The 57,671-nt window shown below is 38.1% G+C and carries 60 protein-coding genes (2 of these 60 running past the window's edge); 45 read left to right on the top strand and 15 right to left on the bottom strand.

Translation table 11 applies throughout. The annotated features are described in order from the left end of the window. The 36 genes from Q0N70_RS00785 to Q0N70_RS00960 form a co-directional block, all read left to right on the top strand. On the top strand, positions 1–186 hold the 3' portion of the coding sequence (locus Q0N70_RS00785; protein WP_294012331.1) for a site-specific integrase. It extends 1,197 nt beyond the left edge of the window; 186 of the gene's 1,383 nt are visible here — the last part of the coding sequence; its start codon lies beyond the left edge, outside the window; its stop codon occupies positions 184–186. A gap of 180 nt (positions 187–366) precedes the next feature. After that, positions 367–567, top strand: a complete 201-nt coding sequence (locus Q0N70_RS00790; protein WP_294012335.1) for a helix-turn-helix domain-containing protein — start codon at positions 367–369, stop codon at positions 565–567. A gap of 1 nt (position 568) precedes the next feature. Next, positions 569–754, top strand: a complete 186-nt coding sequence (locus tag Q0N70_RS00795) for a hypothetical protein (RefSeq protein ID WP_294012338.1) — start codon at positions 569–571, stop codon at positions 752–754. A gap of 45 nt (positions 755–799) precedes the next feature. Then, a complete protein-coding gene (locus Q0N70_RS00800) occupies positions 800–1,324 on the top strand; it encodes a hypothetical protein (protein WP_294012341.1) in 525 nt (174 codons plus the stop codon). Continuing rightward, on the top strand, positions 1,321–2,532 hold the full coding sequence (locus tag Q0N70_RS00805; protein ID WP_294012345.1) for a phage terminase large subunit: 1,212 nt from the start codon (positions 1,321–1,323) through the stop codon (positions 2,530–2,532). Before Q0N70_RS00800 ends, Q0N70_RS00805 begins: the two co-directional genes overlap by 4 nt. A 63-nt stretch (positions 2,533–2,595) precedes the next feature. Beyond that, complete coding sequence (locus Q0N70_RS00810) at positions 2,596–3,804, top strand: phage portal protein (protein WP_294012348.1); 1,209 nt, start codon at positions 2,596–2,598, stop codon at positions 3,802–3,804. 2 nt (positions 3,805–3,806) lie between these two features. Beyond that, complete coding sequence (locus tag Q0N70_RS00815) at positions 3,807–4,463, top strand: LuxR C-terminal-related transcriptional regulator (protein WP_294012351.1); 657 nt, start codon at positions 3,807–3,809, stop codon at positions 4,461–4,463. Next, a complete protein-coding gene (locus tag Q0N70_RS00820; protein WP_294012354.1) occupies positions 4,447–5,079 on the top strand; it encodes an HK97 family phage prohead protease in 633 nt (210 codons plus the stop codon). The genes Q0N70_RS00815 and Q0N70_RS00820 overlap by 17 nt, the downstream gene beginning before the upstream one ends. Positions 5,080–5,151: 72 nt before the next feature. Next, the gene (locus Q0N70_RS00825; protein WP_294012357.1) at positions 5,152–6,459 is read left to right on the top strand and encodes a phage major capsid protein; all 1,308 of its coding nucleotides are present in this window, start codon (positions 5,152–5,154) and stop codon (positions 6,457–6,459) included. 200 nt (positions 6,460–6,659) lie between these two features. Then, positions 6,660–7,154, top strand: a complete 495-nt coding sequence (locus Q0N70_RS00830) for a hypothetical protein (RefSeq protein WP_294012360.1) — start codon at positions 6,660–6,662, stop codon at positions 7,152–7,154. Then, on the top strand, positions 7,151–7,549 hold the full coding sequence (locus Q0N70_RS00835; RefSeq protein ID WP_294012363.1) for a hypothetical protein: 399 nt from the start codon (positions 7,151–7,153) through the stop codon (positions 7,547–7,549). The genes Q0N70_RS00830 and Q0N70_RS00835 overlap by 4 nt, the downstream gene beginning before the upstream one ends. Before the next feature lie 59 nt (positions 7,550–7,608). Beyond that, positions 7,609–8,772 carry a PDDEXK nuclease domain-containing protein gene (locus Q0N70_RS00840; RefSeq protein ID WP_294012366.1) on the top strand — a complete coding sequence of 388 codons (1,164 nt, stop codon included), beginning with the start codon at positions 7,609–7,611 and terminating at the stop codon, positions 8,770–8,772. A gap of 143 nt (positions 8,773–8,915) precedes the next feature. Next, positions 8,916–9,695 carry a hypothetical protein gene (locus Q0N70_RS00845; RefSeq protein WP_294012369.1) on the top strand — a complete coding sequence of 260 codons (780 nt, stop codon included), beginning with the start codon at positions 8,916–8,918 and terminating at the stop codon, positions 9,693–9,695. Beyond that, entirely contained in the window at positions 9,692–11,197 is a 1,506-nt protein-coding gene (locus tag Q0N70_RS00850) for a hypothetical protein (RefSeq protein ID WP_294012372.1), read from the top strand. Before Q0N70_RS00845 ends, Q0N70_RS00850 begins: the two co-directional genes overlap by 4 nt. A 42-nt stretch (positions 11,198–11,239) precedes the next feature. Beyond that, complete coding sequence (locus tag Q0N70_RS00855) at positions 11,240–11,506, top strand: hypothetical protein (RefSeq protein ID WP_294012375.1); 267 nt, start codon at positions 11,240–11,242, stop codon at positions 11,504–11,506. Then, positions 11,506–12,081, top strand: coding sequence for a peptidoglycan endopeptidase (locus tag Q0N70_RS00860; protein WP_294012379.1), 576 nt, complete (start codon positions 11,506–11,508; stop codon positions 12,079–12,081). Before Q0N70_RS00855 ends, Q0N70_RS00860 begins: the two co-directional genes overlap by 1 nt. Beyond that, positions 12,078–12,296: a hypothetical protein gene (locus Q0N70_RS00865; RefSeq protein ID WP_294012383.1), complete on the top strand. Its 219-nt coding sequence runs from the start codon at positions 12,078–12,080 to the stop codon at positions 12,294–12,296. Before Q0N70_RS00860 ends, Q0N70_RS00865 begins: the two co-directional genes overlap by 4 nt. Continuing rightward, positions 12,271–12,561 (top strand): hypothetical protein, encoded by a 291-nt coding sequence (locus Q0N70_RS00870; RefSeq protein WP_294012386.1) that lies wholly within the window; start codon positions 12,271–12,273, stop codon positions 12,559–12,561. Before Q0N70_RS00865 ends, Q0N70_RS00870 begins: the two co-directional genes overlap by 26 nt. A 7-nt stretch (positions 12,562–12,568) precedes the next feature. Then, positions 12,569–12,838, top strand: coding sequence for a hypothetical protein (locus Q0N70_RS00875; RefSeq protein ID WP_294012389.1), 270 nt, complete (start codon positions 12,569–12,571; stop codon positions 12,836–12,838). Continuing rightward, complete coding sequence (locus tag Q0N70_RS00880; RefSeq protein ID WP_294012392.1) at positions 12,835–13,389, top strand: hypothetical protein; 555 nt, start codon at positions 12,835–12,837, stop codon at positions 13,387–13,389. The genes Q0N70_RS00875 and Q0N70_RS00880 overlap by 4 nt, the downstream gene beginning before the upstream one ends. 1 nt (position 13,390) lies before the next feature. Beyond that, the gene (locus tag Q0N70_RS00885; RefSeq protein WP_294012395.1) at positions 13,391–14,800 is read left to right on the top strand and encodes a hypothetical protein; all 1,410 of its coding nucleotides are present in this window, start codon (positions 13,391–13,393) and stop codon (positions 14,798–14,800) included. Beyond that, the gene (locus Q0N70_RS00890; RefSeq protein WP_294012398.1) at positions 14,797–15,141 is read left to right on the top strand and encodes a hypothetical protein; all 345 of its coding nucleotides are present in this window, start codon (positions 14,797–14,799) and stop codon (positions 15,139–15,141) included. Before Q0N70_RS00885 ends, Q0N70_RS00890 begins: the two co-directional genes overlap by 4 nt. Next, positions 15,134–16,570, top strand: coding sequence for a phage/plasmid primase, P4 family (locus Q0N70_RS00895; RefSeq protein ID WP_294012400.1), 1,437 nt, complete (start codon positions 15,134–15,136; stop codon positions 16,568–16,570). The genes Q0N70_RS00890 and Q0N70_RS00895 overlap by 8 nt, the downstream gene beginning before the upstream one ends. A gap of 17 nt (positions 16,571–16,587) precedes the next feature. Continuing rightward, positions 16,588–16,842, top strand: a complete 255-nt coding sequence (locus Q0N70_RS00900; RefSeq protein ID WP_294012402.1) for a hypothetical protein — start codon at positions 16,588–16,590, stop codon at positions 16,840–16,842. A gap of 254 nt (positions 16,843–17,096) precedes the next feature. After that, positions 17,097–17,999 carry a DnaB-like helicase C-terminal domain-containing protein gene (locus Q0N70_RS00905; protein WP_294012404.1) on the top strand — a complete coding sequence of 301 codons (903 nt, stop codon included), beginning with the start codon at positions 17,097–17,099 and terminating at the stop codon, positions 17,997–17,999. Then, on the top strand, positions 17,996–18,757 hold the full coding sequence (locus Q0N70_RS00910; protein ID WP_294012407.1) for a metallophosphoesterase: 762 nt from the start codon (positions 17,996–17,998) through the stop codon (positions 18,755–18,757). Before Q0N70_RS00905 ends, Q0N70_RS00910 begins: the two co-directional genes overlap by 4 nt. Before the next feature lie 88 nt (positions 18,758–18,845). After that, positions 18,846–19,964 carry a hypothetical protein gene (locus Q0N70_RS00915; protein ID WP_294012410.1) on the top strand — a complete coding sequence of 373 codons (1,119 nt, stop codon included), beginning with the start codon at positions 18,846–18,848 and terminating at the stop codon, positions 19,962–19,964. Positions 19,965–20,037: 73 nt separating this feature from the next. Continuing rightward, positions 20,038–20,238 (top strand): hypothetical protein, encoded by a 201-nt coding sequence (locus tag Q0N70_RS00920; RefSeq protein ID WP_294012413.1) that lies wholly within the window; start codon positions 20,038–20,040, stop codon positions 20,236–20,238. Between the two features lie 331 nt (positions 20,239–20,569). Continuing rightward, the gene (locus Q0N70_RS00925) at positions 20,570–21,313 is read left to right on the top strand and encodes a hypothetical protein (RefSeq protein WP_294012416.1); all 744 of its coding nucleotides are present in this window, start codon (positions 20,570–20,572) and stop codon (positions 21,311–21,313) included. A gap of 38 nt (positions 21,314–21,351) precedes the next feature. Beyond that, positions 21,352–21,915: a 3'-5' exonuclease gene (locus tag Q0N70_RS00930; protein WP_294012419.1), complete on the top strand. Its 564-nt coding sequence runs from the start codon at positions 21,352–21,354 to the stop codon at positions 21,913–21,915. A 77-nt stretch (positions 21,916–21,992) separates the two neighbouring features. Further along, positions 21,993–22,466 (top strand): hypothetical protein, encoded by a 474-nt coding sequence (locus tag Q0N70_RS00935; protein WP_294012422.1) that lies wholly within the window; start codon positions 21,993–21,995, stop codon positions 22,464–22,466. 27 nt (positions 22,467–22,493) lie between these two features. Continuing rightward, complete coding sequence (locus tag Q0N70_RS00940; RefSeq protein WP_294012424.1) at positions 22,494–23,276, top strand: FHIPEP family type III secretion protein; 783 nt, start codon at positions 22,494–22,496, stop codon at positions 23,274–23,276. Then, positions 23,269–23,868 carry a hypothetical protein gene (locus tag Q0N70_RS00945; RefSeq protein ID WP_294012427.1) on the top strand — a complete coding sequence of 200 codons (600 nt, stop codon included), beginning with the start codon at positions 23,269–23,271 and terminating at the stop codon, positions 23,866–23,868. Before Q0N70_RS00940 ends, Q0N70_RS00945 begins: the two co-directional genes overlap by 8 nt. An 11-nt stretch (positions 23,869–23,879) precedes the next feature. Beyond that, a complete protein-coding gene (locus Q0N70_RS00950) occupies positions 23,880–24,749 on the top strand; it encodes a DnaB-like helicase C-terminal domain-containing protein (protein ID WP_294012430.1) in 870 nt (289 codons plus the stop codon). A 159-nt stretch (positions 24,750–24,908) separates the two neighbouring features. After that, on the top strand, positions 24,909–26,576 hold the full coding sequence (locus tag Q0N70_RS00955; protein ID WP_294012433.1) for an ATP-binding protein: 1,668 nt from the start codon (positions 24,909–24,911) through the stop codon (positions 26,574–26,576). A 77-nt stretch (positions 26,577–26,653) separates the two neighbouring features. After that, on the top strand, positions 26,654–27,649 hold the full coding sequence (locus Q0N70_RS00960; protein WP_294012438.1) for a WYL domain-containing protein: 996 nt from the start codon (positions 26,654–26,656) through the stop codon (positions 27,647–27,649). Positions 27,650–29,422: 1,773 nt separating this feature from the next. Here the strand turns inward: Q0N70_RS00960 and Q0N70_RS00965 are convergent. Then, entirely contained in the window at positions 29,423–31,072 is a 1,650-nt protein-coding gene (locus Q0N70_RS00965; protein ID WP_294012441.1) for a radical SAM protein, read from the bottom strand. Positions 31,073–31,087: 15 nt separating this feature from the next. Then, positions 31,088–33,121, bottom strand: coding sequence for an elongation factor G (gene fusA, locus Q0N70_RS00970; RefSeq protein ID WP_294012444.1), 2,034 nt, complete (start codon positions 33,119–33,121; stop codon positions 31,088–31,090). Positions 33,122–33,336: 215 nt separating this feature from the next. Between fusA and Q0N70_RS00975 the strand changes: the two genes are divergently transcribed. Genes Q0N70_RS00975 through rlmJ form a run of 3 tightly spaced genes read left to right on the top strand, consistent with a single transcriptional unit; the run spans position 33,337 to position 37,227 of the window. Then, positions 33,337–34,362 carry a response regulator gene (locus Q0N70_RS00975; RefSeq protein ID WP_294012447.1) on the top strand — a complete coding sequence of 342 codons (1,026 nt, stop codon included), beginning with the start codon at positions 33,337–33,339 and terminating at the stop codon, positions 34,360–34,362. 40 nt (positions 34,363–34,402) lie between these two features. After that, positions 34,403–36,391: an NAD(+) synthase gene (locus Q0N70_RS00980; RefSeq protein ID WP_294012450.1), complete on the top strand. Its 1,989-nt coding sequence runs from the start codon at positions 34,403–34,405 to the stop codon at positions 36,389–36,391. Then, complete coding sequence (gene rlmJ / locus Q0N70_RS00985; RefSeq protein WP_294012453.1) at positions 36,385–37,227, top strand: 23S rRNA (adenine(2030)-N(6))-methyltransferase RlmJ; 843 nt, start codon at positions 36,385–36,387, stop codon at positions 37,225–37,227. The genes Q0N70_RS00980 and rlmJ overlap by 7 nt, the downstream gene beginning before the upstream one ends. Positions 37,228–37,229: 2 nt before the next feature. On the opposite strand, the gene Q0N70_RS00990 is transcribed toward rlmJ, so the two are convergent. From Q0N70_RS00990 to recA, 9 genes are all read right to left on the bottom strand, one after another. After that, complete coding sequence (locus Q0N70_RS00990; protein ID WP_294012456.1) at positions 37,230–37,940, bottom strand: hypothetical protein; 711 nt, start codon at positions 37,938–37,940, stop codon at positions 37,230–37,232. A gap of 100 nt (positions 37,941–38,040) precedes the next feature. Next, the gene (locus Q0N70_RS00995; RefSeq protein ID WP_294012458.1) at positions 38,041–38,715 is read right to left on the bottom strand and encodes a tol-pal system YbgF family protein; all 675 of its coding nucleotides are present in this window, start codon (positions 38,713–38,715) and stop codon (positions 38,041–38,043) included. A 60-nt stretch (positions 38,716–38,775) separates the two neighbouring features. After that, on the bottom strand, positions 38,776–40,323 hold the full coding sequence (locus tag Q0N70_RS01000; protein WP_294012461.1) for a sigma-54-dependent Fis family transcriptional regulator: 1,548 nt from the start codon (positions 40,321–40,323) through the stop codon (positions 38,776–38,778). 11 nt (positions 40,324–40,334) lie between these two features. After that, positions 40,335–42,680, bottom strand: a complete 2,346-nt coding sequence (gene rpsA / locus Q0N70_RS01005; protein WP_294012463.1) for a 30S ribosomal protein S1 — start codon at positions 42,678–42,680, stop codon at positions 40,335–40,337. Between the two features lie 13 nt (positions 42,681–42,693). Then, on the bottom strand, positions 42,694–43,464 hold the full coding sequence (locus Q0N70_RS01010; RefSeq protein WP_052299569.1) for a pseudouridine synthase: 771 nt from the start codon (positions 43,462–43,464) through the stop codon (positions 42,694–42,696). After that, positions 43,427–44,086, bottom strand: coding sequence for an SMC-Scp complex subunit ScpB (gene scpB / locus Q0N70_RS01015; protein WP_013701980.1), 660 nt, complete (start codon positions 44,084–44,086; stop codon positions 43,427–43,429). The genes Q0N70_RS01010 and scpB overlap by 38 nt, the downstream gene beginning before the upstream one ends. After that, entirely contained in the window at positions 44,062–44,817 is a 756-nt protein-coding gene (locus Q0N70_RS01020; protein WP_013701981.1) for a segregation/condensation protein A, read from the bottom strand. The genes scpB and Q0N70_RS01020 overlap by 25 nt, the downstream gene beginning before the upstream one ends. 22 nt (positions 44,818–44,839) lie before the next feature. After that, entirely contained in the window at positions 44,840–45,346 is a 507-nt protein-coding gene (gene folK, locus Q0N70_RS01025; protein ID WP_294012477.1) for a 2-amino-4-hydroxy-6-hydroxymethyldihydropteridine diphosphokinase, read from the bottom strand. A gap of 6 nt (positions 45,347–45,352) precedes the next feature. Then, a complete protein-coding gene (gene recA, locus Q0N70_RS01030; protein ID WP_294012480.1) occupies positions 45,353–46,630 on the bottom strand; it encodes a recombinase RecA in 1,278 nt (425 codons plus the stop codon). A gap of 533 nt (positions 46,631–47,163) precedes the next feature. Between recA and Q0N70_RS01035 the strand changes: the two genes are divergently transcribed. From Q0N70_RS01035 to Q0N70_RS01050, 4 genes are all read left to right on the top strand, one after another. Beyond that, a complete protein-coding gene (locus Q0N70_RS01035; RefSeq protein ID WP_013701985.1) occupies positions 47,164–47,334 on the top strand; it encodes a DUF362 domain-containing protein in 171 nt (56 codons plus the stop codon). 62 nt (positions 47,335–47,396) lie between these two features. Continuing rightward, on the top strand, positions 47,397–48,284 hold the full coding sequence (locus Q0N70_RS01040; protein ID WP_294012483.1) for a M23 family metallopeptidase: 888 nt from the start codon (positions 47,397–47,399) through the stop codon (positions 48,282–48,284). Between the two features lie 47 nt (positions 48,285–48,331). Continuing rightward, positions 48,332–49,336: a hypothetical protein gene (locus Q0N70_RS01045; protein WP_294012486.1), complete on the top strand. Its 1,005-nt coding sequence runs from the start codon at positions 48,332–48,334 to the stop codon at positions 49,334–49,336. 224 nt (positions 49,337–49,560) lie between these two features. Beyond that, the gene (locus tag Q0N70_RS01050) at positions 49,561–49,860 is read left to right on the top strand and encodes a Trp family transcriptional regulator (protein ID WP_276779177.1); all 300 of its coding nucleotides are present in this window, start codon (positions 49,561–49,563) and stop codon (positions 49,858–49,860) included. Positions 49,861–49,872: 12 nt separating this feature from the next. Here Q0N70_RS01050 and Q0N70_RS01055 read toward each other — a convergent pair whose 3' ends face one another. Continuing rightward, positions 49,873–50,586 carry an IMP cyclohydrolase gene (locus Q0N70_RS01055; RefSeq protein ID WP_294012491.1) on the bottom strand — a complete coding sequence of 238 codons (714 nt, stop codon included), beginning with the start codon at positions 50,584–50,586 and terminating at the stop codon, positions 49,873–49,875. A gap of 200 nt (positions 50,587–50,786) precedes the next feature. Between Q0N70_RS01055 and Q0N70_RS01060 the strand changes: the two genes are divergently transcribed. Together Q0N70_RS01060 and Q0N70_RS01065 are read left to right on the top strand one after the other, a co-directional pair. After that, positions 50,787–52,304 (top strand): peptidyl-prolyl cis-trans isomerase, encoded by a 1,518-nt coding sequence (locus Q0N70_RS01060; RefSeq protein ID WP_294012493.1) that lies wholly within the window; start codon positions 50,787–50,789, stop codon positions 52,302–52,304. A gap of 1 nt (position 52,305) precedes the next feature. Beyond that, positions 52,306–53,934: a 6-hydroxymethylpterin diphosphokinase MptE-like protein gene (locus Q0N70_RS01065; protein WP_294012496.1), complete on the top strand. Its 1,629-nt coding sequence runs from the start codon at positions 52,306–52,308 to the stop codon at positions 53,932–53,934. 3 nt (positions 53,935–53,937) lie between these two features. Here Q0N70_RS01065 and lepA read toward each other — a convergent pair whose 3' ends face one another. The 3 genes in view from lepA to Q0N70_RS01080 are tightly spaced (at most 25 nt apart) and all read right to left on the bottom strand, a layout consistent with a single transcriptional unit that may run on beyond the window. Then, positions 53,938–55,743 (bottom strand): translation elongation factor 4, encoded by a 1,806-nt coding sequence (lepA, locus tag Q0N70_RS01070; protein WP_294012499.1) that lies wholly within the window; start codon positions 55,741–55,743, stop codon positions 53,938–53,940. A 25-nt stretch (positions 55,744–55,768) separates the two neighbouring features. Further along, the gene (locus Q0N70_RS01075; protein WP_294012502.1) at positions 55,769–57,433 is read right to left on the bottom strand and encodes a S1C family serine protease; all 1,665 of its coding nucleotides are present in this window, start codon (positions 57,431–57,433) and stop codon (positions 55,769–55,771) included. Continuing rightward, positions 57,417–57,671, bottom strand: the end of a protein-coding gene (locus tag Q0N70_RS01080; RefSeq protein WP_294012505.1) for a hypothetical protein. It continues 1,863 nt past the right edge of the window; the window shows 255 of its 2,118 coding nt (coding positions 1,864–2,118); the start codon falls outside the window, past its right edge — the gene reads right to left on this strand; the stop codon is at positions 57,417–57,419. The genes Q0N70_RS01075 and Q0N70_RS01080 overlap by 17 nt, the downstream gene beginning before the upstream one ends.

Raw genomic sequence — 57,671 nt, forward strand, 5'->3', positions numbered from 1 at the left:
CACAGCCTGCGACATTACTGTGCTACACAGATTGCTCAGAGAGCAAGCCTTGAAATTGCGATGAAGATTCTTGGTCACAGAACTGAAGAAATGACACGTCTTTATTCAGAACATGAAACTCAGATGAAACTGAATAATGCAAAAGAGGTTCTTGCTCAAGGCTGGAATGTTTTGATTGCGGCATAAGTTTTGTGCCTTCAAAAGTATGATAATTTGACAATGTTTACATTTTGTTTATGTTTTATTAGGAAACATATTCAGAATGTAAACAACTATAAACACAATGTAAACGCTTGTTGGTTTTAATATAGAGCCATAGCAGATTGATGAGTCTGCTGTGGCTTTTTTAGTTTAACGAGGTGCTTTATGGCAGAAGAACAAAAAAAAGATGAAAACATGGAATTACTTTCGATTGAGGAAGCTGCTGCATATCTTCGTTTCAGCACTACATATCTTTACAAGCTTGCTCGTGCGAATGAGATTCCGCATATGAATTTTGGACGTCATATTCTTTTTAGAAAAGCTGATTTATATGCTTGGGTCGGATCTAAGATTCAGGGGGCTTAAGATGGATTACCGAATTTCTAAAGCTGCGAAGGCTGCTTCTGAATACATTATTCAAAAAGCTTCTGAGAAAAAATTTGGCGATATTACCGTAAGGGTAAGTTTGAAGGATGGCGTTCCGGTAAAGATTGAGAAGACTTACTGTGAATATTATGTTGAGCGCAAGTCTGAAAGAATTGTCGAAAAATAATTTTTTCTGACTTTTGAAATTGAATCAGGCAAGGAGGATTTTTAGGTGGGCGGTCAGGACACTGTAATACCTACTAACAGTGAACTGGAAAAAACAGAACCTTTTAAGTCTTGGGAGATACGTTTACCAGAAGAGCCTCCCAAGGCTTTTAAGGCTTTCTGTTTGTTTCGTGCTATGGGTTACAAGCGGAGCATTAAGGCTTGTATTGAATTGAACGGAATTGAGCCTAAGAAATATGGTTCTTGGGCTCGATATGCACGGCTTTATCGGTGGAATGAGAGGGCTGCTGCCTATGATGAATATATTGCAAAGGAGACAGAAAGAGAGCTTGTAGCAGAACGGGTTGAGCGCCGCAAAAGACAGATGGAGATGTTGAACGGCTTTGACGAGCTTGTAGCAAAACGCCTTAAAACTCTTGAGCCTGAAAAGCTGGATGCAGATGGCGCAATGGATTTGCTTGAGCGTTCCGTAAAGTTGGATTCGTTTATTGCGGGTGCAGACAAAGAAAACAATAAGCCTGTACAAGGCGAGCTTGCAATTACTTTTGCTGATTCCTTTAAGGACTTATGAGAGAGCTTTTTAAGCCGACGGCGGTTCAGAAAAAAGCTTTAAAGCTGCTTAGTTCTTCTGCGAAACACGTTCTGCTTTTTGGCGGTTCGCGTTCTGGAAAAACTACTGTGCTTGTAATGGCGATTATTTTCCGTGCCTGTCGTTATCCTGGAAGCAGACACCTTATTTGTCGTTACAGAGCTAAAGATGCCAGAAGTTCTGTTTTGCATGAGACTTTGCTTCCGTGGCTTAACAAGACGATTGGAGCGAACAATTACAAAGCCAATGTACACGACGGTTTGATTACCTTGTGGAACGGCTCAGAGATTTGGATTGGCGGCTTGGGCGACAAGGAACAGGTAGACCGCATTCTTGGTCATGAGTATGTGACTATCTATTTCAACGAAGTAAGTCAGATTTCTTATTCTGCAATTACTACTGCCTACTCGCGACTAGCGATGAAAGTTGAAGGCTGCAAGAATAAGTTTTTTTATGACTGCAATCCTTGTTCGCCTATGCACTGGGCTTACAAGGTGTTTATTCGAAAGATTGAACCGAGAACGGATGAAAAGCTTTTGAAGCCTGAACTTTATGCTTCTGAAGTTTTGAACCCGATGGATAACGCTGAAAATCTGGATGAAGACTACATAACAGATATTCTGGACAACATGCCGGAAAAACAGCGTGCGAGATTCCGCGACGGTCTTTGGGTAAAACCAGAGGGCTCGGTTTATGAAAAGTTTGAAGAATCTATGATTCTTCCACGCGAGAAATTGCCAGAAGAGTTTGACCGTTTTACAGGTGGTCAGGATTTTGGACTTCATATTGCAGCTGTTAAGGTTGGCTGGGTTGGAGAGACGGTTTATGTTGTTGCTGATTTTGGCGGTTTTAACATTACAACTAAAACCTCTGTCGAGCAGCAGCAGGCAAAGAACTGGTATGACGACTGCTTTGTGACTTACTGCGACCCTGCAGGCGGTGAAAGAATTCAGGAAGTACCGGGAGGCGTAAAAGCAAACAACTCTGTGGATGCTGGAATTGATTACATAATTGCAAAGATTGAGCGCGGACAGTTTTTTGTTTGCAAAGACTGTACCGGAGTTCTTGGGGAGATTTGGGATTACTCTCGTGATGAGAATAATCAGATTGTAAAAGTTAATGACCACTACATGGATGCGATGAGGTACGCAATATTCTCTGCTGCTTCCAGTGGTGTTGTTATGGCATAAAAGCGCGTTTGAATGTGTACGTTACGTGCATAGTCAAATAATAAGGGAGTACCGATAATATAAATGGGACTTTTTAAGAAGAGGAACCAGAAAGAAAAAAAGTTACGAAGCTTTTCTGAGATAAACAGTGAAACTGTTGCGGACGACTTTTCAGTACCTGAAAAGAAAGCCTGTACAGATCCTTATCTTCAGCACGCGTGGGTATCGGTATGTATTGATATTTTAACTCGAAACGTAGCGCGTGCTGAATTCGAAATAAAGAAAAACGGTAAAACAGAAAATGATTCCAAACTGGCTAAGCTCTTTATGTACCCGAATAAAAGTTTGTGCCGGTTTGATTTATGGAAACAAACCTGTGCTTGGTGGTGCCTCGATGGGGAGTCGTTCTGGTGGTTCGGCGAGGACTACTGCTGCGGTATACCGGATGAAATTTATATTCTGAATCCGAGAAACATGCAGCACGTTGTTGAAGGCGGAAAGATTACCAAGTGGGTTTATACAGATAGTGCTACAGGCAAACCGGTCATAATTCTTCCTGACGAGCTTATTCATTTTAAGGACTGGAATCCGTGGAATGAATATCGTGGGGTAAGCCCTTTGGTAAGCTTGGGTCTTGAAGTCGAACAAGATTTGCTCGCCGCCAAGCAGAATTCAGGACTTTTAAAAGAAGGTGGGGTTCCAAAGGGACTTTTAAAAACAGACCAGATTCTCACTGAGACAGAAGCAGAAATCCTTGCTCGTACCTGGGACTCAAAATACGGCCACGGGATGAAGAACCGCGTGGCTGTACTGGGTAAAGGTACAGAATACCAGCCTCTTACGTTCAGCCCCGACGTTCTGAAACTTTACGATATGAAACAATGGAACCTCTATACACTGTTAGCGAAATTCGGCATCCCACCGAGAGTTGCAAATATTCAGGATTCCAAGTCTTCTTTGAGCGGCACCGATACGGATTCACAGCATCGGGCGTTCTGGAATTTTACGCTTATTCCGCTTTTGAGAAACTACGAACAGATTCTCGAAGTTCAGTTTTTTCGCCGGTTTAATCTATCTCAAACTGGTGAGTTCAACCTTAACAATATACCTGAGTTGCAGGAATCTGAGGATGCCCAGAGTAACCGGGATATTGCAGAAATCAACGCCGGACTTAAGACAATCAATGACGTTTTAAGAGAACGGGGCGCGAAAGAAAAGTCCTGGGGTGATAACTGGTGGAAGCCCAATAACGTTTCGGCCTTTGGTTCTGATGAAAATAATGAGGGTAATTAAAAATGAAGTTTTTCATTGCAACAAACAACTATGTTGTTAAGGGTACTGTTCGCGAATATTTGAAAAAGCAATTTCCTATGGTTGAAATCTTTGACGTAATGAAAGATGAGGACTTTTTGTATCATCTGGAAGGTCAGGATGAAACATTCTTTTTAGTTGAAAAGTTTTTCCTTGGACTTTGTATTCAGGAGAAAATGGCCTGTCTGAATGGTATTAACAAGAATATTCATTTCATTTTTTTTGAGACAGGTTTGGTTTGTGCAGGTGGTTTTGGGCTTCGTGTGCGAAAGCTTGGAGCTTCTGGTTTTATTTCTAATGCTGAGAACAAGGATGTTCTTCTTTCTTCCATCACAAAAATTTTACAGGGTGATAAAGATTTTCCTGAGGCTGTGAATTATGCCGTTGAACATGGAGAGCATTTAAGTACACGGGCAACCGGAGAGCTGACAGATATTGAATTTGATATTGCGGTAATGCTTGCCCATGGTCTGACTAATAAAGAGATTGCTTATGAGCTTAGTATAACACCTGATTGTGTTAGAGCTCATGTTTATTGGATTAGAAAGAAAATTGGATATCACAATCCGGAGGATTATGCGGAAGTGTATAAACAGATGGTTGCCAGAGTTACGGGAGGATGGAATGGTTATCAAAATTGACGGTATTGAAAACAAGGAATTTGGAAAGGACAAGAATCTTTTCTTGAAGTTTCTTAAGGAGAACACGAGCTCTGGAAAGGTTGCGGCACAGGTTGAAGTTTTTAAGACTGTGGATGTTCAAAAGGATTCTTTTCACTGGGTAATGAGTACCTTTGACACGGACCGCGACTTTGAAAAAGTGGATCCGTGCGGCTGGGATTTGAAAAATTATCTTGCAAATCCTGTCGTGCTTTGGAGTCATGACTATTCTATTCCGGCGATTGGATATGCTAAAAATGTTAAGGCTTCTTCTGCTCTTGAGGGCGATATTGTATTTAATGATAAAGAATATGATGAGTTTGGGTGGAGTATTGGTCAGCGTGTAAAAGCTGGAGCTTTGCGTTGTGGCTCTGTGGGATTCCGTGTAGATGAACTAGAGTTTCTGGAAGCAAAAGACCGTGACTGTGATTTGATATACAGAAAGCAGGAGCTTTTGGAATTCAGCATTTGCTGTGTTCCTGCGAATCCGTTTGCGATTCATGTACCATCTAAAAAGTTGGAGATTACGGAAGTAATTCAGGAAGATGAGCTTTCGTATTGGGATAAAGTTTGTATGGGTTTGAAAGCTCGTGCATAAATAAAAAAACAGGGCTGCTTGCAATTGGAACCTGAAAGCAGTCCTGATTCAAGACAAACTTGGAGGTTTAACTTGAACGAAGTTATTGTAAACTTGCAGCAGAAACTTAGCAATATGAAAAGCTTAGTTCCAACAGAAGCTGCAACACCGGAGCAGATTTCTAAGTATTTCAATGAAAGCGAAGAAATAATTGCCGGAATCTTGAAGGCTGCAGAAAATCAGGAAACTGCAACTACCACAGAGCTTGAAGGTATTAAGGATGCCATTAAGGAATTGAGAAATCTTTTCCGTAAGGCTGATTCTGAAATGAAGCCTTTAAGCTATCGCGATGTTTGTTTCAATCTTGGTAAAGCTTTGTGCGCAGCCTGGAACAAAGACCATGAAACTTTGGGGCAGCTTAAGTTCTGCCCGAACATCAGAGCTGAAAAATGGAATAACCCGAAAGACTTTAAATGGGAAGCCGGCAAAGGTTTTGTACCACAGAAAGCAGTCCTTGGTGAACCGATTGGCAACCTTGCCAATAATGACCAGTATCTTATCAATCCGATTTACGAAGAAACCATCATGCAGGAAGCTGCAAAGCAGTCTGTAATGATGAATCTTGTAACCCATCGTCCTATGAACGGACCTTCAATCTTCATCCCAGAGCGTGACCGCGGCGGAATTGAATTGAAGTGGCTGACTTCTTACGGACAGAAAATCGACGCTACAAAATCAAACATGCCTACACGCACAGAGCTTAAAGCTTACACCCTTGCAGGTTATGTTCCATTCTTTGACGAGTTCGGAGAAGATGTTTTTGTTGACCTTGGAAAGATGTTCCTGGAAGACTTTACAGAAGCTTACGGCCAGGAGTTTGACCGCCAGTGTCTTATCGCTGATGACGACCCTTTCACAGGTGCAATCAATATGGCACAGGCAGAAGTTTGCAGAATCGAAAGCACAGACGAAAGCAAGCTTACATACCTCGACTTTAGAGCTGCAGAGCTTAAAGTTGAACCAGAAGAAAGAAAGTATTGCAAATGGTTCTTAAACGAAACAGTTTTGAATCATATCGCAAACATTCAGGACGACAACCACAACCCAATCTGGAGAAAGCTAGGAGATGGAATGCCGGGAAGAATCGACGGCTACGACGTTGTTGAATCAAGACTGATGCCGCAGCTTGCCGACCTTGAAGCCGACAAGGTAATTGCCATCTTTATGAATCCAAAGAGAATCATACATGGAAATCGCAAGGGAATCGAAATCAAACGTTTCGACGAAACAACAGAATCACTTGAATATGGTGAACTCTTTATGCGTTTCAGAAAACGTGACGGCTTCTTGGTTACCCGACCTAAAAAGAATATGGTATTGCTCAAAACAGCAACTGAATAAGTTATTGCACAAAGCGTGACTTATAGAACTTAATTCCAAAAGCATATTTATATATGCCTTTGGAAAGTGGGGGCGAAATTTATAAAACCGAAGTGAAGACAAATGCAAGGCTGCGTAGCACCGCGAAGCGGCTTGGCCTTGCATTTGACTGAACGAAGGTTACAATGGCCTTAGCCCCGCTTTTCCGATTGCGAGGATTTATGAATCCATTTCCATTTGAAGAACTACAAAAGATTCTTGAGCTTAACGCAACAGAATTAACAACTGATGAATTTATATTCAATTCTACCATTACTTATCTAGAAAGACTTCTAGGGTATCAGCTGGCGGATAAGAATTACAACGAACTTCAGACTATCAGAGACTGTAAGGTTTATACCAATCAAAATCATATTTCTGAAATGATTAACATAATTGATATGAATACAAAACTTCGTGTTCCAAACTGTGTGATTGACGGAAGAACAATTCATTTTATTGATCCGAAGCTTGAAAATCATGTTGTTTTCTTAAACTATAATGCCGGATTTACGGAAGAAACTTTCCCAGATGATTTGAAAGAAGTAATCATTAAGCTGTTTCTTTTGAAAAAGAAAGAGTTTATCAAGCAGCAGAACAATGAAGATGATACCGGTTTTGAAATTCCAAAGAATATTCAAAATGTTATTAATTCATATAGAAGGAAAAGTTTATGAAAAGTTTTGAACCTGTTTTCAAAGAGTTGGAATACCTCTTAATCAAAAAACTTCCTGAGAAAATTGAAAAAATCAATCAGGAGCATAATGACGGAATCATCTTAGAACCATTTGAGAATAAGAGCCTGGAAGAAAACTGTATAAAAATGCCTTCCTTATCTTTCAAGCTTGAAGAAACAGAGTATGAAGAAAAAGACAGAATTATTGAAAACGAAGTTTATAAAATAAGTATTGAAATAAAAATACATTCAAACACACAGAACAAAATTATATTCTTATGGCGATACCTTGAAGCTATACAACTGATTTTTAATGAAGAAGATTCAGCCTATCTTTATAGAATTGAAAACATGCAAGGCGGAAAAGTCTATATCCGCATAGAGCCAGATGTATAGAATTTTGTGATAAACGGCGGTATATTAAAAAGTGAAAGATAGTTATTATGGCAAAAGATATGGATTTTGATAAACTTTATAAATCGGTTGAAAAGCTGGATGCTGCTTTTGAAGATAACACTGCAAAGGCAATAAACAGAAATATTACTGCAAGAAACTGGCTCATAGGCTTTTATATTGTGCATTATGAGCAGAAAGGTCAGGACCGTGCAAAATACGGAGAAAAGACATTGCAGACTTTGGCTGAACGCTTGAATAAAAAATCGCTTTCATACAGGAATCTTCGTCTATACAGACAGTTTTATCTGGAATTTCTTTCACTTGAGAAACCGATTTTTGATTATGTGCTTAATGAATTTGGAAGCGAAAAGGCATTGATTTCTGGAATTCAGAAAAATCTTATAGAAGATAAAACTACTTCTAAAGATTTGGCAATCAGTGATTGCCAAATTGGGCAAACAGCGTCTACCCAATTCGATGATTTACAGATTTCACCGGAAAAGCTTTTTACACATCTTTCATATACTCATTTTACATTGATTATGGGTGTTGAAGATGCTGTTGCAAGAATTTTTTATGAACTTGAAACAATAAAAGGTGTTTGGACTGTACGCGAACTTAAACGTCAGATTGATACCAATTATTTTGAACGCTCTGCAATCAGTTCTAATCCTCAAAAGATGAGTGAATATGTTCAGTCAAAAACTCAGAAAATGACTGTTACTGATATTGTTAGAAATCCATATGTTTATGAGTTTTTGGGACTGAAAGACAGAGAAATTGTAGAAGAAAGTGAACTTGAAGAAGCCTTGATAAATCACTTAGAAGAGTTTTTGCTGGAGCTTGGGCAGGGTTTCTGTCTTGAAGCACGTCAGAAAAGAATTCTTGTTGATGATGATTATTTCTTCTGTGATTTGGTTTTCTATCATAGAATTTTGAAGTGCCATGTTCTTGTAGATTTGAAAGCTTCAAAAATTAAATATGATGATATTGCACAGATGAACCTTTATCTTTCATATTATAAGAAAAACATAATGCAAGAAGATGATAATCCTCCTGTAGGTATTCTTATGTGTACTCAAGCTGGAAAAGAGCTTGTCGAATATGCAAAAGAAGGAATTGATGAAAATCTTTTTGTAAAGAAATATAAACTTGCTCTTCCTAAAGAATCTGAACTTACTAAGTGGCTTAAGAAAGAAGTAAAAGATTTTGGTGGAAAATAAAAACTGTATTTAAAGAACATCACGGATGATACGAGCACCCCTTGTTAGGTGCTTTTTTTTACGCCAATCTTAAAAAAAACATAAACAAAACGTAAACACTTATAAACACTTTGTAAACGGGGTGTGGGTGTATGCTTTGAATCATGAAGATTCAAGGTAGAGACTGCACACTGACGGTGGCAAAAGACGGGACATTTTATCCATTACCATACAGCGAGGAAACTGTAAGAACTGCGTCCAAAGGCTATTCTTTGCCTTGCGTGATTGGTGGAAGGAACAGGGAAAAGAGAATTGAAACAAAGAAAGAGATTACAGGCTGCTTTGTAACACGGCTTGAAGCTCTGAATGTTTCGGCTCTGTTCCTTTTACTTTTCTATAATGACCAGACTTTTGATATTTACACTGACAGAGTTTTTGAAAAGAAAGTTTATAAAAACGTACTCGTAAGAAGCTTTGAGCTTCGTGCAACAAACGGTGATGCCTTTAAGTTCCGATTTGATTTGAGAGGCTCGGAAGATTCTTATGAAGACAGCTGGCCTGGAAATATGCCATCACTCTCCTGGGAGCGCGACCGCACTTATCATTATAACGGACACAACGTTACTGCTGATTTAAAAGTGCTGCCGCTTATTTATAAGTTTGAACTCACAGGTGATTACACAAACGATTCGAAATATCAGATTACTTTGTACTTTCCTATGAGTACAGAGTTTTATCCTTCAAATAAAAAGATAGACAGACTCACAATCCCGCTTGATACAGAAGACGGCGTAAGCCTTGATCTTTATGACTTAGAGCCTCTTGATGATTTATGCGACATCAACTGCGCTGATACAGTTTTATGCTTTCAGAAGTTCAACGTAACTTCCATTATGGTTTTGAATATCCGTAATGAAAAAGAAAAGCTGGAGGTGGTTCTGTGAAATTCTATGAGCTGCCACCGGCAATCTCTTCTGTTATTGAAGATACAGGTACAAGACCTTTTGCCCGAGTCTGCTTTTTGAAAGCAGATGGAACAGAAGTTTATGTAAAAGATTCTGACATTATCTCTTGTGTGATTACCTCATATAAAAGCTCTGAAGGTGGAATAATTAACGGCGGTGAAATCATTCTTGATAACTATAAAGGCTTATATTCAATTGAGGCTGACAGTGAATACACAACAGACTTGAATGTTTTAATCTGGTATGCCTTCGGAAACTCTGAGAACTGCTATCTGCGTTTTAATCTCTTTGTAGATAAGAACGGCTTTCAGGTTCAGGAAACAGGATTCAATGAAAAGATAACAACTATAAAACTTGTGGACCTTTCTGTAAAAATGGATAACGCAAGCCTGCAGAAAAACTGGACTGACAGTGAAGTTGCTGTTCATAAAGTTGTATGTGATAAAACACAGCCTGAAAAATCTCTTGTTCATATCATCGCAAAACGAGCCGGTATAGAAGCTCGCGACATAAATTGCGGAGAGCTTCCTTTTAATATTGCTTATGTAGTAATTGAGAACACTGCCTGGAAAGAATTGTGTGCACTGGCACGTGCTTATAATGCCTGCGTGGAATGCGGTAAAGACCAGACTTTGAGTTTTATTGAAAGTCCATACGATTTGGAAAATGAGTTCAGTGAAGATTCCGGATTCTTTTTGAATGAGAAAAATATTACTCACTACAGATTCTTTAATAACAATGAAAGTTACGCAAATAACATCCGTCTGAAATATACACGATATGTTGAGACTGGAAGACAGGAGCTCTGGACTTATACTGACGCTCCTGTGTGGTATGACGAGAACATGACTCCATATTATCCGTTTACTGGAGATACAAGAGAAATCATAAAGGATAACGATTATCAGGCAATCTACACTGCAAAGAACAATGAAGGAAAAAGCCGCAATGTAGTTTATGCAGAAGAAGTTACGACTGCAGAAGAATTTCTGCACGATATGGTTGTAGATGACGAGAATGGATTTTCTCTTGTTCAATACGACACTACGACTTACCGTGACAGAGCTGTTATCCAGCTGGACAGAAACGAAAATCTGATTGGACTTTATAAAGCCTCTATCTACGGTAAAGCAATTATCAGTGAAACAAACTTCTGTGTATTTGTAAAAGATGAAAATGAAATTGCAGAACACGGACAGATTTCTAAAAACGTTACTTCTAAATATTTGAGTGATGACGAGTTTGACGGTATTCCTTTTTATGAAAGAAGAGCAAGAGATTATCTTGCAGAAAGTAAGAAAGACACTAAGGGCTATTACGTTACAACTTTTCTTCCTTTGATTCATGCCAGGGTGGATGCCTGTATGGATATGAGGCTTAAGGAAAATGGAAATATTAAAAAAGTAAGAATTGAGCAGCTGACCTTTCGCTATAAAAAAGATGAAGCGTTCAGCTCTGAGTTCTTTGTAAAAACTGTTTAGGGGGTGTGGGAAATAGAAAACATTGAATTACTGGTTAAGTCTATGAACGGCTTACAGATTGAGCTTTCTGGATTCAGATCTGAAATGAAAGAATTTAAGAAAGCTGTTGAAAAAAGGATGGATTGTCTTGATACAAGAAGTACGGCGTGTCAATACAATCCGAATGTGTGTGCGACTGCCAGACGGCTTGAGGAACACATAAAGGCAGACAACGGAAAAGCAGGAAGAAACATGGCTGTAATTGCCTGTGTGATTTCCTGCTTTAATGTGGCAGTTACAGTAATAACTCTTGTAGTTCGGGGGATATGATGGATAACCATAATTTAAGAATGAGACTAATGCTTGAGGCAGAAAAAGAAATTGTTGAAGGACTTACTGAGACTGAACGCTACAGATATTTCTTAGGACGTATGCAGTTTTTGAAATATGAAAGCGGAAAAGAAAACCTGACAAGCTCTGACTGTTCGGGTTCTGTTTGTCTTGCTTTACTTTTGGCTACAGGCTGTGCAATCCGTGTTACGGCTGATAGCCTCTACCGTAAGTATTTTACAAAAAAGAATCCGGACAAGAACGATATTCAGGCAGCCTTCTTTATAACTCTTTATGACAGAAAACTTGGTTCAAGAGTTTATAAGGAAAATGAAGTTTGCCATGTGGCCGGAGTTTGCGGAAAGGATGTTGTTCTGAACTGCGTGGAGCCTTATTCGGAGCTTAGAAGCTTGAATGATATGAAGCCTTATTACCAGGCAAACGATTACAGAATTATTGTACGTGGTCTGGACCGTGAGACACTACAGAAAGCAAGCGATGACAACGTGGATTTGTTTGGAGCTGATTATCAGTTTGAACAGATTAGAGAAGCAATTGACGGAGTACGCGAATGATTAGTTTTAGATTTCAGAGATTGATAGAAAAGCTTCTTAGCGTGAAGTTTGTAATCTTTATTGTTGCAACTGTACTTCTTTGCTGCGGAGTTCTTGGTGGAGCTGAATGGCTGACCGTTGCTCTTACTGTAATTGCTGGAAGAGAAATTCAGAAATTTAAGGATTTCAAAATTCCAAGGAAGGTATCTGATGAAGAAGCTTTGGGAAGTGATTAAAAAGATTTTCATCTGGTTGGGTGCGATTCTTTCTGCAGTGTTCGTTGTGTTGTTCATTGGAGATAAGAAACGCTACGAGGAAAAAGAAGTCATTGATGACAGCGAGGAGATAAATGCAAAAGCTGCTAAAAAACGTGAGGAAGCGATTGAGCGTATTTCTAATACTGATGCCCGTACTTTGTGTGATTCTTACGGCTCAGTCTGTGACACAATTACCGACGGAAAAGAAAGATTTAGAAGACGCTGCAAGAGAGCTGACAATTGAGGAAGTTATGAAAATTGCTGAAGAAGAAATTGAACGTACTGCTCAAGAGGCAGTTAAGGCTGCTTTACTGGAAGTTGGTGGCGAGCTTGCTTTTGAAAAAGAGAGAGCTGACCAGATGGAAGCTGCAAAGCTTAATCTTGAATTGGAAAATCAGAAATTAAAAAAAGAGCTTTGTAAAAAGAATAATCAATTTTTTTATGGAGCTTTGATTGGTGGAACTGGCGGAGTGATTGTTACTTCGCTTGTATTTGGATTAGTAATGGGGATTTGCAAATGATAACAAGTAAAGGAAAGTTTAAGGGATTGGTGACTGTTACTGTTCGCGATTGTAACGGTCGTATTAAGTATTACAAGAATGGATTTTGGAGAAGTTTTTTAAGACTTCCTCAAAGACCAATGATTACAAAACATCATAACACAATCACAACTCTGGGCGACAATCTGATTGCGGATATGATGATTAGTAATCCGACACAGAACAAGGTGGATGCAACAAACGGCTACATGCTTGTTGGAACCGGCTGGACTGGATCTACACCAAAGAATAACACATCCGTAAATACTGCAACCGGAACTTACAAAAAACTTGATACAGGTTATCCAAAAATTAAAGGAACATTCGGAGCAAGTGACGGCAACGTTGTTTTGTACAGAGCTTCTTTTGCTGCAGGAGATTTAAACGCTAACGGAATTAATGAAGTTGCTTTGATGAACGGAAACACAGCTGCGGCAAAGTGCCTTGCTTATGCTCAGATTACTCCTTCTGTAAACGTAACTTCTGCAGATAGTCTGCAGATAGACTGGCAGATTACTGTAAGCGGTTCATGATATGAGTAACTCGATTGTTGGTAACAACGCTAATCCGACTGAGTGTTATACATGGTACGAAACTGAAGTTGGTGATGATGAATATGAAGATTTAGAAGGTGAACTTGTTGATGAAGAGAATGTCTTTGGACACAGAGCTATCGTTCCAAAGAATTCTAATTCAACAAGTGTAACTATCTTCTATTATTATTTAGCTCCAACTTCATCCTGGTATTGGGACTATAGCTATGGTGACCCATATAAGCCTGTAATACCAGTAGTGTTTGCAGCAGATTCTAACTGGCAGCTTACGCAATGCCTCAATACAACTTTTGTTGAACATACACTGACTGGACAAAGTAACGGCTGGAAAAGTTTTACTATTACACTTACTAGAAAACTTGTAGAAGGGGAACGGATCTTTTTTGGTGTGTATTCTGATCTTCTTGGCTATACGTCAACAGGAGAAATTGAAAGTTCAGAAACAACTACGAGTTACTTTTACTGGACCAGGGCTAGAAGACGGGATTATGCAAATCAGATTACTTATCTTAGTTCTCCAGAGTTTATAAACCAGCAGAGAAACATATTTTGTGATTATGAAATGTGTATTTATATGCAATACGAAAATGAGCCGGATGGATTTTTCTATACTCGTACTGTACTTGGTAATGTGGGAGCTGCGGCAAGATTTAGCGGTAGAAGACTTGGAGCTGTAAGAAAGCCTACAGGACTTTGTGCACTTGGAAGTTCAAACAGAAGGATTGCTTTCTTTAAGTTTTCAAAAAATGAAAGCCTAAGTTTTTTAGATTCTGTTCAGAAGCTTCTTATTTTAATACGTTCATGCCTTTCCGGATTTTATTCAAGTGACAGCACAAGCCACATTGGAAATTATAAAAAAGAAATTGAAACAACGGCTGGAAACTATGAAAGTCTTACACGCTTTGGAGAGAACAAAAGAAGCTTTGAGGATGAGACAGAAATTATAGCACATCCATTTGCTTCGAGAATATTCTTCCGCACTGTTGAAACTGTAATGAGCTTTTGGGATTGGCTGAGAGGAAAAATTCGTGAAGCTAATTACGTTGTTACTTTATATACTCCTGTGGTTCTGGAAATTTCTTTGGGGGAAGACAATATGAAAAGGATTTATAAAGGGAAAAGTAAGCTTCGTGTATTGCTGAATTGTGGAGTTGATTTGAACGGTTATGCGAGTGTGAATCTTGTTTGCCGTAAGCCTGATGATACTGTGGTGAGTTTTCCTTCTGTTGTAAAGGATGCGGATAATGGAATCATCTTTTATGATGTTCAGTCTGCAAATGATTTTGACCAGAGTGGCTGGTGGACCTTTTGGCCAGAGTTTGTTTTTGATGATGACAGAACAAGCTGCGGAAAAGCAATCAGACGTTTTGTTTACGAGGTCGGAACATGACAAAACGAAAAATCAAAATGCCTGATGATTATATTCCCATAGACATCTGGCATGAGGCAAAAGACTTTGTTGTAAATATTGGTGACGATATTACGATTTATAAGTCATTCAAAAATTTTCCAAACTGGAAACCAAGTGAGGAAGCTGACAAGTTTTGTGCCTGGTGGGATTTTGGACGATTCCGGGATTATCCACATTCTTTGATTCTTCTTTATGAAAAACTCGATGAGATTTATAAAACGATTGGAAGTGATGACGTTATGAATGGATATGAACAGCTTATTTTTAAGCTTGTTCAGTTTTACAGAATCTTAAAAGAAAATGGAATGATTGATGACTGATAAAGAACTTGAGAACATGGCTAGAGAAGCAGCCGTTGCAATTGGTCGTGATATGAAAACAAATAAGTTTGTTACAGGTGAAATGCAGTTTACAGACCTGACTAACGCAACTTATTTTATTAAGACATACGGAAGCATCATAAGATACTGCATTACCTGGAACAAGTTTTTATTCTGGAATGATACCTGCTGGGAAATTGATAACCGCGGCCGTGTTGAAGAACTGATTCCAATTTTTGTTCATCAGATTTACAGAAGCAGAAGGTATATAGAAGACAGACTGCAGCAGGAATCTTTTGAAAAACACCTCATAAAAAGTGAAAGCTTTAGAAGACTCCAGGCGATTGCTGGAATTCTTAAAATGAGTAAAGAAATAAAAGTTGAAGACTGGGAACTGGACAGCGACAACTATTTATTTAATGTAGATAATTTAACTCTGAATCTTAGAACCGGAAAAGCCCGAGAGCCTAATACAAAACATCTGATTACAAAGAAGAGCAATTTTATTTATGACAAAACTGCAGACTGCCCTGTGTGGAAAATGTTTCTGATGCAGATTTTTAATAAGGATACTCAGCTGATAAAGTTTATTCAAAAAGCAATGGGCTACACTTTGAGCGGTGATGTAAGTGAACAGTGTCTTTTTATTTTATGGGGAACAGGTGCTAACGGAAAATCAACTTTCTTAAATGTTCTGCAGGAGCTCTTTGGAGATTACTCTTGTTCGGCTAGTACAGAAACATTTATGAAAAAGACTTCTGAACAGAGTAACGACCTGGCACGTCTCAAAGGTATGAGACTTGTTACTACAACCGAGGTTGAACAGGGAAAGCAAATGAGCGAAAGCCTTATAAAACAGATTACCGGTGAAGACGAGCTTACAGCCAGATTCTTGTACGGTGAGTATTTTTCTTTTAAGCCTACATTCAAAATCTTTATGGCTACAAACCATAAACCAAAAATTCGTGGAGCTGATAACGGAATCTGGAGACGAATTAAAATGATTCCTTTTACTGTAACGATTCCTCCGGAACAGAGAGATAAGAAACTTATGGAAAAACTGATAGCAGAAAATTCAGGAATCTTAAACTGGCTGATTCAAGGCTATGCAATGTGGAAAAAAGAAGGACTTACTGACGAGCCGGATGCAGTACGCGAAGCCAACGAGGAATACAGAATGGATATGGACAGCGTTGGAATGTTTGTTACTGACTGTCTTGAAATTGACGCAAGCCTAAAATGGCGGCTTCCTACTGCGCTGCTTTATCAGACATATATTAAATGGTGCAACAAAAATAATGAACGTATTATGAGCCAGAAATGGCTTGGCGGAAGAATGAGCGAGAAAGGATTTAAGCGAGTAATTACCAATGGGCAGAGGCTCTGGTGCGGTCTTTGTGTTAAGGGTGAATGGCTTGCAATGAAATAATAAAGGAGACTAAGAATATGCATTTTGAAGATTTACAGGCATTTGACGGTATGTGTCGTGGCGAGTTTAAGACAAGTTATGAATATCCAGGAGACAGAATAACTTGCAGATTTATTGGGTTTGTTGATATTTCTGATGGCATTGCTGCGTGTGAGTTTGAAAAGGAACTGGAGCAGCTTATTAACAGGTATGAGAAACAAGGTGTTTTGGGATTCAAAAAAAAAAGCTCACCGAAATTGGTGAGCCTTGAATGTTCTATTTTCTGTAATTGATAGCAGCAGTTACAGAAAACCTTGAACACTACCTGCCGATCTGGATAGGTATTTATATTTTAGTATGGATTAGATTATTGATCAATTTATAATTTGCTGATTGATTATTGCAAAAAGCTTTCCCCAATAGCGAGGGGCTTACTACTTGGCAAATTGGAGAGAGTTTGGAAGCTTTTTTTACATGATAAAGTTATTTTATTATTAACATCACGATTTGATAGACCTCTTGTTTATAATAAAAACAGAGGAACAAAATGGATATTGATGAACATTCATATAATTATGAACAATTAGACAAATTATTATATAGGTTTTTATCATCTAGAAAAAAGTATAAAAATACAGCACCTAATGATTCTCTAATTATATATGATAATAAACAATTATATTTTGAAAAAGGAGAGTTCATAATTTTAGCATCCAGACCTTCAATTGGAAAAACTGCACTTGCATTAAACTGGGTATATGATTTTGCAGCAAAACAAAATAAACCTGTTGGATTTATTACATCTGGAATACCTGACTCAGAATCTTTGATTTTACGTTTAATAACATTAGAGTCAAAAATCAGTCCTGCAAAGTTAAGAACTGGACTCTTGAATGAAAATGATACAGAACTGATAGCAAATGCTACTACAAAACTTTGTAATCTTCCTATCTTTCTAAGTGATATTCCAAATGCAAAATTCGAAGATATAGAAACAATTGCCACAGAAATGCTAAATAAAGAAAAAATAGAAATTCTTTTTATCGATGGTTTTGAGTATTTATATGAAATTGCAGTTTCAAAAAGCTTTTGCAATAATGCGCAATGGGCAGAACAAATGGCTCCCTATTATGATGAAATCTATTTCATGATGGAAAACTTAAAAACGCTAGCAAATAAATTGCAGATTCCAATTATCTTGCTAGTTCCAATAAAGCAAGACACATTTTGTGACGAGCCAACTATAAAATCTTTTGAAGATAAATTAATTATTCCTCGAACTGCAGATAAAGTAATTTTTTTACATAGAGACAGAGTAAAAGATGCTGATAAGTGGCAAACTGCCAAACTTATTGTTGCGAAAAATGAACATGGAACAGGTGGTGATATGTTGATAAGATTTTGTTGCCGAACTGGTGAAATTATATATGATGACAAGGATGCAAAATGATTTATATAACTGGTGACACGCATAATATAACAGATATGTCGAATCTCTCTTCTAGCACTATGAAGCTTTGTTGCATGGAACAAGGTGTAGATTATAACAAAATAACAAACGTAATTGTTCTTGGCGATTTTGGGTTACCTTGGTGTTCTTGTTCTATAGATTCAGATGGAATTCATCCGAAGGATAAAACAGATAAATACCTTCTTGATTGGTATAAAAAGAAACCTTTTAGGATTCTAGCAGTAATGGGGAATCATGATAATTACGATATGCTCGAAAAATTGCCAAAAGTTCAGATGTTTGATTCTTCAGTTCTTAAAGTAAGTGAAAACATCTTTTATCTTAAAAGAGGCGAAAGTTATAATATTGAAGGAAAAACTTTCTTAGTACTTGGAGGAGCACTAAGTGATGACAAAGCACATCGTAAAGTTCACGAAAGCTGGTGGCCACAGGAAGAATGGTCTGATGAAGAAAGATTAAAATGCATAGAAAGAATCAAAAAAGCTGAAGCAAAGTTTGATTATGTTCTTTCCCATACAGGAACTACAAAAGGAATTGCGAGTTTAGATACATATTATGAGAATAATGAAAACCTTGCTGAACTTAAAAGAGATACAACTGTAGTTTTCAACGATAAAGTTGAGTCTATGGTTGTCTGTAAAAAATGGTTCTTTGGACATTGGCATAGCGACTGGGGATATGAAAATTATTCTACAAACAAATATGTTCCATTGTATCGTATGGGAATCCTCCTTTAGTGAAACTATAATTCTTTTCGTTGTTTTATCCTGAGTTCAGTGTTAAAATTGTACTTTGATACAAACATGAAAAATCAGAGGAAAAAACATGCGTACTAAGAATAAAAATCATGTAAGCGTTGCCTTGATTATAATCTTTTCCGTAGCATTTTTAATTACATCTGTACTTTTTAAAGTTTATGGAATAACCGGCATTCTTGCTCAGCTTACAGGAACTTTACTTGGAACCATTATTACAGCAATTGTTACTTTACTTCTTCTTGGTGTTCAAACAGATAAAGAGTTGGAACATGAAAAAGATTCCGGTATCTTTGAAAAGAAACAGGAAATCTATCACAATTTCCTGAAAGAACTTGAAGTTATTACTGAAGATGGGAAAATTACGGTTGATAATAATAAGGATGAATTGCAGAGATTAATCTATCAGCTTGGATTATTACAGATGCATGCAGATAAAGAAGTTGCTGAAAAGATTACTGCTTATGTTGGCGAAATAATAGGAATTATTACAAAAAAATCAAATCCAGAGATTAAATCAAAAAAATACGCAAATCTTTCAGAAAAAGTTTTTGCTATTGTTGAATTACTGCGAAATGATTTGTACGGAAATAGCACAGGAGTTATTAATCCTGATTACTTCTATATTACTCTAGCACAATCAGGACTCTTTGAGGGAGAAATTAGAAATACAGAAACGATGAAACGACTTCATGAAAAATGGTGGAATCTGTTCATCGATGAATTAAAACTAAAACGAAATAAATTAGATTATATTTTCTACTGTGGAGATGAATGTGAGGAAACTGATAATACAAAAGAAGTTGTAGATTATTTCGAAAACCAGAATAATATTATGTTTAGTTTAATTATCAGTAACAAGAATAGTAATCGTATCTGTTTTTATCTGAATTATGATTATCAGACAACTCCAGTTTATGGTTTTGAAGTCGAAAGCAAAGACAAAACGGATAATGACAAATATCTGTATGCTCTTCCAGATAGTTTCTCTCGTAATGGATTTGGGAATCCGGGAATCGGAGCCAAAAATATTGATTCAAAATACGATATAGATTTCTATGGAAAGAACAAAAACTATTTTGATTTTGCAAAAGCAAATGAAAATCAGAAGAAAGAAATTGTAGCAGCATTTGTAGATGAGATAAATAACAATATTGAAGAGTTTCTTAAAAATCTAGAAAATAAATAATTTACTACATCAAGATTTGATAGACCTGCTGTGTATAATATAAGTAACTAATTGCCAATAGGAGGATTTAGATATGGCTTACGGAAAACCAATACCAAGTAATCAACATGCAAAGTTTATATGCACAAAGTGTGGAAAACAATGGTCTCCAGGTTCTTATGCAACTGGCGGTAGCTTACCAAAAGGAACTCACGCACCATTGATTCCATCACCAACAGCTGGTGGCAAATGTCCAGATACTTCTTCTGGAAATCATGTTTGGGAACAAATGTAATAGAAACAGGGCTCAGGTAAGTAGTTATCTGAGTCCTGTTTATTTAGAAGTAGGTCTAATTATGTCAAATTTTTATTGTGAATATTGTGGCAGAAAGTTTATATCAGTCAGAGGGCTAACAGCAGAACACTGTTATAGACATCCAAGTGGCGCAAATAAAGGTTTTCATAAGCTTTATGAAGGCAGTGAAAAATCACAATATATTTGCAAATATTGTGGAACAAAAACAGGTTCCATAGCAACATTAACAAGTAGCCATTGTGGACGGCATCCAAATGGAGCATATAAAGGTTTTCACACACCTGCACTGTAAAACCAAGGAGTAACTGAAATGAGTAAAGAATCATTAGAAAAATTAAATCAAACATTATTAGAGCATTTTGAAGAAACTGGTATTAAAAATGCATTTTATTATGCGCCTGCTGATGATCATTATTGGAATAAAAGTGAGACTGCAAAACGTATTGCATTTTGTAATCTTGAACCATACAAGAAAGATGAAAAAACACCATTAAATGGCTATGAATTGCTTTCAAAAGAAATTCTTTATGACAATTGGTTTTATACAAATACTCCTGGTAGAATTTTTTTATTTAATTATTTCCTAAGTAAGGCTCTATATAATGATGAAGAAAATACTCCTGAAGAATTAGGTGATATATTTAGAAAAATCAAAAAATCTGAAGAAATAGATAACTTACTTTGGGAAGAATTTGACAACTCATTATATTTTAATTTCCGCTATACTTGTAATGAAACAGGCTCTACAAATGCAGATATACTTTATATTGTTAATCAATATAAGGATCCATTTTATTGTCAGTTTTATCGTGACTTTGTAAAAGAAGCTCAAATTGATGTTTTAGTTATTGGAAGCAAGGATGGGTGTAATTTAATAAATAAGATTTATCCAGAATTACATCTAGAATATAAAGGTAAACCAGTAAAATTTCAAAATACGATTTTTATCTCAACGGAACATCCTTCAAGAATTAGTTACGATGATATGCTAAATAATATTGAAATGATATACGAGGCTGTATATCACAATAATTATATTACTATCACAGACTGATAGACCTCTTGTGCTATTCTGTAAACACGAGGTAACAAATGGAATATTTTGCAATTGATTTTGAAACCGCTAATGATTATCAGAATAGCGCATGCTCGGTTGGTGTTGTCCGTTTTGTTGATGGAGAAGAAAATGATTCTGTTTATTCTCTGATCAAACCGGCTAAAATGTATTTTAGACCAGATTTTATAGATATTCATGGAATCAGCTATGGCGATGTTCGTCATAGTCCACAGTTTCCTGAAGTCTGGCAGACAATTATTGAACCTTTCATAAAAAAATCAGATAGCGAAAACATATATTTTATAGCACACAACGCTCAATTTGATATGGGCGTAATCCGCGGATGCTGTGAATATTTTAGGGTGCCTATTCCAAAAATAAATTACGCCTGTACGCTCCAGATTGCACGAAAAGCCTGGAAAGAATTAAAATGTCATAAACTAACTTATCTGGCTGAACAATTTGGCATTGAATACGATGCTCATAATGCTCTTGCAGACTCCCAAACTTGTGGCAAAATTTTTTCTTTAGCTGCAGAAAAACTAAACTGTACTACACAAGACCTTTTTCTTACTAAAGGTTTCTGTAAAATTTTATAAAATCTTTTTCATAACCTCACGATATGATAGACCAGCCATGTTAATCTATTTTCAACAAATAAATCAGGAGGCTTCACATGAAGAAGTATATTACAATTTTGTTGGCGCTTTGCATTGTTTCGCTTGGATTTTCTCAGACTGTTCTTACACCTAAGGAAAAGGTTTATTCACCTCAGTTTCAGAAACTTATGAAATATAAACTTGCAGAAAAAAATGGATCTGCCTATGTGCATTCTTCCGGCAAGATTTCAAAACATGTAGAAAACGATGCTGAAGGCATTCTTGTTTATGAAACTGACTTTGGTGGTTTTAGAGGGCCAAATGGATTATGGAAAAAAGGAACTATTCTTGCTGGATATAAAGGTAATGAAGTTTACACTTCAATTTTATTTATTGAAACTGCTCCAGATTTTCTAGAAATTTTAATATACAACACTCCTACATATAGAGAATATGGTTTTCTTACAGACACCGAGTATGATATTGATACAATTATTGAAAATTTCATCGAAGGAAAAACTGAAATGAAATGGGTAATGGATACTTTATAAATAATTAAAAACAAGAGGAGGACTTTTATGAACAAATTTTTGAAAATGATAAGAGATTGTTATCCTATTGTTGTTTTGATGCTAGGTATATTTTTTATCTTTATTCCGCTGCCTATGTTTGTTATAGAAGTCCTTCTAGTTTTAGATTATATGCTTGCTATATTTTTATTCTGGTTAAAAACAAATTGTGGAAATGAAAAATTATTATTCTATGCAAGATTTGTAATTAGTTTCTGTCTTCTTACCTGTGGAATTATGATTTCAACACTCAGAACATTTTTAACTATAAAAGATATTGAATCCCAACTTCCGATTGTTAGAGTTATAGGCACTTGGATTTGCAGGGAAAACATAGTTTGTGGATTTTTTACTACACTTTTATTATGCGGAGCTCTTATACTTTTTTGTAAGTTATTTCTTTCAAGGCATGCCAAAATTGGTTCATGTTATTGTTTTGATGCAATGAATACAAAACTCTTCAATATTGATAATTTGTATAATATTAATCTAATTACTGAAGAAGAAGCAAACTGTAGAAAAGAGGCTGTACGCAAAAATGTAGATTATTTTTCTAGCATGGATGGGGCTATTCAATATTATACAGGAACAATAGTAGCTTTTATGGCTATGTATGTCATTGAAATTGTAGGTGGATTTTCATTAGGAATGATTGAACTAAAACTGACCTGGCAGGAAGCCTTATGGCAGTATGTAATGCTTTCAACTGGTTATCTGATTCTTTTTACTATACCAATCTTTATAGTTGGATTAACTCTTAGAATAGCAAAGGAGCAGTTTTTAAATGACTAATGAAATTGTAAACAAATTTATTCAATTCTTAGAAAACGAACAAATTAAACATCCAGAATGGCGAAAAGGTCAAACTATTGTAAATTGTTCGTATGTTTACTGTTATCATTTAGTAAGAAATCTTATAAATACAAAAGTTGATTGCTTTTATGAAGATTCAAAAATAGATACTTTTATAAAAGCATTTAAAGAAAATCTAAAATTTTCTGAACCGTTTGTAGGAATTTTCTGGTTCTATAATGGTCTTGTAATGTTTTCTCATGCAGTTTCATTAACAGAAGGTCTTATTTATGGAGATGCAATTACAGGTGTAAAAGATCATGCAGATTACTGGGAAGAATTATCAAAAGAACAGCTTTCATTCTTACCAGAATCTTTAAGGCAAGAATATTTTTCTATTCCACGAGGACGTGTCGTTTACCATAAAGACACAGATAAGTTTCATATATTGCATGGTAGTAATATTAAGAAAAAAGATTTACAGCAAGTTAGAAAATTGTTCTGTATACCAAAAGAAAAATCAGTTTTTGAAATTGATACTCATTATTGCGAATATACATCGGAAGAATGGAATTCTTTAATTTCGTATTAGAGAGGAAATATATGAATGCTATATGTTGCATAAATGAACTTCTGACGCAATTTATTGATGACTTATCTAACAGAAATGTGTTTAACCAGACTGATTCTATAACAGTGAATGAAAAACTGGCTTTTCGCAAAGATAGTTTAAATATATTAGGAAGTCATACTGGAAAAACTAACTTCTCACTTTCATTAGTTCGTGAACTTTCAATAAACAAGAATGTTCCTGTAGGTTTATTTACATGTGGAGAAAACAATAAAAAGCAAATAGTTAGGAGATTTATTTCACAAGAAGCTAGAGTTAATTACAGCAAAATAGCCAATGGTCATTTACAGCAACAAGAAAAACAACGAATAAATGATTGTATGGAAACTATATATAAATGTCCATTTTTTGTGAATGATGAGGTTCTTTCATTTAATAAATTGAAAGAATATATAAAAACTATGGTTTTAGAAAACAATGTACAATTCATTATTGTGGATGACTTTTATAATTTATCTGACATTTTAGATTATGCCTTTTTTTGGGAATGCAAAACTTCTTATGAAACAAATGATAATTACCGTAATGCAGTAGCAAAACTTCTGAATTCAATAAATAATCTTGCAGAAAAATTTAATATCCCAATTCTTCTAACAATGAATATAAGTCGTTCCTTTGGAGAGCCTACAATGCGTTGTTTTAAGGAATTATCAAGTTTAATTAAAGAAAAATCTGACATGATAATCTTTTTATACAAAGAAAAAGATTATCTCGAAGAAACCGCAGCTGTTGATTATTACATTATAATTGAAAAAAATAATTCTGGTAGAAAAGAAAGAACTCGCTATATATATGAAGTACCATACTTAAGATATGATTTTGATTCAGTGTTGGAAAACTGACATAGGGCTATAAGACATATTTGTTTTTAATAAAAAATTAAAAAATAAAATAGCATTTGATTTTTTTATAATTAAAATTTTTATTCTTTCCATATCAGCATATGATAGACCAGATGTGTTATTAATGTATTTATAATAATCAATAATCGAGGTTGTTTTATGAAGGATTTTACTACGAAAGAAACAATAGTCAGATGGAATATTTCAAAGGCAATGTCTTGCGTGTGTGACTCTCTTAATAAATCTAAACTTAAACCAAAATGTACACAGAAATATAAAAACTCAATGGAAAATCTCAAAGAATTGTATAATCTATCGCAAGTACAAGTCTGGATTATAAGTCTAACTTGTAGTCATTATGTTGAACGAGAAGACAGTTCTACCTTACGTAGTTTGGCAAATAACATTGATGTATCTGCTATGTCAATTATGACCTGGAAAAAGGAGATAGATAATCTTATTGAAAAAGGTTTTCTTGAATTATACGGAACAGAAGGGGATTTCATACCTGTAAGAGAATTAAAAGATTCTCTTTATACGAATACAGTTTTTACACCACAACCCAAACATGAACTGAATGAAATCGATTTTCTAAATACGTTCTCAGAGCGTTATGAAAACAGAAGAAGTTTGGGTATATCTGATTACACAAATCAACGAGAATTAGCCAGATATGAAATACAGCATCAAACTCTTCCAATGATTCAGCGTTTAATAAAAGAAATAGAGGATTGCAATAACCGATTTATCCTTTATGATGTTGCAAATGATGTTCTAAAAGGAGGTGATTCAAGTCTAAATGAAACACTCTCAGATTTGTTCGATGGTGAAACACGTTATTTAGTTGCAACAGAAATGATGGAGGAAGAGCACATATTATTACAGAAGGGCCTTATTGAATTCTGTAAAAAAGGTAATCTGTCTGATGCATGTATCACTCTCTCTGATAAAGGTCGAAAACTTGTTCTTGGTGAAAAAGCCTTTCTGTTCGAGGACTCAATCAATGAGAAAAATCTGATTAAAAAAGACTACATCAAAGAAAAAATACTCTTCTATAGTGAAGAAAACCAGAAAGAAATCGACCGACTCAAAAATGCCCTGAAGGAAGATAAATTAAAACAAATACAAAAGAGATTAATGGATGATGGTCTGCCTGTAGGAATTGCAGTCTTGCTTTACGGTGCTCCAGGAACAGGAAAGACGGAATCTGTAATGCAAATTGCTAAAGAAACAGGACGAGATATTGTTCACGTAGATATAAGCGAGGCAAAGTCTGCCTGGTTCGGTGAAAGCGAAAAGCGTATCAAAAAGATTTTTATCAACTATAAGAATGCCTGCGAGATTGCAGAAAGGAAAAATGAGAAAATACCAATTCTTTTATTCAATGAAGCTGATGCCATTATTTCAAAACGCAAGAACGATACTTCTGGAAATTGTGCGCAAACCGAAAATGCAATTCAAAACATACTCTTGGAAGAACTTGAAAATGTTAAAGGTATATTTATAGCAACAACAAATCTAGTTTCGAACCTGGATCCAGCCTTTGAACGACGCTTTTTATTCAAAATTAAGTTTGAAAATCCATCGACAGAAGCAAAGACTTTAATCTGGATGAATAAACTTTCCTGGATAGAAGAACAGGATGCAAAAATATTTGCAAAAACCTACGATTTTTCTGGTGGTCAGATAGATAACATTGTACGAAAAATTGCAATGAATGAAATAATTACAGGCGAACGTCCGGAAATCTCAGAAATTCACGAAATGTGTAAATCGGAAAAAATAGAAACTCCCGAATGTGCAAAACACATTGGATTTGAATTTTAAACATAGGTCTATCACTATATGATAGATCTATAGTATTATAATATATATGATTAAGTTTGAAATCAGGAGGAATACTTATGGCTACGGAAAAAAGACATATCGATAATCATTTAATGCTGGAGAGACTCTCAAAGATTCACGCAAAAATCAAATCGGGGTGTTATCCTAATTCACAGCAGCTGGCTTTTGATAACGAAGTATCATTACCTACAATAAGCAGAGATATTCAATTTCTAAGAGACCGTTTTGGTGCAGATATTCAGTATGATGCTGCACAAAGAGGATATTATTATGCCTCAGATTTTGGCATGCCTTTGAATATGATTTCCACTAAAGACATTATTTCACTTTCTCTTGCGAAACAGCTTTTATCGCAATATGAAGGAAGTCCAATTTTTAATGAGATTTCAAATATTATTGATTTTCTTTCTGATTCACAGGGGATTGGAAAAGCAGATTTCCTAAAAAGAGTTGCAATGCCACCACTTCCAAAAGTTTTAGTAAATGAACTTGTCTGGAAAACGGTAATGGAATGTTTGCAGAGAAATACTATTTTGAAGTTTGATTATAATGGACGATGGAATACCTCAACTACACACAGAATGCTTCGACCTTATCAAGTACTTTTACAGGATGGAATGTATTTTGTCTTTGGTTATGACGAAAATGCTGATGATTGCAAAGGAGGAGAGAGATTATTCAATCTTTCCCGAATGAAAAATCTGGAAAATACAGGACGTTCTTTTGAATTACCAGAAAATTTTGAATTTGCTTCACGCTGTGGCGGAGGAAGATTTGGAGCTTTTAAGGAAGCAAAAAAAGTTCACTATGAAATTGATTTTTATGATGATGCACGACAATTTGTAAAAGACTGTGTATGGGCAGATGATCAGGAATTTTCTGAAATAGAAGAAGAACATACAACTACAATAAAATTTACGTCTTCTCAATCTACAAAGGTTCTTGAATGGGTTCTTGCACAGGGTGTAAATGCAAGACCTATAGCCCCAGCTGAATTTGTAGAAAGATGGAGAAATGAAATAAGAGGATTAGCTAAAGCGGCTGGTGTTTGATTTTTTTTGCTTTTCCCCCGTGCCCCCGATAGGCTTCGCCTTTTATGCGTTGCCAAGAATAAATATCAGAAAGCAGTCCTTGCGGTGGATTGAAAATAATGCGTTGTTTGCAACGCGTTAAAAAGCGTATGCGTTGCAAAAGCGTTGTTGTGTTTGAGTTTGTTTGACTTTGCTTGAAATATTTTTGAGTGGTTTTGATTTGCCTTTATTTTTTAAATTTCTTTAGCAACGCTTTACTAAAGAAAAAAGATAAATATTAATAAGAGTATAGATATATAATCTAAAAATACGGATATAAACAACTATGCGTTGTTTTGATTGAACGTTATCAGATTAAAACTTTTTGCAAGTTTTTCAAGACTGCTGCGCGCGCTCCCCCCGCGAAATTAAAAATCATCGCGTCGCCGCGACAGCGGCGACATCAGGCAGAATCAGTTCGGAGTGAAGACTGCTTTTCAAACTAAAGCGGTTGCGAAGCATCCGCAACTTTTGAAAGCTGTCTGAACGGAGCTTTCGGTGAATTGATTGGCGAACGGAAATCACGTTGTCCGCCGAAGGCGAACTGTACGAGACATTTTAATTTTGGAAGAGGAACTCGGAAGAAGCAGTCTTGCTTCAAACTCAAGGGCGCTAAGCGGCCATAACTTTTGGCAAGTCTGCTTCTGGAGCTGGAAGAATCCTCGGCCCACTGAGCGGCGGGAGCACAAGGACGTGCGACCAGAGCGACCTGTGTAAGAGGCATATTCATTTTGGAAGAGAAACTCAACGTGGTAAGGGGCGGCAACACGGACGTTGCCGCCTTGCCGATTGAGTGCAGGGGCTTGTCCCCTGTGCGATTGAGGCAACCATTTTTCCCACACAAAGATAGTTCCCAAAAAAAAGCCGCCATTGTAAGACCAACTGAGCATCTTAAAACGGTGGGACAGCTGCAATGCTGAGCAAAAGGTTTCCCCCTTAATCCCCCCGAGAGCGGTATATAGCATTCTATATTTTTTGGAAGGGGGTTGTGGGGGGGTGCCCCGCGGCAGGGGGGAAGGGGGAAAACTTTTGCGTGCCCACCGTTTTAAGTTGCGAAACCCGCGGACTGCACTTTATTTTTTCACGACCAGTTTACAGCGCGAGGAAGAGATTTGGCGGCTTCTACAAAAAGAGTGCTTACTGCAACGATGGGCTCACCTGCGGAAACAGGCAGATGCACAAAGCGGAAGGTGTGGCAGATGCTTTGCTTCTTCGCTTTTCTTCTGCCACTCCTGGAGCGACTGCAGCTGACTGTGCTTGTATTGCTTCTTGCGCCGCTTTCACAAAGGCCACCTTGCGAGCCCGCTAGTAAATGCAAACAGTGTGTGAACGAATGGAGTGAAACGAAGTGAAGCGGAATGAGAGAACACTCTGTTTGCTACCTTTTTGGGAAAGAGCGTTTACTGGAAACAAGAAAAATGTAGAGAGCGGAAGCGGTACGAAGTACGGCTGGAGCGAACGGCAATTAACGAACAGTATTTGGAATAGCGAATTGGACAGTGAATTGGATAGTAAACCCATACTAATGGGTGATACTCAAAACCATTCAGTTTGACTAAGACCAAATAATACATTAAGATACAAGTACTTAATTCGTAAACGATAGGCAGAGTTATTTTTTATGAGCTACACGCTTAAAACTTTTAAGGCGTGGGTCTCGTGTTCGAATCACGAGTAGCTCAGTAGAAGGCACTTGATTTTCAAGTGTCTTTTTTTATTTTAAATCAATTTCAAACATAAAAAATAAAGGCATTTTTATTTTATAACTTTCCAGTCCGCGCCGTTTTTTCCGCCGAAAACTTTTGTTCGATTTTTAAACTTTCCGCAGTTTTCAGATAAAAACGCAACATCGTAGCCGCTCATCAAATCGTCAGGATGATAATGAAGCTCAATACAAGACTCTTTTCCTTCCGCAGTAAAAAGGCTCAACGCATTATTCAAAACAATTATGTCAGAAACAAACGGAATCATTTTTTCAAGATGACGATTTTTGTATTGCGACAAAATAAATTCAAGCTGAAGCTTTTGAATTTCTGAAAATGAAAAATCCGTATTTTTTTTCAGTTCTAAAAAGCGCGAAAAATTTTCAAGAAAAACAGAAGGCTTTACATGAAGCGGAAACAAAATCAAATTGAACCAAGGAACGGCTCTGCCTTTGTTGTAAAAAATATCGGCGGCAAAAGAAAATTTTCTGGCTTTGTCTATGTCTTGAGATGAAAAAGTTTTTGTTTTTAAAACATTGTAAGGCGGAACTTGCTGCCACTCAAGACCCAAAGACGCGGCTTTGTCATGCAAATCAGTTCCAGGCAAAACGCTAAGGCAAAAAAGCTCAAGGTTGTTCGGATAAAGAGAAAGCGCAAAATCCACGCTTTGCTTGAACCCAGAAAAACTGTCGCCCGGAAGTCCGAAAATCAAATCGAATCCAAAGACAACGCCTTCCCTATTTAAAATGCCGATGTTCTTTACAAATGTTTTTTTATCAAAGCTGCGATTCACTAACGCAAGAACTTCTTTATGCATGCTTTGAAGTCCAAACTGAAGGCTGCATGGAATAGAAGCAAACGCCTGGGCAAGTTCCCTGTCAATAAATTCCGCGCGGGCTTCAAAGCTAAAAAATGTTCCGGGAGATTTTCTTTTTATAAGCTGAAGAATTTCCAGCGCGCGTTTTTTATTCGCATTGTAAGTCGGATCAAGAACAAAGACTTGCGGCACTTTTTTTTCAGCAAAAAATTCAAGTTCACGTTCTATGCGTTCCATTGAAAAATACTGAACTTTTTTTTCACCTTTGCTTTCATAGCAGTACGAGCATTTAAATGGACAGCCACGGGCAAGTTCCCACAACGCTCCGCAATAATCAGAAGGATTTAAAGTTCCATCAAGCCACGGTGAAGACAAACTTTGCAATGACGGAGGCAAACTTCGGCATAAGGAATTTTTGTTTTCTCCTTTTTTATATACGCCTTGAATTTCAAAGTTTTCGTTTTTGTTTTCAGAATTAAAAAGTTTATTTATAAGCAACGGCACAGATTCTTCACCCTCGCCGCAAACAGTCCAGTCAAAATTTTTAAACGAAAGCGGAGACGCTGTAACTTCAGGACCGCCAGCAATAAGAATGGCAGAAGGAAATTTTTCTTTTATCTTTCGCGCCAAACTTTCAAGCTGCGTTCTATTCCACACAAAAACACTAAAGCAGACCGCAAAAAGATTTTCAGCGCAGGAAAAAATTTCAGATTCAATCTTAGAGGAACTTCCGCCTTCCAGAGAAAAAGAAGCCAAGCGGACTTCAAAAATATTTTTTGTAAGCGGACTGTTTTTTACAGCGGAAGCAATGCAAGCAGCGCCAAGAGGAACAGCCTGAGGAGATGTTTCCGCCAAAGCAGTAACGCAGTAAACAATCTTGCTCAAGCGTCCTCCAAGAATTTACGCCTTTACTTGGAAGTGGCTGAACACCATTCCGAAGCTTGCTCTTCCTTGTGTTACAGAGCGAAGGTTTGTTGAAAAGCCGAACATTTTTGCCATTGGAGCTTTTGCATGAATTACATTTTCACCTGATTTTTCATCCATGCTAACAATCATTCCACCACGCTGAGTAATCTGGCTCATTGCGTCTCCAACAAATTCAGAAGGACATTCAATGTCAACTTCCATTACAGGCTCAAGCAGTTCAGGAGTTGCAGACTCACACGCTTTGTCAAACGCTTCGGCGGCGGCGGCTTCAAATGCAAAAGTAGAGGCTGTAAGCTCATCGTATTTTATATCAGTTACAGAAACCGCGATGTCTGTGCAAGGATAGCCCATCCGTATTCCAGAAGCAAAGCAGCTTTCAATGCTCTGTTCAATCGCTTCATAAATTTCCTTTGGAATTGAATTGTCATGCACTGCGCAAGTATAAGAATTTCCGGCTCCAGTTTCTCTTGGCTCAATATGAATTGCAAGGCAAGCCGCATTTTCTTTTCCGGCAAGAACTTTGCTGAACTCTTCTTTATAATCGGCGGCAGTAGAAATTGACTCTCTGTAAGTAACCTGCGGAGAACCAACTCTGCACTGAACTTTAAAGTCGTCTCTGATTCTCGTAACAAGAACATCAAGGTGAAGCTCACCCATTCCAGAAATAACAAGCTGCCCGGTTTCTTCATCATCACGGAAAGTAAACGTAGGATCTTCACGGCTAAGAATTTCAAGAGTTTCCTGAAGCTTTGCACGGTCGCCCATTGTTTCAGGCTCAATCGCAATTGAAATAACCGGCTCCGGAAATTTTACGCTTTCAAGAAGAACAGGCATTCCTTCACTTCCCAAAGTATCTCCAGTCTGCGCAAATTTCAGTCCAACAAAAACAGCAATGTCGCCTGCGCTTACACTGTCCATCTGTTCCATTCTGTTCGCATTCACACGGAGAATTCTATTTACACGCTCGCGCTTCTTTTTTCCCACGTTATAAACTTGAGTTCCTGTTGAAATTTTTCCAGAGTACATTCTCACAAAGCAAAGAATTCCTGCCTCGCGGTCATACTGAATTTTAAACACAAGGCCAGCAGGAGTCTTTGAATCTGGATCGCATTTTACAAGAATTTTTTCCTCTTCATTTTTCTTTACGTGGATTCCTTCAGCAGGAGGAACTTCATCTGGAGAAGGAAGATAAGCGACAATCGCATCAATAAGAGGCTGAACACCCTGATTATGCCGGCTTGAACCGCAAAGAAACGGAACTAGAGTTCTGTTAATTGTAGCTTTGCGCAACGCAGACACAAGCTGCTCAACAGAAATTTCTTTGCCTTCTATGTAAAGATCTGTAAGCTCTTCATCATTTGAAGCGACTACATCAACAAGCTTTTCGCGCCATTCCTGGGCAAGTTCTTTATATTCATCGCTGATTTCTGATTCTGTAAATTTTTCGCCTTCAGTTTCTGCATCCCAGCGGATTTCTTTCATTTTTAAAAGATCTATAACGCCTTCAAAGTCCTGCCCGCTTCCCATAGGAATTTCAAGAGCAACAGGCTCGCAGCCGAATTTTTTACGGACATCTTCCATTGCGCCAAAAAAGTCCGCGCCGACTCTGTCCATCTTGTTTACAAAACAAATACGCGGAACATGGAATTCATCAGCCTGCTTCCAGACAGTTTCAGTTTGCGGCTGAACCCATCCAACTGCGCAAATAACGGCAACAGCTCCGTCCAGAACACGCAAAGACCGCTCAACTTCCGCAGTAAAATCAACGTGGCCCGGAGTGTCAATAATGTTTATCTTGTAGCCTTTCCATTCTGTTGTGATTGCAGCCGAAGCGATTGTGATTCCACGCTCCTGTTCCTGCTTCATAAAATCCATTGTAGCCGCGCCGTCATCAATTTCACCGATTTTATGAATTTTTCCAGAGTAATAAAGAATTCTTTCTGTTGTGGTTGTTTTTCCAGCATCAATATGAGCCATGATGCCAATGTTTCTCATTTTTTCAAGCATATAGATTTCCAAAAATAAACGCGAAATTTTTTCAGTATTTTAAAAAAATACACACCAGATGTCAAGGCAAAGCAGATTATCAGGTCAAGCCCGATAACGGCATAAAATCTAAAAAGTTTATTTCTTTACATTTCAAAATGATATGATATAATTGAATTGAAATATTTAAAAATTCAGTTTCAGTGATTTTTGATATTCAACAACTGGAGCAAGAGATGACAACGATTTTAATAGTTGATGATTCTGAAATTGACAGAGCGGTTTTAAAAAACATACTGGCAAGTTTCTACAATGTAATTGAAGCAGATTCAGGATATGCGGCGCTTGATATTCTAAACAATCCGGCGTTAAAAATAGACGGACTTATTATTGATATAAATATGCCTGGACTAAGCGGATTTGAAGTTCTCAGTCTACTCGACAAGTCAAGGCACTCGGGAATGGTGATTCTGCTCATTTCTTCAGAAGCAAAAAAAGACAACATTATAAGAGCCGCAAATTTTGGAGCGTCGGGATTTTTCAAAAAGCCTTATGACAGCGAACAGATTCTTTCAAAACTGAAATCGATATTCGCAAAAAAAGTTCTTGCCGCTTCAATGCTAAAAGGAACAGTTTCAGACAATGAGCTCAAGGCGACAATTCTTTACGCAGACAAGCTCCGCCGTGTTTATCTTACTTATCTTAAAGGTGAAAAAAAGAACGATGACCTTTACATCCACGTAAGCGAAATTGTGCATATCATGCTTGAAAATTATTTTGCGACAAAAGCTCCAAAAGATCTTACGCCGGAAGGAATTGAAATAATCAGCCGCGCGGCATATTTTTATGACATAGGCAGAATGATTGTAAGCCACGAAAAATTCAAAGTCTATTCCCAGTCAGAAATCGATGACATTCCAGAAACACACACAATTGCAGGAGCGGATTTTGTGGGCGTAAACAGCTCGCCGAGTGTCGCCTACTTTGTAAAAGTCTGTTCCGACATCTGCATGCATCACCACGAACGCTACGATGGAAGAGGAATGCCTCACGGACTCAAAAGCAGCATCAACAATATCTATACCCAGATGTGCGCAATCGCAATAGAATTCTGCATAAACTTTTTTTCCGCGGAAGAAATAAGCGCAGCCGAATTCAATATGGCAATGAACACAATTATGGAAGACAAAGACGCGTTCCGACCAGATGTAATAGAGCTTCTTAAAAACAGCCAGGACGACATTCTAGCCTGCTATACATAAAAAAATTGAATTTTCTGCTGATAATTCGTATAATCGATTTATGAACTACGGATTTTTCAGAGTTGCAAGCGTTTCACCTTCGCTGTCTGTGGCGGACTGCGACTTCAACTCTAAGCAGATAATTGAACTTGTAAAAAAAGCCCAGGACAAAAAAATAAAACTTCTCGTGTTCCCAGAGCTTTCTATTTGCGCCTACACTTGCGCCGATTTATTCGCACAAAAAATGCTTCAGGAAGAATGCTACCTTGCCTTGAAAAATATTTGCGCGGAAACAAAAAACTGCAATGTTCTTTTTTGCGTAGGACTTCCTGTTGAACTGGATTCGGAGCGATTCAACTGCGCAGCTTTTGTTTACAAAGGAAAAGTTCTTGCTTTAATCCCAAAATCTTTTATTCCAAATTATTCTGAATTCTATGAAAGCCGATGGTTCACTTCATTTTCAGAAAACACAGTAAAACAAATTTCACTTTGCAAAGGCTTGGAAGACATTCCGTTTGGCACAGACATTTTTATTCAGGACGAAAATGATTCCTCCATAAAAATTTCCGCGGAACTTTGTGAAGATTTGTGGGTTCCGTTTTCACCTTCAACAAGGCATGCTTTAAACGGAGCTACGATAATTGCAAATTTGAGCGCAAGCAATGAAGTTGCAGGAAAAGCAGAATACAGGCGGATGCTTGTGGCAGGTCATTCCGCAAAAACAGTAAGCGCGTACATTTACGCAAACGCAAGCCACGACGAAAGTTCCACCGACATGATTTTCAGCGGGCACAGCATTATCGCAGCAAACGGCGCAATAAAAGCCGAATCCGCTCTTTTTGAAAACACGCAGGATTTTCTTATAGCAGACATCGATTTGGAAAAACTCACACAAGACAGAATAAAATCCACAACATTTTCAAGAAGCACAAGCTTTGCAAAATCTGAATACAAGACAATTTTTGTAAGCGGACTTCAGCAGGAACATTTTGCAGAAAACATAGACGAGCAGCTTTATGAAAAAATCGCGCTTCATCCATTTGTTCCTTCTGATATTCAAAAAAGAAAAGAAAGATGTTTTTCAATAATTGAAATGCAGTCGGAAGGACTTGCAAAACGGCTAAGGCACATTCATGCGCAGGGAGCGGTCATAGGACTTAGCGGCGGACTGGATTCAACTTTAGCACTTTTAGTATGCGCAAGAGCTTTTGACAAGTGCAACATTTCAAGAGAAAAAATTTTTTCCATAACAATGCCCGCTTTCGGAACAACAGACAGAACATTCAACAATGCCTGCTTGCTTGCAAAGGAAATGGGAACAACCTTAAAAGAAATAAATATCAAAGACGCTGTGATTCAGCATTTTAAAGATATAGGCCAGGACATAAACACGCACGATGTAACTTACGAAAATTGCCAGGCGCGTGAACGCACTCAAGTTCTTATGGATTTTGCAAACAAGTGCAACGGGATTGTAATCGGAACTGGAGATTTAAGCGAGCTTGCCCTTGGCTGGTGCACTTACAACGGAGATCAGATGAGCATGTACGGAGTAAATTCAAGCATTCCAAAAACTTTAGTCCGCCATCTTGTTGCATGGTTTGCTGACGAGGCACTTGAAAAAGGAAACAAAAATCTTTCTGACGTTCTAAATGACATTCTTGCAACTCCTGTAAGCCCGGAGCTTCTTCCGCCTGCAGAAGGAAAAATAAGCCAAAAGACAGAAGAAATTGTAGGTCCTTACGAACTTCATGATTTTTTCCTTTACTATGTTTTACGCTGGGGATTTTCTCCACGGAAAATTTATTTTCTTGCGCAAAAAGCATTTCTTGGAAAAGAAGACAAGGCAACAAAAACAATATACACAAAAGAAATCATCTTAAAATGGCTCAAGAATTTCTACAAAAGATTTTTCAGCCAGCAGTTCAAAAGAAGCTGTATGCCAGACGGAGCAAAAGTTGGAACAGTAAATCTTTCGCCAAGAGGAGACTGGAGAATGCCTAGCGACGCAAGCGCACAGCTTTGGATAAAGGAAATTGAAAAATGCTAAGCTATCAGCACGAATATCACGCCGGAAATCTTGCAGACGTTTTAAAGCACACTTGCCTTTGCCTTATTTTGGATTCTCTTTGCAAAAAAGAAAAGCCTTTTACAATAATCGACAGCCATTCGGGAGCCGGAATTTTCAGCCTTGATGACGAACGCCTTTTAAAGACAAACGAAGCAAAAGACGGAATAGAAAAAATATACAGATTCTACAAACGGACTTCGCAGGAATTTCCGCACGGACTAAAAGAATACATAGAACGAGAATCTTCTTATCTTGAAGAAAAAAAATACGCAGGAAGCCCGGAACTTGAACGGCTTTATTCAAGGGAAAAAGACAGCCTCCATTTTGTCGAAAAACATCCGCAAGCGATTGAATCTTTAAAAAGCAACATGAAAAACTGCAAAGTTGTAATTCACAACGAAGACAGCTACCATGCGCTTTGCGCGCTTACACCGCCACTAATAAAACGCGGACTTGTCCTATGCGATCCAAGCTACGAAGATGCAGATGACTACAAAAAAGTCTGTGAGGCATTAAAAACCGTAAGAAAAAAATGGAACACGGCAATCATTGCGCTTTGGTATCCGCTTTTGCTGCGCAGAAAAAATGAAACTTCCCAGCTTTTAACAGAACTTGAAGACTTCTGTAAACTAGGAACAACTCCTTGCGAAAGCTTTAAAGTTGAGCTACTTACAAAAAATCCAGAAGAAACAAAGGCAGAATCAGGCTCTCATCTTTACGGAAGCGGAATGTTTATAATGAATCCGCCATGGAAACTAAAAGAAGACATGGAAAAAAACTGCGCATTTATAAATAAAATCCTTGAAATTTTATAAGCCTAGTCGTACCACTCTTCTCGTATTGAAACCGAGCCAAGGTGAAGCAGTTTGCTGTAAGACGGAGAATAGCTTGAATCCCGTCCCACAGAAACCGCCCACATATCAACATACCAGACTCCATCTTCGGAACTAGAACTTGACCAGCTTACATCTTCATCGCTTGAAACAGGAAGCGGATTATCATTGTCAGTTTTATTGAAGTCAAATCCGTAGCCAGATCCAGAACTCACATTGCGCAAAGGCTTTCCAATCAAAGTTACACCGCTTGAGCCAGAAACATAACTTTCCATTGCAGAAGTTCCGTAGCAAACGACAGAAGCATATTCAGATGACTCTTTAATGCTATTCAGGCGGATATAAACATAGCGGTCATCGTTTTTTTCTGGAATCAAAGGAGTTTGGTTATAGGAAGAAAATAAAAGCGTCTTGTAATTTCTTGAGTTTATAATATTCGTTGCCGCCGCCGAAACATCACTGCTTGAGTTCAACGAGTCAATAGAACTTTGCGCGCTGACCATTGCAGAATAATTATTATAAATTTTGTAATAGACTTCAGTTCCAAGAAAAGAAAAATCAGACGAACCGTAATCAGAATTGTCGCCTTCTTCGTTGGTCAGAAAAGAAAAATAAAGCTGAGGCCTATCAGTGCTTGTGTATTTTGTCGTGTGTCCGTCAGTTTTTGGCGGCTCAAGGTAATAAAAAGTATCCAAACCGCAACTGACAAAAAGCATGGCAAATAAAAAAAAGGCGGTTTTTAATTTTTTTGCAAAACAAACACCGCCAATTTTTTCTTTATAAGAATACTGATTTTTAGTCAATTTTTCCTTTTGCCTTTAAATCAATAAGGCGGCTTTCTGAAAGATTTGCCCACTCATATCCGCTGTAAGAATCAACTGTCTTTTGATAAAGCTCCGCGGCATTAGAATAATTTTCTGAAAGCTCTGAAACTCTTGCGGCGTTAAAAAGCGCGTGGGAAGCAAGATAAAAATCTTTTACATCTGCGGCAGACTTATAATAAGCCACAGCATCGTCATTTTTAGAAAGCTCTTCTGCGCAAACAGCGGCATTGTACATACATTCTGCATAAGTATACGCTTTTTTAGAAGCATTAGCAGCCTTTAGATAACAATCAAGCGCTTTTGCAAAATCCTTTTTTCCAAAGGCAATGTCCGCATAAAGCATATTTGCACGAACACCTGCAACATTTTTCTTTGAAAGATAAGGAGCTAGAGTTTCCTCTGCCTTTGCCTGGCGAGAAGCAATTTCATCATCTTCAATTCCGCCTGACTTTGCAACATAAGAATATTCAATTGAATCAATAGACGCAAGATCCTTTTTCTTATTTGAATCAGAAATTGCAAACACTGTGCAAACAACCGCGGCAGCAACAACCAAAACAGCCACAGCGCAAACGAATATTTTTCTATTTTTAATAATGAAATCTTCAATTTTTACATTTGCAGTAGCTTTTTTTCCCTTAGACATTTTTTACTCCGAATATTTTTTTATTATATAGAATATCAGTTTTTTTGTCAAAACCTGAAGTCAAGTCCTGCGGATATTCAGCTCAGAAATAAGCTTTGAAACATAAGTGCGCTGAATATCAAGAATTTTTGCGGCGGCTGTCTGATTCCAATTCGTTTCCCGTAGAATTCTTTCAACATACTGTTTTTTAAATTCCGAAAGCGCATTCTTTAAGCTACGGTCTTTCATAAGTGAAAGTTCTTCTGCGCAATTTTTAATTTCAGTGTTTTCCTGCAAATTTTCAGAATCCACAGGAAGCCGCAAGTCGTTCAGCTGAATAAAAGGCGGATTCCCGATTATACAAGCCCGCTCAATTGTATTCTCAAGCTCGCGGATATTTCCCGGCCACATATAAGAATAAATCGCTTTTTTTGCCGCTTCTGAAAATCCAAGAAAATCCTTGTGTATTTCAGCCTTGAATTTATTCAAAAAGAATTCGCACAAATCTTCAAGCTCGTCTCTACGCTCACGCAAAGGCGGAACTGCAATCGGAAGAACATTCAGCCTAAAATATAAGTCGCTTCTAAAAGTGCCTTCCTTTATCATTGCTTCCAAGTCGCGGTTTGTTGCGGCAATGATTCTTACATCAACTGAAATCGTATCGCAAGAACCAACACGCTCAAACTTTTTTTCCTGAATCACACGCAAAAGCTTAGCCTGCAAGTCAAAAGGCAGCTCACCAATCTCGTCAAGAAAAATCGTTCCGCCGTCAGCCATTTCAAACCGGCCTTTTCTTGCGGAAACAGCATCGGTAAAAGCGCCCTTTACGTGGCCAAAGAATTCAGACTCAAGCAAAGACGGACTTAAAGAAGCGCAGCTCACGCGGACAAACGGCTTGTTTTTTCTGTTGCTCAAAAGATGAATCTGCTCTGCAAAAAGCTCCTTGCCAACTCCGCTTTCACCGGTAATCAAGACAGAAGAATTAATCGCAGAAGCGCGCTTTATGTTTTCAATTAATGAAAGAACAAGAGGATTCCGCGCAATAAAAGGATGGTAGTCCTTGCCAGCGTCAACTACATATTGAAGCGCATTAAGCTGAACCTTGTTTTTTCTGTAGCGCAAGGCATTTTGGTAAGCAACAGCCGCCTGTTCGCCCAAAAGCTCAAGAATTTCAAGGTCGTCAGCAGTAAAGTCGCCATTATTCGCTTTATTAATCAGCTCGATAACGCCAACGCACTCGCCTTTCACGCTCATAGGAAAAGCTATCATGTTTCTTGTAACATATTTTGTTGTGTTTTGAACTGTGGAATTAAAGCGGGGATCGCTGTTTACATCATTGATTATGACCGACTGGCAATTTTCTGCAACCCAGCCAGCAATTGATTCTTTTTCAACAAGGATTTTTTTAACTTCGGAATTTTTAGGACCAAGACTGATATAAAATTCCAGTGAATTGATTTCTTTCCGCACAAGAAGAAGAGATGCGGCTTCACATTTGACCATAAGCATTGCTGATTCCAAAATTGAAACCAGCAATGTATCTGGATCTGCATAATTTAAATTTATGCGTGTATTAATTTCAATGAGTGACTTTAGTCTGTCTAAAGAAATCAAACTGTTTCCACTCATTGATTTTGTTTTTACTCTGCGTGGCTCTTTACGCTGTCGCCAATTGTGTAAGCTCTGTCATCATTGCTAGAAGACATATACTGTGAAATTTCAGCACGATCCTGAGCTCTCTTGTATTCCTTTACAGAGAAAGCAACGCGCTCCTTGTCCACATCAATTGAAACAACGTAAACGTTAACTTTATCACCAACATTGTATTTCTTTACAGCTTCTTCAAACGGAACATCACGGTCATCGCTAAGGTTTGCTTTGTTAACAAGACCTTCAATTCCATTAGGAGCTTTTACAAAGATTCCAAAGTCATTGATAGAAGTAACTTCACCTTCAAGAGTTCCGCCAACTTTATATTCTTCAGCAAAAGCCTTCCAAGGATTGTCTGTAAGCTGCTTTACACCAACACGGATTCTGTGGTTTTCTGGATCGCAGTCCAAAACAACAACATCCAAAGGCTGGTCAACTTTGATTTCGCTTCCAGGGTGCTTGATTTTCTTTGTCCAAGAAAGATCCTCGCCAGCAAGGAAAGCGTCAATGCCTTCTTCAAGCTGAACAAATGCGCCGCTGTTTGCAATCTTTACAACTTTGCCAGAAACTTTTGTTCCAACAGGATATTTTTCAGCAATTGAATCCCAAGGATTTTCTGTAACCTGCTTAAGACCAAGAGAAACGCGTCCGCCCTGAATATCATAGCCAAGAATCATGCATTCAACATCATCGCCTTCTTTTACCATGTCAGACGGCTTGTTGATTTTCTTTGTCCAGCTGAATTCAGAAATATGCGCAAGACCTTCAATTCCCTCTTCAAGCTCAATAAATGCGCCAAAGTCAGGAACTTTAGTAACTTTTCCCTTTACAATATCATTTACATGGTACTTTTCTTCAAAGTGAACCCACGGATCTTCTGTAAAGTGCTTAAGAGAAAGGTTGATTCTCTTTCCCTCTGGATCAAGACGGATAACCTTAAGCTCGATTTCCTGTCCTTTTTTTACAAAATCCTTTGGACGAGTTACGTGTCCCCAGCTCATGTCATTGATGTGAAGAAGTCCGTCAAATCCGCCAAGATCAATAAATGCGCCAAAGCTTGTGAATGACTTTACAACACCTTTTACTGTATCGCCAATCTTTACAGTTTCAAAGAATTTATCGCGGTTTTCGTTAATCTGCTCTTCAAGATACTTGCGGCGGTTTACAACAACATTGCGCTTGCCGTTGCTATAAAGCCGCTCAACATAGAACTTAGACTTTACGCCGATAAGCTTGTCTTCTTTTTCAACTTTCTGAGCATCTGCCTGGCTGATTGGAAGGAATGCAGAAATTCCACCGCCAAGATTAACCATATATCCGCCTTTTGTAACAGAAGAAATAACACCTTCTACAGGAGTTTTCTGTTCAGAAGCAACCTTGAGTTCTTCCCAAAGACGTTTTTCATCGGCCTTCTGCTTTGAAACAACAGGACCGTTTTTTCCAAACTGACTTACGAGATATACTGTAATTACATCTCCCTCTTTTGGAAGATTGCCAGCAAATTCAGCTACAGGAATTTTTCCTTCTGACTTGCAGTTTACGTCAACGAATACAATATCATCTGTAACTTGAACAACAGTAGCCTTTACATTAGCACCGTCTTCAACCGGCTCCATGTTATTAATAGATGCTTCTAATTGTGTGTAAATGTTGTCGGAGCCCTGGGCACCATTCTTTTCCACTTCCTTTTCCATAGCAAACCCTTTTGATTTTATTTTGCTTTCGATTATTGCACAAACATCATTTATGGTCAAGTCTGAAGTGTCAATATAGAATGCGTCTTTTGCTTTTTTTAGAGAGCCTTCCGCTTTGTTTCTGTCCATTTCATCGCGCTTGATTATGGCGGCTTTTATTTCTTCAAGTGAAAGTCCGCTGACTCCCTGATCAAAACGTCTTTTTGCCTGAACATCAATGCTGGCATCAAGATAAAACTTGAATTCCGCATCGGGAAACACAACAGTTGTCATGTCCCTGCCCTCGCAAATTATGCTAAGGCTTTTTACAATCTGCCTCATCCTTGAATTGACAAAATGCCTAAGCTCAACAAAAGAAGAAACTTTTGAAACATTCGCGTCAACTTTATCCTGATGAAGCAAATCGTCAACATCTTTTCCGTTTAGAATAAGCCTTGCGTTCACATAGTCAAGCTTTTGCTTTTTTGCAAAGTCAACCACGGATTTTTCATCGTCAAGATTTATTCCAGAATCAAGCAAAGCAAGCGTAAGGGCGCGGTAAAAACTTCCGCTGTTTAAATATGTAAGATTCAAGTCTTTTGCGACTTTTCCAGCAACTGTGCTTTTTCCTGTTCCTGCAGGACCATCTATAGCAACAACCATAACAACCTCTTTTTTAATTTTTGCAAAGTCTAAGAAGGGCTTTAACTTCGTCTTGAGTCAAATCCCTGAACTGCCCAAACTGAAGTTCTCCAACTCCAACGCAGCCAATTCTTATGCGCATAAGGCTTTTTATTCCCACTTCATACTTTTCAAATACACGGCGGATTTCACGGTTTTTTCCTTCAACAAGAACGATTCTCATTCTATGTGAATTAAGCTCGCGGGCATCTTTGCAGCGGTAGAAAACTCCGTCGATTCTGATTCCGTCCATAAAATCATCCGCAAGAAAACGCGGCATAGGAAGGCTTGTGTCCACAATGTATTCTTTTTCAAGCTCCGCGGAAGGATGTGAAAGTTTTGCGGCGAAGTCTCCGTCGTTTGTAAAAATAATAAGGCCGCTTGAAAACATATCAAGTCTGCCAACATTGTAAAGACGCTCCGAATAAGCTTCCTTGAGCAAATCCGCCGCAACAGGCCGACCTTTTTCATCGCTTGCGGAACACACGTATCCAGAAGGCTTATTTAAAAGAACATAACATTTTTTTTCTTCAAGGTGGATTTCTTTTTCATCAACACAGACTTTGTCTTGGACGTCGACTTTAGTTCCAAGCTCTGTTACAACAGTTCCGTTTACGGTAACGCGTCCAGCGCAAATAATCGCTTCGCTGGCACGGCGGCTTGCAACACCGCATTTCGCCATGTACTGCTGAAGGCGCATAACGTCTTCTTTTTTCTCTTTTGAATTATTAACGGGCAAGTTCGAACCTCTCGCTTTCTTTTTCATCAAGCTGCGGCAAATCGGCAATGCTCTGTAAATGGAAGAATTCAAGAAACTCTTTTGTTGTGCCGTACATGACAGGTTTTCCGGGAATATCTTTTTTTCCGACTTCCTTTATAAACTTTCTGTCAAGCAAAACACGCATCATGTTGTCCACATTTACATGGCGGATGCTTTCGATTTCCGCACGCGTTATAGGCTGACTGTAAGCAATTATCGACAAAGTTTCAATAGCGGCACGGCTTAACCTGCCTTCATTCTTTTTTCCATACCGCTCTTTTACAAAGTCAAAGCATTCTCTTTTTGGCGTAAGAGTCCAGCCTCCGATAATCATCGAAAGCTCAATTCCTGAATCCGCATTTGAATATTTTTCTTTTAGACGCTCTATGCATTCTTCAATTACATTAGGAGCCATCTTTGTTATCTTTGAAAGATTTTCAACAGTCTGAGGCTCGCTTTCCAAAAAAAGAACAGTTTCCAAAAGAGCAGTTTCTGTATCAAGATTTAATTCTGCCCGGCGCTTTTCAAGGTCATTTTCAGCTTCATCCAAGGTATCTTCCAAAGCCTCTATATTTTCATTTGGTTCTTTTTTTTCCTCTGAAATCATGCCGCTTTCTGCTTCCTGCATATTTTTATATCTCCAAACATTTTATTTTGATATATTTCAACTAAATTCAATTTTACTGCTTCAAGAATCGCCATAAAAGCGCAAATCACGTCAAGTTCGTTGCCTTTTCTAGTTATCAAGTCTGTAAACATGCATTCGCTTTTCTTTTCCAAAAGCTCGTTTATCAAGGCTATTTTTTCATTCGGAGCAATATCCTCGCCCATGTTCAAAAGACGCTCATCCGGATTTACATTTGTAAGATTCCTAAAAATCTTCTGCATATCCTGAAGCAAAGCCCAAGTGTCCATTTTTTTCCACTGGGAATCATCTTCGTCAAATGGAAGCGTTCTTTCTATTTTTTTTCGCTCAAAGCTCCATTCGCTCTGCTCTTCCTGCTCTTCCATTAAAACAGAAAGCTTTTTAAAACGCTGATATTCAATAAGCTGCTCAACAAGTTCTTCGCGGGGATCTTCCATGCTTTCATCGTCATCATAGCGGACTTCAACAGGCAAAAGCAAACGGCTCTTTATGCACGCAAGTTTTGCAGCCCAAAGATAGAATTCGCTCAAATCCTGCAAGTCAAGCTCAACCGCATAATCAAGATAGTCCTGAAACTGCTCTGTAATTTCCGCAATCGGAATATCATAGATGTTTATTTTATTTTCGCGTATAAGGCTCCATAAAAGATCAAGAGGTCCTTCAAATGTTCCTGCCATAAATTTTCTATGACAAACTGTCCGTTCTTGTTCCATTTTGCGCTCCGAAGCAATATTTTTAAAACGAACAATATTTTTCCACCCGCTGATCCTTTAAAAGCTCCAGTTTTTTTCCGTAGAATTCTATGTCCGCTTTATTAACATCGGCATTTTTTTGCAAAACTTCAAGAAAAGGCGCAAGAACAAACGCTCTTTCTAAAAGACGCTCATGCGGAATCACAAGATTTTCTTTTTTTACAGTCTGATTTCCAAAAAGCTCTATGTCAATGTCCAAGGAGCGCGGGCCGTTTCTAAATTCAAGGCTTCTGTCGCGTCCGAATTTCTGTTCAATTGAATGGATTTTTTCAAGAAGAGAATCAGGAGTTCCGCTGAAATTTCCAACGGCAACCATATTATAAAAATCATCTTGCTCGCAGACATACATGGCAGCAGTTCTATATATAGAAGAAACTTCAAGCTCATGTATAAAATCTGCAAGGCAAGAGCAGGCTCTTTTTAAAAGCTCAAGGGAAGAAAACGCCCCGAAACTTTTATTAGAGCCAAGCCCCAAAACAACACGTTCCATAAAAAATTAGAAAAGCTCGTCTGGAACAGGCTTGTCTTCCGAAGCGGCTTTTGCAAGGCTTGCTGCCTTTGACTTTGTTGTTTTTGCAGGTTTTTCTTCTGCGGCAGGAGCAGCTGGAGCTTTTTCAGCAGGCTTTTCTTCTTTTGCAGGAGATTCAGCAATAGAGCCAGTTCCAACGCCTTTTGCACGCATTTCCTTTTCGTATTGAAGAATCTGCTCTTTTGTTACAACTTCGCCTTCTTTTGTGCGCAAAATCTGTCCGGGGAAAATCTTTTCACGCAGAGTATTTTCAAGCTCCATTTTAAATGCCGGATTGTTTTCTATGTAAGCGACCGCATTTTCTTTTCCCTGGCCAACTTTTTCATCTCCTCTTGTGTACCAGGCGCCGCGTTTGTCTATAAGCCCATGTTTTACAGAAGAGTCCAAAATAGATGCAGCGGAAGAAATTCCTTTTCCGAAGTAAATATCAAGCTCAACCTTGCGGAATGGAGGAGCAACTTTGTTCTTTACAATTTTTACACGCACGCGGTTTCCTACAGCATCCTCTTCGCCCTTGCCGTCAATTGATTCAATTCTGCGGATTTCAAGACGAATAGAAGAATAGAATTTCAGCGCGTTTCCGCCCGTTGTAGTTTCAGGATTTCCAAACATAACGCCAATTTTCATGCGAATCTGGTTTATAAAGACTACAATGCACTTGCTCTTTCCGACAATGGCAGTAAGCTTTCTAAGCGCCTGGCTCATAAGACGAGCCTGCAAGCCCATAACGGAATCTCCCATTTCGCCTTCAATTTCTTTTTGAGGAGTAAGGGCGGCAACTGAATCCACAACAATTATGTCAACTGCGCCAGAACGTACAAGGTTTTCACAAATTTCAAGAGCCTGCTCTCCAGTATCTGGCTGGCTCACCCAAAGCTCGTCAATGTTTACACCAAGATTTTTGGCATAAACAGGATCTAAAGCGTGCTCAGCGTCAATAAAAGCCGCAATTCCGCCAAGCTTTTGAGCCTCGGCAACAGCATGAAGCGCAAGAGTTGTTTTTCCAGAGCTTTCAGGACCGTACATTTCAATTACACGTCCGCGCGGATAGCCTCCGATTCCAAGGGCTTCGTCAAGCAATATTGAGCCTGAAGGAACAACATCAATAGAAGCAGTGTCTGTTTTTGTTCCAAGCTTCATCAAAGAGCCAGTGCCGAACTGCTTTTCAATCTGAAGCCTTGCAGCTTCCAAGGCCTTTAACTTTTCCGACATTTCAACCGGAAACTTTTCTTCTGTCTTAGCCATTTTTTTCTCCAATATAACAGCAGGAATAAAATCTTAAACAGAAAACAGTGGAAACTAAAGCTCCAAACTTCTTAGTTTAAGATTTTATAACTTTATATACATTTTTTTTAATTTTATGCACTGAATTCAAAAAAATCTTTAAAAATATACCATAAAAAAAAATAGTTTTAAAGTGGGGAGAAGAAATGCAATTGATTTTTGTCAGGGGACCTTGCAAGAATTTTTTGCAAGGGGTGCTGACATGTACACGCAAGGGGGTCTTGCAAGCATTTGTCAGGGGGCCTTGCAAAGCCACGCAAGCCTATTTGACGTGTACACGTAAGAACATAATGCAGAATGCTATTTAGCAGTACGGACAAGGCGGAAACCGTAGTCAGCATTGTCAGTTTCATCACGATAATACAGATAGTAGCGTTGCTGGACAAAGACAAATAAAAAACAAAACTTGCCTTTTTAGCAAATTTCAAGTATTATTTTTTTAGAAGATTTCTATATTAATAGAAGTTTTCCACACACACAAACCGAGGTATTTTATGGCTTACAAAATTTCATCGGACTGCATCAACTGCGGAGCATGTGAAGGCGAATGTCCTTCAGAAGCAATCAGCGAAGTAAACGACAAGCGTCAGATTAATGCTGACAACTGCGTAAGCTGCGGATCTTGCGCTTCTGTATGTCCAGTTGGAGCAATCTCAGAAGAGTAACAGCCACAAGCTGTTAAAGAACAAGGCTGTTCAAGAATGTTTTCTTGAGCAGCCCTTTTTTTATGAAGCAAAAACTTTTTTTTATAATAGGAATATTTTTTTCACTTTTCTGCGTGCAGGCGCAAACTTTTCCGCAAATTCCGTTCTTGGAATCGCGCGACTTTCTTTTTTCCCAGTATCAGCAGGAAGTCCAGCAGTGCCAGAAAGATTTTTTTAGGTCAAACACAAGCGTTCCAACTTTCTATTCATACAAAGCAAAAAAAAGCGACACAATTTTTACCGTAGCGGCAAGATGCAGCATCTGGCAGGAAACTTTGTCAACCGCAAATTCCATAGAAAACAGTGGAGAAGTCCTTGAAGGCAAAACAATAATTCTTCCTTCCGCGAACGGACTTTTTATCCCAGAGTCTCCTGCTACTTCCATAGAATTTCTGCTTGCAAACGAGCATAAAGAAAAAATTCTGCAAGGAACTTTTGAGCAGTACAAAATAAACGGAAAGCTTTTCTATTTTATTCCCGGAGAAAGATTCAGTCCGGCAGAACGAGCGTATTTTTTAAATCCCGGAATGTCCATGCCGCTAGAAAAAAGCATTCTTACTTCCGACTACGGAAAACGCCAAAGCCCCATAACCGGCAGGTGGCAGTTTCACAAAGGAATAGACCTTGCAGCTCCAGCGGGAACTTCTGTATTTGCCTGCAAAACTGGAACCGTAAAATCCGTGGAAAGAGGAAACAGAATCTACGGAAACCACATTACAATTTCCCACGCAGGCGGAATGGAAAGCTCCTACGCCCACCTTTCTGAAATCCTAGTTGAAGAAGGAGAAGCAGTTTCAACAGGGCAGAAAATCGGCAAAGTCGGAACAACAGGACTTTCAACAGGCCCGCACCTTCACTTTGAAATAAAGCAGAACGGCTCTTCATTAAATCCCGGAAAATACTTGAAATAAAAGAAATTACACTAGAAATCCGAGCGATTTAGGATTATAATATCAACATGAAATCTTGCATTGCTAGGAAAAACAAAAAAGTTTTCTCTTTGATGTTTTTGGCTTTCTTTGGAATCCTTATGTCCAAAGCCGAGCCTTTCCGTGTGCGCAAGACAAATTTAATTACAATAGATTCGCTGTTTGAAAAAAAATCAGTTGAAGCTGGCGTAAACGATGCTGTTGCAATAAAGCTTCCAGAAGACAAGACTTTTATAGAAGGAATTGAAATTTCAGTAAAAGTTCCAAAAATTGTCGCAGAATGGCGGGATTCCGTGGCATGGTCGTTGTATTCAGGAATTTCGCCAGTTCCAGAGGAAAAGCTGATTGACTACAGCGGAACAAGGGCGGAAGTCGGAACATTCGGTGAAAGCCTAAGCTTTAATATAAAAGTTCCAACCAAGAAAAACAATTCAATAAAAAGCGACGCATATTCGTACACTGCGCAGATGATTCCTGCAAATGCCGATGGATTTTTGTTCTTTAGGCTTCAGCTTGCAATGAAAGGCTCAAGCGATTTAATTTCAAAGTCAAAATTCAGCGTATGCGCATATCCGATTCTTTCAAATGAAGGAAAAATTTCTCTTGCAATAAATTCAGAGGAAAATGAAGAAGCAAAAGAATTTACTGTTTTTGTTGACGGAAAGCAGTCGGAGCTTGGCAAAAAAGATATTCTTGTTCCGGCGGGAAGCCATAACGTAAACATTGTAAGCGACTTTTACCGTAATGAAGTGCGTACAGTGAGCGTTGAGCAGGCAAAGACTTCAAGCATTGAAATTTCGCTTAGGGAAATAAAGCCAATAATCAGGCTTATTGCTCCGGAAGGCACAAAAATAACATTTGATAATGACGAATATACAGCTCCAGTAGAACAATTTTACACAACAAGCGGCGACCACACAGTAAAATTCATTGTTAGCGACTACGAAATAACAAAGACAGTTTCCGCATTGGACGGACGAAGCTACAATATTTCTGTAAACATTGACGCAAGCATTGAAGAAACAGACGAATAAGCAGCTTAAAATGCAAATTCAATAAATTTTCAAACTGTAAAAAAACAATTCAAGAAAAACGGAATGCGCTCCGATATATAAATTACCAGGTGTTCAATTTATCCCCTCCCACCCATTGGAGCCTGGATGCCAAAAGGCATGGCCGGTGTAAAAGCCGGTCTTTTTATTTTAAAGACAGTTTGCTTTTTTAATGCAATTGGATTATCATTCTTTTAGAGGTAAAAATGCCAGAAACAAAAAACAGCCAGAACGATCAAATTAAGGAAATATGCATGCTTCTTTCAAAAATTCAGGACGAAAATCTTATATTCGATTTTTTCGGCTGTCTTTTTACAAAGTCTGAACTAAAGGATTTTTCCAAGAGATGGAGCCTTGTAAAGGAACTTGACGAAGGAACAACCCAGCGCGAAATTGCAAAAAAATACAATTTGTCTTTGTGCAACATAACGAGAGGTTCAAGAGAAATGAAAAAGGAAAATTCAGCGTTCCAAAAAGTTCTTGCCCTCTTGAAATCGCTGAAATAGTAAAAATTTGCCTTAGTTCTTGTTTATAATCTTTGTCTGGACTTTTCCTGTTGCAATTTCAATAAAGCGCACAAAAAGCGAAACCTTGTTGTCTTCGTTCAAGTTTTCCCAGATTAAATTTGCAGTTTCTTCTATAGAAGTTCCGTCCAGTTCCAAAAGCTCAGGCTCGCCTTCAAAGCTAGGAAGCGGATTTCCGTTCTGCATATAAGTGTGAATGTAGCGGCCGATTCCTGCGCGCGGATTTTCATAGTCAAAAGTGTATCTGTTTACAGAAGATTCGTTTCCGCAGTCGCTCTTTAAAATCGACATTGAAAAATTAAAGCTTCCGTTTTCAACTTCAAGCAAAGCCGAAATACGCGGAGTAAAATTCGGAGAGTCTGGCTCAAACTTTCTTGACTGCAATGATTTTTCAAAGCTAAGTCCGTTTTTAAGTCCGTCATAAACTGTATCTGTCTGGTCGCCGTTTGTTACAATTGTCTTGGAGCCAAGAACTTTTACAGGCGCATAAATTATAAGGCTTGGGTCTGTAAGTTTTGAAGGGTCAAATGCCTGTGTGCGGATTCCGTCTCCGTCTTCCACAAAAATTCTATTGCGGCTGTTTTCGCTTCTTCCCATAATCCAATAGGCAGAAACCGCGTATTTTCCATCGGCAGATTTTCCTACAATAATTCCGCGTCCAGGATATTCGTTTTTAGAAAGAGCCTCTTTCAATGTTTTTTGAATCATAATTCCTCCGAATAAATTTAGTATAGCATGAAATAGAAAGTTTGTGTATTGAAAGGCAAAACGCGTGCAAAAATTTTATGAAGCCACTAAAAACTAACTGCAAAGTGAGTTTTTACAGAAGAGCTTTACATTGACACTTGTATTTTACAATGATAAAATAGTTTCACTTCTATTTATATATAAAAAGGATGAATCTTCTTATGGATCAAGAAAACAAAATCACTGAACAGAAAACAAAAAAAGACAGTTCAAAAATCGGAGCTGTAATCATACTTGTAATTTCGGCGCTGGTATTTCTTCCCTTTGGAGCTAGCGCAGTTTTTCAGTCAATTTTTAACAAGCAAAAGGTAAACTCTTACGGTTCTTACAACGGGAAAAACATAACTTACGAGCCAGGTTCAGACTTCTATATTGCAGTTTCAAATCTTGCGCAGTCATATCAGGCTAGCGGCTACAAAGTTGATGAAAATTCATACTACCGCATTATGAGAGAAGCTTTTTATCAGACTGTAATCAACATGGCGTTCACTGATTCAGTAAAAAAATCAGGCTACATAGTTCCAAAAGAAGCTGTAAACAGATTCGTAATTGAAAGATTCACAGATCCTTCAACAGGAAAATTCTCACAGAAGGCCTACAATCAGACAAGCGCAGTTGAACTTGAAAAACTAAGAAAGGACATTGAAGGCAGCCTTGTTTACAGACGCTATTTCTACGACTTGTTCGGAACTGACAATTCAGATTCTTTCAACGGCGCTCCATTGTACGGACTTAAAAGAAGCGGCGCGGAAAAGAAATTCCTTGCTTCAATGGGAGCAGAAAAACATTCATTTGACGCAGTCGCATTCAGCACATCGAATTTTCCAAAAGAAGAAGCTGTAAAATTCGGAAAAGAAAACGCTGAAAAATTTATCAAGTACGATCTTTCCGTAATTACTGTTGACGATGAGCAGGAAGCAAAGGCTCTCTTAAAGCAGATAAACGGAAACGAAATTACATTTGCAGATGCCGCAAGCGAAAAATCCCAGAAATACTATTCTGACACAGAAGGAAAAAATGCAGGCGCATACCGCTATCAAATTGAAAACATGCTTGACAATGTGGATTCACTTGCAGAGCTTGAAAAACTTCAGAAAGATGAAATCAGCGCAGTTATAAAAACAAAACGCGGATATTCAATATTCAAGTGCGACGGTTCTGTAGCTGCAGCGGATTTTGAAGACAGCGCAGTTCAGGATGCAGTTCTTGGCTACATAAATTCAAACGAAAAAAGCTATATTGAAAACTACTTCCTTGAAATTGCAGAAAACTTTGTTTCAGAAGCTGCTATTTCAAGTTTTGACAGCGCATGCAAAAAATTCAATGTGGAAAAATTAGAAGTTCAGCCTTTCCCTGTAAACTACGGAAGCTCTAGCATTTACTCTTCTGTTTCTGAAACTGGACCGCTTGCAAGAATCGCTTCAAATGAAGACGCATACAAAACAGCATTTTCTTTAAAGCAGGATGAAATCAGCTCGCCGTTCATTCTTGGCTCAAATATTGTTGTTCTTAAATGCACAGGAATTCAGACTGAAGAAGTGGAAGATGCAAGCGAAACAGAAATCCGCAACGCAGACTTAAACACAGCAAATTCCGCTCTTTTTGCAAATCCAAAAGTTGTAGACAATTTCTTTGCAACTTACATTACTCTCATGAGCGAAAACAAAAACAGGAAATAAATTGAACGAATCAGTTCAGGAGAAGCCCCGTCTGGTAAATGCCGGTCAGGGCTTTTCTGTTTTAAAGACAGTAGAATATAAGGGCCGCTTTTTATATTCAAAGTACAATCCTGCGAAGGCAATTGAAACTTACATAGACAAAATGCAGGTTTTGAGCGGAACTCTCATAATAGCCTGCTCTCCTCTTCTTTGGTATGGAATTAAAAAATTAAAATCGCTTCTGCCGGAAAATTGTGAAATCATCGCGCTGGAAAATGACGAGAACCTTTTTGAACTTGCAATGCAAAACAACAGCGCAAACGTTCCGTTGTTCAAGCTAAGTGAAGGCGAAAAAATAGATTCATTTGTAAGAACCCTTTGCAAGGGCGGAAGCATAAAGCGCGCATTAAAGATTGACTTTAGCGCAGGAGTAAATTTTTCAAGCGAAAAGTTTGATTTTACAGCCAATGCAATAAGTGAAATAATCGCCACATTTTGGAAAAACAGAATTACACTTGTAAAATTCGGGCATCTTTTTTCCAAAAACTTTTTAAGGAATATTGCGCGTCTTGAAAAGTCAAAAACATTGGAAGATGTTGTAAAGACAGTTTCAAAGCCATTGCTTGTTTTGGGCGCAGGCGAAGGATTGGACAGCTTGCCGTATTCAAATTTCAGTCCAAGCGACTTTTTTATAATTGCAGTTGATGCCGCGCTGTCTCCACTGCTAGCAAGAAATATAACGCCGGATGCGGTTGTTACAATGGAAAGCCAGCTTGCAATTGAAAAAGCATTTTTAGATGCGAGAAACAAGAAAATTCTTTTGTTTGCAGATTTGTGCGCAAGGCCAGAAGCCACAAAAATTCTTGGCGGAAATACAATTTGGTTTGCAACAAAATATGCTGATGGAATTTTCTTTGACAATCTAAAAAAAGAAAACGTCATTAGAAATTTTATTGAGCCAATGGGTTCTGTTGGACTTGCGGCAACATATATTGCGCTAAAACTTAGAAGCAGTTCTTCTGTTCCGGTCTTTGTTGCAGGCTTGGACTTTAGCTATTCAATAGGAACAACGCACGCAAAAGGCACTATGGCTTTAAAGCAGCGTTTTATAAATTCATGCAGGCTTGTTCCAATAGAAAACTATGATGCGGCTTTTTCCATGGTGGCGCAAACGGTCATTTCAAAAAACGGAAAAAAAATATGCAGCACAAAAATTCTTTTGCAGTACGCCCAGCAGTTCAAGTTGATGTTCCAAAATGAAAAAAATCTTTTTGACTGCTCAAGCACAGGAATAAATCTCGGAATAGCACAAAGCAACCTTTTCACAATAAAAGAAAATCCGTCAAAAGAAAAATGCGAATCAAACAAAAGTATTTCAAACTTTTGTGAAAAAGAAAAAAGAAAACTTGAAGAACTTAGAAGCCTGCTTTCAGATGGGGAAAAGTCGCCTTTTATAAATAATTTGCCTGAAGAAATTTCTCTTAGCGAGCAGATAAAAAAACTTGCGGAAGAACGGGAATATCTTTTTCTGCATTTTCCTGATGGCTACGCATTCAAAATGGAGCAGTCGTTTTTAAAAAGAATCAGGGCAGAAACAGATTTTTTTATAAAGCAGCTTGAAATCGCCATAAGGGAAAACAAGCCGCTTTAGTTTTTAAGAATCTTCTTTTTCCTTTAAGACAGCAAGGAATGCGCTCTGCGGAAGCTCCACATTTCCTGCCATAAGCATTCTCTTTTTTCCGGCTTTTTGTTTTTCAAGAAGCTTGCGTTTTCTTGTTACATCTCCGCCGTAGCATTTTGCAAGAACGTCTTTTCTAACAGGATTTACAGTTTCTCTTGCAATTATCTGGCTTCCGATTGCGCCTTGAATCGCAACTTTAAACTGCTGGCGGGCGATTTCTCCTTTTAGGCGTTCACAGACAACTTTTGCGCGCTCAACAGCACTCGGCCTGTAGCAAAGCTGAGCCAATGCGTCAACAGGTTTTGAATTTATTAGAATATCAATTTTTATCAAGTCTGTCGGTCGGTAGTCTATAACTTCATAGTCAAAGCTTGCATATCCGCGGCTATAAGATTTAAGCTTGTCATAAAAATCAAAGAGAACTTCGGAAAGCGGCATTTCATAAGTAAGCTCAACACGCTTTTCATCAAGGTACTGCATATTTTTTTGTGTTCCGCGCTTTAGACGGCAAAGTTCCATGATAGAGCCAAGATACTCTGCAGGAGTGATTATTGAAGCTTTTATGTAAGGCTCTTGCGAAGACTCAATTTTTCCTTCAGGATAGTCAGCAGGATTGTCTACAAAAATTTCTTCGTGGCCGGGAATCTTTACCTTGTACTTTACGCTTGGAGCAGTAAAAATTACAATTTGGTCAAAGTCCCTCTCAAGGCGTTCCTGAATTATTTCCAAGTGAAGCAATCCTAAAAAGCCACACCTAAAGCCATTTCCGAGCGCAAGGGAATTATCCTTTTCGTAAATAAGAGACGCATCGTTAAGCTTAAGTTTTTCCATTGCCTCTTTGAGCTCTTCGTAGTCATTTGAATCAATCGGGTAAATTGAAGAGAACACAACAGGCTTTACTTCCTTGAATCCTGGCAAAGGAGAAGCGGCCGGCTTTGAAGCAAGAGTTACAGTGTCGCCAACGCTTACATCGCTTACAGTTTTTATTCCGGCAATAATGTAGCCAACGTCTCCAGCTTCAAGCACTCCAGTTTCTTCATACTTAATTTTAAAAACGCCAACCTGTTCCACTTTGTAGTCAGTGTTGTTGCTCATAAAGCGGATTATGTCGCCAGTTTTTACGCGTCCTTCCATAACTCTCAAATGGACAATAACACCGCGGTACTCATCATAATGGCAGTCAAAAATCAAAGCCTGAAGCGGCGCATTCACATCACCTTTTGGCGGCGGAAACTTTGTAACAATGGCTTCAAGCAAATCATCAATTCCTTCTCCTGTTTTCGCGCTTACAAGCTGAGCTTCAGAAGATTCAAGTCCCAAGTCATGATCGATTTGTTTTTTTACAGATTCAACATCCGCGCTTGCAAGATCAATTTTATTTATGACAGGAACAATTGTCAGGTCGTGCTCCATCGCCATATAAAGGTTGCTCACGGTCTGGCTTTCAACACCTTGAGTAGCATCAATAAGAAGCAAAGCGCCTTCACAAGAGGCAATCGCGCGGCTTACTTCATAGCTAAAGTCAACGTGTCCCGGAGTGTCAACAAAATTCAGCTCGTAGTCATGTCCGTCTTTTGCCTTGTACGGAATTGTAACGGCCTGGCTTTTTATTGTAATTCCACGCTCGCGTTCAATATCCATGTTGTCAAGAATTTGATTTTTCATCTGGCGGTCTTCAACAATTTTTGCTTTTTGAATAAGCCTGTCCGCCAAAGTTGATTTTCCATGATCAATGTGCGCAGTAATACAAAAGTTCCGCTTATACTTTAATTCTGTCATTTTTATTCCTTTTTTCTGTTTAGTTTTAAAAATAATACGGGCTGTCCAGTCCTGCTGAAAATCCGAGGCTCACATCAAGATAGCCGTTTTTTCTTTTCTTTGCGTAAAGCTTTATGTATGCGGCTTCTTTTTCAGGGCTGAAATCAATTCCAAGAAGCTCGATAGGATCATTTTCGCTGAATCCAGTTTCATCCGCAACAGAGCCTTTTATAATTTTTACTATAGAATATTTTTTCTTGTTTGAAGGCGAAACTCTTACAATCTTCATTCCGAACATCGGATAAAAAGAATTTTCAAGTGAATCACGCTTAAAAAATTCATAGCCTGGAGATGACGGACGTTTTTCAAGGTAAACAATTTTTTCAGATTCAGTTCCATCCGAAGACAAAATTCCAAGTTTTGTTATAATTCCAGAAGGCTGTTTCATAAACGCAATCTGCAAATCCGCAAGCGAATTAATTTTTTCGCCATTAACAGAAATCACAATATCATCTTCTTTAATCCCTGCACGGTCTGAACTTCCGCCCGGCAAAACATAAAAAACGGTAACGCCTTCATTCTTTGCGCCTGAACCAGGAAGCCTTTTTGTCTTTCCATAAGAAGCAACCCAAGGATGCTCGCGCTCGCCTCCATTAAACAAAAACGGAAGCTCATTTTTTAAGTATTCAACTGGAATCGCAAAGTTAAGTCCCTGAAAATTCTGAACTCCGGCAAAAACAACAGCCTGAACTTTTCCCTTTTCATCAATCAAAGGTCCGCCGGAATTTCCGCTGTTAATAGCCGCATCAACTTGAAAAACAGTTCCAGCTGTAAAAAGCTGCCTGTCCGTTGAAGAAATGATTCCGCTTGTCAAAGTTTTTTCCAGTCCCAAAGGAGAGCCGATCGCATAAACTTTATCGCCCACAGAAAGATCACTGCTAGAGCCAAGAGCAAAAACATAAGGCGCATCAATTTCAGTTTTTAAAAGAGCCAAATCCAAAGTCTTGTCATATCCAACAACTTTTGCAGGAATTCTTGTGTCTGGATCTTCCGCAAGTTTTATATACAGCCTTGAAAATCCTTCATATTTTTTGTCAACCATGTCAGCTATAACGTGATGATTTGTTACAATGTATCCGTCTTTTGAAATAAAAAAGCCGCTTCCCAAAACAGCATCCGCATAGCCTATTCCGCGCTGAATTTTTATTCCCTTGTCAACAAAAACAGTTACCGTTCCTTTTATCATGTCAGAAACACTTGCATTTGAAATGGAAGGAACAGAACTGCCCGGAACATTCTTGTAAGCTAAAGTTTCCAGTTCAGTTTTTGACTTTGGAATTGAATTCAATTCGGAATATCCTGCTGCTTCCAAAGACAAATAATATCCAAGCGCATCAAAATATTTTTCTTCATCTATAGCACGAATACAAGATTCAACGCAAATTTTAGTTGTCTGCTCAAAAATCTGTTTGCATTTTTCATCTGAAGAAATTTTATCATACAAAAGTTTTGCGCGCCACAAAGATTTTATTTCATTTTCCTTTGAAAGTTTTTCAATAAGATCAATTTCAATGTCAACTGCGCGTTCTTCACTGTAATCAACAGGAACAAAAATTTCACTGCCGCCTTTTATTGTTCCGCAGGAAAAAACAAGCAGAACACAACCAATCACAAAAATTAAGCTGAAAAGTTTTTTAATTTTTATTTTCATTTTCTATTAAAATTCCAAAGTCAAATTTTTCAATGCGGATACAAAGCACCGACTGAGTTTCATTTTCAACTGTAATCATAGAAAAGCCTTGAACATTTTTTTTGTCAAGCTCTGATTTTGCATTTTTTGCCAGCGCAGAATATTTTTCAGGATTAAAAGAATTATTTTTTAAGAGCCAGTAAAAATTTGAATCAGCATCTTTATAAACAAAAAATTCTTCTTTGCCATTCGTCACTTT

Origin of the sequence: uncultured Treponema sp., assembly GCF_945873775.1 — a bacterium.
Lineage (GTDB): Bacteria > Spirochaetota > Spirochaetia > Treponematales > Treponemataceae > Treponema_D.

Bases quoted from the DNA above. Each gene is read 5' to 3' on its own strand.
- recA (WP_294012480.1), bottom strand. From the start codon at position 46,630: ATGGCTAAGACAGAAGAAAAGTTTCCGGTTGAAATGTCGGAAAAGTTA.
- Q0N70_RS01000 (WP_294012461.1), bottom strand. From the start codon at position 40,323: ATGAGTGGAAACAGTTTGATTTCTTTAGACAGACTAAAGTCACTCATT.
- Q0N70_RS01050 (WP_276779177.1), top strand. From the start codon at position 49,561: ATGCCAGAAACAAAAAACAGCCAGAACGATCAAATTAAGGAAATATGC.
- Q0N70_RS00875 (WP_294012389.1), top strand. From the start codon at position 12,569: ATGAAAATTGCTGAAGAAGAAATTGAACGTACTGCTCAAGAGGCAGTT.
- Q0N70_RS00810 (WP_294012348.1), top strand. From the start codon at position 2,596: ATGGGACTTTTTAAGAAGAGGAACCAGAAAGAAAAAAAGTTACGAAGC.
- Q0N70_RS01040 (WP_294012483.1), top strand. From the start codon at position 47,397: ATGAAGCAAAAACTTTTTTTTATAATAGGAATATTTTTTTCACTTTTC.
- Q0N70_RS00995 (WP_294012458.1), bottom strand. From the start codon at position 38,715: ATGTCTAAGGGAAAAAAAGCTACTGCAAATGTAAAAATTGAAGATTTC.
- Q0N70_RS00915 (WP_294012410.1), top strand. From the start codon at position 18,846: ATGCGTACTAAGAATAAAAATCATGTAAGCGTTGCCTTGATTATAATC.
- Q0N70_RS00890 (WP_294012398.1), top strand. From the start codon at position 14,797: ATGACAAAACGAAAAATCAAAATGCCTGATGATTATATTCCCATAGAC.
- Q0N70_RS00830 (WP_294012360.1), top strand. From the start codon at position 6,660: ATGAATCCATTTCCATTTGAAGAACTACAAAAGATTCTTGAGCTTAAC.
- Q0N70_RS01020 (WP_013701981.1), bottom strand. From the start codon at position 44,817: ATGGAACAAGAACGGACAGTTTGTCATAGAAAATTTATGGCAGGAACA.
- Q0N70_RS00840 (WP_294012366.1), top strand. From the start codon at position 7,609: ATGGATTTTGATAAACTTTATAAATCGGTTGAAAAGCTGGATGCTGCT.
- Q0N70_RS01045 (WP_294012486.1), top strand. From the start codon at position 48,332: ATGAAATCTTGCATTGCTAGGAAAAACAAAAAAGTTTTCTCTTTGATG.
- folK (WP_294012477.1), bottom strand. From the start codon at position 45,346: ATGGAACGTGTTGTTTTGGGGCTTGGCTCTAATAAAAGTTTCGGGGCG.
- rlmJ (WP_294012453.1), top strand. From the start codon at position 36,385: ATGCTAAGCTATCAGCACGAATATCACGCCGGAAATCTTGCAGACGTT.
- Q0N70_RS00885 (WP_294012395.1), top strand. From the start codon at position 13,391: ATGAGTAACTCGATTGTTGGTAACAACGCTAATCCGACTGAGTGTTAT.
- Q0N70_RS00940 (WP_294012424.1), top strand. From the start codon at position 22,494: ATGAACAAATTTTTGAAAATGATAAGAGATTGTTATCCTATTGTTGTT.
- Q0N70_RS00865 (WP_294012383.1), top strand. From the start codon at position 12,078: ATGATTAGTTTTAGATTTCAGAGATTGATAGAAAAGCTTCTTAGCGTG.
- Q0N70_RS00960 (WP_294012438.1), top strand. From the start codon at position 26,654: ATGGCTACGGAAAAAAGACATATCGATAATCATTTAATGCTGGAGAGA.
- Q0N70_RS01010 (WP_052299569.1), bottom strand. From the start codon at position 43,464: ATGAAAAAGAAAGCGAGAGGTTCGAACTTGCCCGTTAATAATTCAAAA.
- Q0N70_RS00945 (WP_294012427.1), top strand. From the start codon at position 23,269: ATGACTAATGAAATTGTAAACAAATTTATTCAATTCTTAGAAAACGAA.
- Q0N70_RS00905 (WP_294012404.1), top strand. From the start codon at position 17,097: ATGGATATTGATGAACATTCATATAATTATGAACAATTAGACAAATTA.
- Q0N70_RS00790 (WP_294012335.1), top strand. From the start codon at position 367: ATGGCAGAAGAACAAAAAAAAGATGAAAACATGGAATTACTTTCGATT.
- Q0N70_RS00925 (WP_294012416.1), top strand. From the start codon at position 20,570: ATGAGTAAAGAATCATTAGAAAAATTAAATCAAACATTATTAGAGCAT.
- Q0N70_RS01075 (WP_294012502.1), bottom strand. From the start codon at position 57,433: ATGAAAATAAAAATTAAAAAACTTTTCAGCTTAATTTTTGTGATTGGT.
- Q0N70_RS00880 (WP_294012392.1), top strand. From the start codon at position 12,835: ATGATAACAAGTAAAGGAAAGTTTAAGGGATTGGTGACTGTTACTGTT.
- Q0N70_RS00920 (WP_294012413.1), top strand. From the start codon at position 20,038: ATGGCTTACGGAAAACCAATACCAAGTAATCAACATGCAAAGTTTATA.
- Q0N70_RS00820 (WP_294012354.1), top strand. From the start codon at position 4,447: ATGGTTATCAAAATTGACGGTATTGAAAACAAGGAATTTGGAAAGGAC.
- Q0N70_RS00835 (WP_294012363.1), top strand. From the start codon at position 7,151: ATGAAAAGTTTTGAACCTGTTTTCAAAGAGTTGGAATACCTCTTAATC.
- Q0N70_RS00975 (WP_294012447.1), top strand. From the start codon at position 33,337: ATGACAACGATTTTAATAGTTGATGATTCTGAAATTGACAGAGCGGTT.
- scpB (WP_013701980.1), bottom strand. From the start codon at position 44,086: ATGCAGGAAGCAGAAAGCGGCATGATTTCAGAGGAAAAAAAAGAACCA.
- Q0N70_RS00900 (WP_294012402.1), top strand. From the start codon at position 16,588: ATGCATTTTGAAGATTTACAGGCATTTGACGGTATGTGTCGTGGCGAG.
- lepA (WP_294012499.1), bottom strand. From the start codon at position 55,743: ATGACAGAATTAAAGTATAAGCGGAACTTTTGTATTACTGCGCACATT.
- Q0N70_RS00845 (WP_294012369.1), top strand. From the start codon at position 8,916: ATGAAGATTCAAGGTAGAGACTGCACACTGACGGTGGCAAAAGACGGG.
- Q0N70_RS00795 (WP_294012338.1), top strand. From the start codon at position 569: ATGGATTACCGAATTTCTAAAGCTGCGAAGGCTGCTTCTGAATACATT.
- Q0N70_RS01035 (WP_013701985.1), top strand. From the start codon at position 47,164: ATGGCTTACAAAATTTCATCGGACTGCATCAACTGCGGAGCATGTGAA.
- Q0N70_RS00930 (WP_294012419.1), top strand. From the start codon at position 21,352: ATGGAATATTTTGCAATTGATTTTGAAACCGCTAATGATTATCAGAAT.
- Q0N70_RS00815 (WP_294012351.1), top strand. From the start codon at position 3,807: ATGAAGTTTTTCATTGCAACAAACAACTATGTTGTTAAGGGTACTGTT.
- Q0N70_RS00980 (WP_294012450.1), top strand. From the start codon at position 34,403: ATGAACTACGGATTTTTCAGAGTTGCAAGCGTTTCACCTTCGCTGTCT.
- Q0N70_RS01055 (WP_294012491.1), bottom strand. From the start codon at position 50,586: ATGATTCAAAAAACATTGAAAGAGGCTCTTTCTAAAAACGAATATCCT.
- rpsA (WP_294012463.1), bottom strand. From the start codon at position 42,680: ATGGTTGTTGCTATAGATGGTCCTGCAGGAACAGGAAAAAGCACAGTT.
- Q0N70_RS01060 (WP_294012493.1), top strand. From the start codon at position 50,787: ATGGATCAAGAAAACAAAATCACTGAACAGAAAACAAAAAAAGACAGT.
- Q0N70_RS00805 (WP_294012345.1), top strand. From the start codon at position 1,321: ATGAGAGAGCTTTTTAAGCCGACGGCGGTTCAGAAAAAAGCTTTAAAG.
- Q0N70_RS00895 (WP_294012400.1), top strand. From the start codon at position 15,134: ATGACTGATAAAGAACTTGAGAACATGGCTAGAGAAGCAGCCGTTGCA.
- Q0N70_RS00955 (WP_294012433.1), top strand. From the start codon at position 24,909: ATGAAGGATTTTACTACGAAAGAAACAATAGTCAGATGGAATATTTCA.
- Q0N70_RS00950 (WP_294012430.1), top strand. From the start codon at position 23,880: ATGAATGCTATATGTTGCATAAATGAACTTCTGACGCAATTTATTGAT.
- Q0N70_RS00910 (WP_294012407.1), top strand. From the start codon at position 17,996: ATGATTTATATAACTGGTGACACGCATAATATAACAGATATGTCGAAT.
- fusA (WP_294012444.1), bottom strand. From the start codon at position 33,121: ATGCTTGAAAAAATGAGAAACATTGGCATCATGGCTCATATTGATGCT.
- Q0N70_RS00860 (WP_294012379.1), top strand. From the start codon at position 11,506: ATGGATAACCATAATTTAAGAATGAGACTAATGCTTGAGGCAGAAAAA.
- Q0N70_RS00870 (WP_294012386.1), top strand. From the start codon at position 12,271: ATGAAGAAGCTTTGGGAAGTGATTAAAAAGATTTTCATCTGGTTGGGT.
- Q0N70_RS00935 (WP_294012422.1), top strand. From the start codon at position 21,993: ATGAAGAAGTATATTACAATTTTGTTGGCGCTTTGCATTGTTTCGCTT.
- Q0N70_RS00855 (WP_294012375.1), top strand. From the start codon at position 11,240: ATGAACGGCTTACAGATTGAGCTTTCTGGATTCAGATCTGAAATGAAA.